Source organism: Variovorax sp. J22G73, assembly GCF_030317035.1.
Classification (GTDB): domain Bacteria; phylum Pseudomonadota; class Gammaproteobacteria; order Burkholderiales; family Burkholderiaceae_C; genus Variovorax.
The window spans coordinates 53,592-107,793 of sequence record NZ_JASZYK010000011.1 but is presented as its reverse complement, the minus strand read 5'-3'; the positions used below and the strand labels follow the sequence as shown (position 1 = coordinate 107,793).

Sequence of the window (54,202 nt, the reverse complement as noted above, 5' to 3'; positions counted from 1 at the left end):
CGACATCTTCGGGCGCACCGAAGAGCGCAAGACCGAGCGCGCGCTGATCGGCGAGTACCGCGCCAGCATCGAGGAAGTGATGGCCGGCCTGCGCGCCGACAACCACGCCCTGGCGCTGGAGATTGCCGGACTGCCCGAGCAGATCCGCGGCTACGGCCACGTGAAGGATCGCAACCTGGTGGCGGCGCGTGCGCGCTGGAGCGAACTGATGGGCAAGTGGCGCAATCCGCAGGCGCAGCGCGTGGCGGCCTGAGTTTTCAGCCCCGTCAACGGCATCACGGGCGCCCACTGGGCGCCCGTTGCTATTGAAAACGTAGCTGACTTTCGCAGGGCCGAAAACCCGGAAAGCCCTCCCCACCCCGCCGGATAAGCCCGTGGAACGGTCATCCGTGCCGAATACAATGCCCGGTGCTGTGCGCGGCCAAGCCCCGCCGCGCTTTGACTTCCGGTGCGCATCCCGTGCCGCCGCGAAGTCCAAGGAACCGTGAGCGCTGACCGCGCTCCCATCGTTTTCTCTTCCCTCTGCTGGAGACTCTCTTGTTCATTTCCTCTGCTTTCGCCCAAACCGCGCCTGCTGCAGCCGGCGGCGGCGACATGTTGTCCTCGCTCGGCAGCATGCTGCCGCTGGTGCTGATGTTCGTGGTGCTGTATTTCGTCATGATCCGGCCCCAGATGAAGCGCCAGAAGGAAGCCCGCGCGATGATCGAGGCCCTGGCCAAGGGCGACGAAGTCGCCACCGCCGGCGGCGTGCTCGGCAAGATCACTTCCATCAGCGACCAGTACCTGGGCCTCGAAATCGCCAATGGCGTGGAGATCAAGGTCCAGCGCAGTGCCGTGGTCCAGGTCCTGCCCAAGGGCGCCGTCAAGCAATAAAAGCGTGGGCTGAGCCTTGCGCTTTGCGGCGCACGGCCCCAATTCACGCCGTGTTCCGTTTCAGATAAAGCGCTCTCTCATGAACCGTTACCCGGTCTGGAAGTACGCGATCATCGTGATCGTGTTGCTCGTGGGGCTCATCTATGCCCTGCCCAATTTCTTCGGTGAGGCACCTGCGGTGCAGGTGTCGGCGGCCAAGACGACCGTCAAGGTCGACGCCACCACCCAGACCCGGGTCGAGGAAGCTCTGAAGGCCGCCAGCCTGACGCCCGACCTCGTCACCCTCGACGCCGGTTCGCTGCGCGCCCGGTTCACCACGCCCGACGACCAGCTCAAGGCGCGCGACGTGATCCAGCGCGCCCTGGTGCCCGACGCCAGCGACCCGCCCTACACGGTGGCGCTGAACCTGCTGTCGCGCTCGCCCTCGTGGCTGACCTCGCTGCACGCCTTCCCGATGTACCTGGGCCTCGACCTGCGCGGCGGCGTCGACTTCCTGCTGCAGGTGGACATGAAGGGCGCCATCGACAAGAAGGCCGAGTCCTTCGCGAGCGACCTGCGCACCACCTTCCGCGACAAGAGCATCCGCGGCACCCAGGTGAGCCGCAACGGCCAGACCGTGGAGGTGAGCTTTCGCGACGCCGCTTCGCTCGAGGCGGCCAAGCGCATCATCCAGGACCAGTTCACCGACCTGAGCACCACCGACAGCCAGGACGGCAGCAACTGGCGCCTGGTGGCCAGCATCAAGCCCGAAGCCGCGCGCCGCCTGCAGGACGCCGCGCTGAAGCAGAACATCACCACGCTGCACAACCGGATCAACGAACTCGGCGTGGCCGAACCCGTGATCCAGCAGCAGGGCCTGGACCGCATCGTCGTGCAGCTGCCCGGCGTGCAGGACACGGCCAAGGCCAAGGAAATCCTGGGCCGCACCGCCACGCTCGAAATGCGCATGGTCGACGAGAGCGCCGAAGGCCGCTCGGCCGAGCTGAGCGGCGGGCCGGTGCCTTTCGGTTCCGAGAAATTCCTGGACCGCCAGGGCCGCCCGGTGATCGTGAAGAAGCAGGTGCTGGTCACGGGCGAGAACCTCACCGACGCGCAACCCGGCTTCGACCAGCAGAGCAACCAGCCCAAGGTCGACCTGACAATGGACGCCAAGGGCGGCCGCATCATGCGCGATGTCAGCCGCGAGAACTACAAGAAGCGCATGGCCATGCTGATCTTCGAGAAGGGCAAGGGCGAAGTGCTCACCGCCCCGTCGATCAACGGCGAGCTGGGCAACCGCTTCCAGGTGTCGGGCTCGATGACGGTGGCCGAAGCCAGCGATCTCGCGCTGCTGCTGCGCGCCGGCTCGCTGGCCGCGCCGATGGAAATCATCCAGGAACGCACCATCGGCCCGAGCCTGGGCGCCGACAACATCGAGAAGGGCTTCAAGAGCGTGATGTACGGCTTCCTGGCGATCATGGTGTTCATGTGCGCGTACTACGCGCTGTTCGGCCTGTTCTCCTCGATTGCGCTGGCCGTCAACCTGATGCTGCTGGTGGCCATCCTGTCGATGCTGCAGGCCACGCTCACGCTGCCCGGCATCGCGGCCATGGCGCTGGCCATCGGCGTGGCCATCGACTCGAACGTGCTCATCAACGAGCGCGTGCGCGAAGAACTGCGCAACGGCGCGTCGCCGCAGGCGGCGATCCACGCGGGCTACGAACGGGCCTGGGGCACCATCCTGGACTCCAACGTGACCACGCTCATCGCGGGCATCGCGCTGCTGGCCTTCGGCTCGGGCCCGGTGCGCGGCTTCGCGGTGGTGCACTGCATCGGCATCGTCACCTCGATGTTCTCCGCCGTGTTCTTCTCGCGCGGCCTCGTGAACTTCTGGTACGGCCAGAAGAAGAAGCTCAAGACGGTGTCCATCGGCACGGTCTGGCGGCCAGCGACCGACGGCTCCGCCGTGGTCACCAAGTAAAGGTCGAGGACAAGCGCCATGGAATTCTTCCGCATCCACAAGACGATCCCGTTCATGCGCCACGCGGTGGTGCTGAACATCGTCTCCGTCGTCACCTTCGCGTTGGCGGTGTTCTTCCTGTTCCACCGCGGGCTGCACCTGTCGGTCGAGTTCACGGGCGGCACCGTGATGGAGGTCGCCTACGAGCAATCGGCCGACATCGGCAAGGTGCGCGACGCCATCGGCAAGCTCGGCTACCCCGACGTGCAGGTGCAGAGCTACGGCAGCTCGCGCGACGTGCAGATCCGCCTGCCCGCCCAGAAGGGCATGAGCTCCGACCAGCAAAGCGCGCAGGTGATGGGCGCGCTGAAGTCGGTCGACCCGTCGGCCACGCAGCGCGGCATCGAGGTGGTCGGCCCGCAGGTGGGCGAAGAGCTCACCACCAACGGCCTGAAGGCGCTGGGCATGGTGGTCGTGGGCATCATGATCTACCTGGCGTTCCGCTTCGAATGGAAGTTCGCGCTCGCCACCGTGCTGGCCAACCTGCACGACGTGGTGATCATCCTGGGCTTCTTCGCCTTCTTCCAGTGGGAGTTCTCGCTGGCGGTGCTGGCGGCGGTGCTGGCGGTGCTGGGGTATTCGGTGAACGAATCGGTCGTGATCTTCGACCGCATCCGCGAGAACTTCCGGCGCTACCGCAAGCTGTCGACCACCGAGATCATCGACAACGCGATCACCTCGACCATCAGCCGGACCATCATCACCCACGGCTCCACCCAGCTGGTGGTGCTGTCGATGTTCTTCTTCGGCGGCCCCACGCTGCACTACTTTGCGCTGGCGCTGACCATCGGTATCTGCTTCGGCATCTACTCGTCGGCCTTCGTGGCGGCGGCCATCGCCATGTGGCTGGGCGTGAAGCGCGAAGACCTGGTGAAGGGCGGCCCGACCAAGCGCGACGGCGAATCCGAGGACGATCCCAACGCCGGCGCCGTGGTCTGACGGATACTCCGGGGTTACTGTGTGCGGTGGCGGCGAAGGCCGCGCCGCGGTTCGCATGCAACGTCGGGCACTCTCCACACTTGTGCCCCGGCGCATACCGATGCAAGCTCGCGGTTGTTGCTGACGAATCGACTACCTTGGCCCTTCCGACTTTTCAATGAGCATTGCGCGGTCCGCCTCTTCCCTGCAGCTCGCACGCGAGACGCGTGAGCGTTTCGTGTCGGCCACGGAAGGCGCCATTGCGCCGCTGGCCCGCGCCATCCGCGACCGGCTGACGGCCATCTCGTCCGAGGCCGGCAATGCCCGCGCCATGCAGGAACACCGCGACGACTTTGTCGCGTTCCAGGGCCAGGCCACGCACTGGGTGTCGCTGTCGCAAACCGGCTGGCGCAAGGCGCTGGACGCCACGGCGAGCGCATCGGCCGTGCCCTCGGCGCTGCGGCTGGAGCTGATCGGCGACGAGGTGGTCGAAAGCAACATCCTTTCATCGCGCCTCGCGCAGATGATCCACGACAAGGCCGGCTTCGAGCTCAGCGACCTGCGCCTGCGCATCCAGCACCTCGAGGGCACGAACGAGTTCGATGCCAAGGACGTGCTCAAGCCCGAGACGCTGGCCAAGCTGCTGGTCGAGCAATGGCTGGCCGCCGGCCTGAGCCGCGGGCTGTGGACCCGGGTGCAGGACACCGTGCAGCAGGGGCTGGTCGAGGTGGTGGTCAAGGCCTACCAGAATGCCAACGCCTTCCTGATCGCCAACGGCGTGATGGAAGAGATCGATCTCAAGAGCTTCGTGCGCCGCACCGGCAACGCCGGGAGCGGGCCAGCGACCGCGTCAGGCGTGCCGATGGACAGCGGCGGTGGGTCGGCCGTTTCTTCGGCCTCTTCAGTCTCTTCCGCCTCCGCCGGCCCTCGCAGCGCGCAGCGCGCCGGCTTCGGCTTCGAAGGGCAGCCGGGCATGGCGCAATCGGGTGCGGCGCCGGCGACGGCCACCACCGGCGGCTCGCCCTTGATGATCGCGCGGCAGCGTGCGCAGACCGCGCTGCTGAGCCTCAAGCGTTTCGTCGCCGCGCGCATCGGGGGTGACGGCGGCGGTGCCCTGGGCCCCGGCGGCGTTGCGGGTTCGGGCGCGGGACAGTACACCGCGCCGGGCACCGAAGGTCGGGCGACCGGCGGCCATGGCAGCCATGGGGGCGCCGGCGGTGCAGGCCAGGTGAACCAAGGCGCAGGCAACGGCGCACCGCGCGTTTTCTCCAGAACCTTTGCCGGCGCCATCGCCGACGCCGAGGTCGCCTATCGCATGGCCGCCACCCAGTACCTGGACGGCACCGGCGAGCAGGCCACGCTGATGCAGCAGACCGCGGTCGACCTGCGCAAGCGCACTGCCGAACTCAAGAAGCGAGCGCCCACAACGGCCGACAAGGCCACGGTGGAAATCGTGGCGCTGATGTTCCAGGCCATCCTGGCCGAGGAGCGCATTCCGTTCTCCGCCCGCGTGTGGTTCGCGCGCCTGCAGATGCCGGTGCTGCGCGTGGCCATTGCCGAGCCCGAGTTCTTCGGCACCTTGCAGCATCCCGCGCGCATGCTGATCGACCGCATGGGCTCGTGCGTCATGGGCTTCGATGCCGCCGCCATCACGGGCAGCGCGCTCGAGGGCGAGATCCGCCGGGTGGTGCAGGTCATCGAGCAGTACCCCGAGACCGGGCAGCGCGTGTTCAAGCTGGTGTTCGACGAGTTCGTCGCCTTCCTGAACCGCTACCTCACGCAGAGCGACACCACGCAGCGCGTGATGAGCGTGGCGCAGCAGGTCGAGCAGAAGGAAACGATGGCGATCCAGTACACCATCGAGTTGCGCAAGATGCTCAACGACATGCCGGTGCGCGAGGAGATCCGTGAGTTCCTGTTCAAGGTCTGGGCCGAGGTGCTGGCCATTGCCGCGCTGCGCTACGGGGCGCAGGGCGAGCAGACCGTGATGCTCAAGCGCGTGGCCTCCGAGCTGGTGTGGGCCGCGAGCGCCAAGCCCAACCGCACCGACCGCGCCCGCGTGATTCAAGACCTGCCGCAGCTGCTGCAACGCCTGCGCCAGGGCATGGCTCTGCTGGGCATCGTCGACGAGCCGCAGGAAGCACACATCAAGATCATCGGGGCCACGCTGTCCGATGCGTTCATGTCGAAGACCGAGGCCATTCCGCAGGCCAAGATCGAGGCCATGGCCGAACGGCTGACGCACCTGGAAGACTTCGTGAGCGACGTCGACGGCTCCGGCGGCAACGAGTTGCCGCTCGACGCCCACAGCATCGAGCTGCTGCTGGGGGTGGACGCGGCGTCGATCGAGGTCATTCCCGACGCCGCCGGCACCAAGGTGCCCGAGGACATGCTGGCCTGGGCGCACGAGTTGCAGGTGGGCAACTGGTTCATGCTGGACCACAACGACCGCGTGAGCCAGGTGCAGTTCGTCTGGCGCAGCGACCGCAAGCAGCTGCACCTGTTCGCTTCGGCGGACGGCCGCAGCTTCCTTATTCAAGCCGGCCGGCTGGCGACCTACCTGCAGGCAGGCCTGCTGGTGCCGGCAGAGGAAGAAACGCTCACGGTGCGCGCCACGCGCGAGGCGCTGGCGAAGCTGGATGCGAACCCCGAGCGCTTGCTGAACTAGCAGCCTGGCGACAGGTTCGCCAGCTCACGGGGTCGGTGGAGTCAGTGGGCGATGCGGCCTTCGCGGCTCTCGCAGAGTTCGTCGAGCACCAGCGCATCGGGCTCGATGCCGGTGCTCCAGTGCACCATCAGCACGATGATCTTCAGCTCGTCGATGGCAACCGGGTCGCCCGGTGCAGCCATGGCGCGCTCGATGACGATCTCGCGCAGCCCGCACGACAGCACGTTCGACGACTCCAGAAAGCGGATGAAGCCCAGGCACTCCGCGCCCAGGTGCTCCTGCTCTGCCTGCGAGTAAACGCGCATGGCGTTGTCGGATTGCGGCAGTGCCGGCTCGGGTGCGCCGCGCAAGGTGACGGTGGCGCTGGCCTCGTCGTTGGCGCTGCGTTCGATCTGCATGCCTTGCGTTGCAAGGCTCAGGCCGTCGAGCCAGTGAAGGGCTTCGCGGATCTCTTCTGCCTCGAAGCCGTGCGCGCTGAGCTTGCGGCCCAGTTGCTGGGGTTCGGGGCAGGCATCGCCGCGCCAATAGTTTTCGTAGACAAAAACGAGCACTTCGAACATGGCCTCAATATAGCCCAGGAAGTGGTCGCTCGCCCCTTGCGTTTGTGCCCTTCATGCGACGTTCGGCCGGCATGTTTGCCCGCGATGCGGCGGGCTCAGGCGTTCAGGCCGTGGCCGTGCGCTGGAAGAGCCCGCCGGGCAGCCGCGCGATCTGGCCGTCGAGTTCGAGCTCGAGCATCTTTGCCTGCAGCGCCGCGGCGCTCCAGCCGGTGCGCGCGCTCAGTGCGTCGAGGCTCACGGGGTCGAAGCCGAGGGCATCGAGCAGCGGGTCTTCGGACGTGTCTTCGGCCTGCGTGTTGCCATTGCCAGCGGTGGCACCGGGCGCGGCCCTGGCTTGCAGCGGCGGCAGTTCCTCGAGGATGTCGTTCACCGATTCCACCAGCTTCGCGCCCTGGCGGATCAGCGCATGGCAGCCGCGCGATTGCGGCGAGTGGATGGAGCCGGGAATCGCGAACACTTCCTTGCCCTGCTCGGACGTCAGCCGCGCGGTGATGAGCGAGCCCGACTGCAGCGCCGCCTCGACCACCAGCGTGCCGCGCGCGAGCCCGGCAATCAGCCGGTTGCGCTTCGGAAAATTCTGCGTGAGCGGTGGCGTGCCCAGCGGCAGCTCGCTCACGATGAGTCCCTGCAGCGTGATGCGGTGCGCCAGGTCGCGGTGCCGCGCGGGGTACACGCGGTCGAGCCCGGTGCCCACCACGGCCACCGTGGCCAGCCGCGGCGTGTCGCCGGCCGCGTCCAGCGCGCCCTGGTGCGCGGCGCCGTCGACGCCCAGCGCCAGGCCCGACACCACAGGCAGGCCGACTTCACCCAGCGCGCGCGCGAAGCTGCGCGCATTGGTGGCGCCCTGCGGCGTGGGGTTGCGGCTGCCCACCACGGCGATGCTGTGGCCGAGCTGTGTCAGGTCGTAGTCGGCGGCGCCCAGCACATAGAGCATGAGCGGCGGGTCGGTCATTTCGAGCAGCGAGGCCGGGTAGCCGGCATCGCCGAGCGTCACCACGCGGCGCACCACGCCGTTGTCGCCCGCGTGCAGCCATTGCCAGGTCAGGTCGACCTGCGCCTGCAGGTTGACGGGTATTTGCTGCAATGCCGTGGCCTGCGCCTGCGAGACGACCTCGCGCAGCGCCGCATCGGGCTGCGTGAAGATGCGCTCGGGCAAGCCGAAGGCGGCGAGCAACCGGCGAGCGGCGCCGTCGCCGATGCCCGGCGTCAGTGAAAGCCGCAGCCAGCCTGCGAGTTCTGCGCGTTCCAAACGAGTGTTCGAGAAAGCCGGGGTCGCAGGTCAGGGATTGACGAGGAAGTCGCCGGCGCGCGGAGTGTCGTTGATTTCCAGCACCAGCGCGTAGGACACTTTCTCGAAAGTGCGGAACACCATCAGCAGGCCGATGCGTTCGTTGGGCAGCTTGATGGTTTCCTTGCGGGCGCCGGTGCGGTCGAGCAGGGTCTCGCCGTTCTTCATGATGGCCAGCACGTGGCCGTTGTCGATGCCGTCGCGCGTGCCCTTGTTGATGGCCACCACCTGGTTCTGCGCCGCGAACTGCACCGCGTTGCCGTAGACCGAGATGATGCGGCCCTCGACCTGCGTCGAGGGTGCGCGCGGCACGTAGCTCAGCAGCTGGCGCGGCGGTTCGGGCAGCAGGCGGTCGCCGGCGCGCATTTCCTCGCGCGAGGCGATGATGTCGATGCTGGCCGGCACCACGGTGATGACGTCCTTGTCTTCCACCGTTTCGATGGTGGTCGTCTCGCCGCGCTGCAGCCGCGCCTTGCCCAGGTACTGGGCCTCGTAGCCGAGGATTTCGCCCGTGCCCGGGTCTTTCAGCGGCGTGGCGTTGCGGAAGATGCGGAAGTTCTGCACCGGCCCGGCGGCTTCCACCAGCGGCGAATCGGCATTGCCGCGCGCATAGGCGCGGTCGCCGCGCGACAGCAGCACGCGGCTGTCGTTGCCCGCGACGATGCGCGGCGCGGCGTCCAGCGCGTTGGCGTCGACCACGATGGGTTCGCTCAGGAAGGGCTCGATGATGCTCGGGTTGAGCGTGGGCAATGCCATGCCGGCCAGCGAGTCGAATCGGGTGCGGGGTGACAGCTTGATGGTTCCGCCATCGCCGCCGAAGCCACCGCGGCGGGTGGTCAGGCGTGCGCGGCCACCGGTCTTGTCCAGGTAGAGCACCTGGCCCGGGTAGATGCGGTGCGGGTTCGCGATTTCATTGATGTTCATGCCCCACAGTTCCGGCCAGCGCCAGGGGCGCAGCAGGTAGAGGCGCGAAATGGCCCACAGCGTGTCGCCGGGCTTGACGGTGTATTCGTCGGGCGCGTTGGGCGCCAGCTCGCTCAGCGGCACGCCCTGCTGGGCGGTTTGCTGCGCCGTGGCGCGCTGCTGGGGCGTGACGGGGTAGTTTTGAGCCCAGGCCGTCGTGGCGCCGCAGCCGCAGATCACCGCGAGGGCTGTCAGCGTGGCTGGAAGGGAAAGGCGCTGGCGGTCGGTGAGTCTGAGCTTTTTCATGTCTGGATGGTGAGCGCGCGACGTATCGCTGCACATACGAATCTCACAATTTGCTACGAATTCTGCGCTGAAGCCCCAGGGAGGGCAACGTTTTCGGCCCCGGACGGCGCGTCGCGTCGCGGAATTGGCGAAAATAGCCACAACTTCCCCCCGATTTCATGGCCAAACGAATCATTCTGAGTTACCCGGACAAGCGCCTGCACACGGTGGCCAAGCCGGTGCAGGGCGTCGACGCGCGCATCAAGGCCCTGGTGGCCGACATGCTGGAAACCATGTACGACGCCAACGGCATCGGCCTGGCCGCCACGCAGATCGACGTGCACGAGCGCCTCGTCGTCATCGACGTGTCCGAGGAGCGCAACGAGCCGATCGTGCTCATCAACCCCGAGATCACCTGGGCCAGCGACGAGCGCGTGCTGAACGAAGAAGGTTGCCTCTCCGTGCCCGGCATCTACGACGGCGTGATGCGCTCGACCTCGGTCAAGGTGCAGGCGCTCGACGAGAACGGCGAGCAGCGCACCGTCGAGGCCGAAGGCCTCCTGGCGGTGTGCATCCAGCACGAGCTCGACCACCTGCTGGGCAAGGTCTTCGTCGAATACCTCTCGCCCCTGAAGCGCAACCGCATCAAGAGCAAGCTGCTGAAACTGCAGCGCGAAGAACTGCGCGAGCGCGCTTGACCCCCACAGACCCCATGAACTCACGTCGCCTCGGTGCCCTGGCTTTTCTCGCGGCCGCTGCGCTGGGCCTGGCCGGCTGCGCCAACGAGCCCACCCGCGTGCAACCGGGCGCCAGCGCCGCCGACACGCTGCAGCGCCTGGGCGCGCCCACCGGCCGCTACCCGCTCACCGGCGGCGGCGAACGGCTGCAGTACTCGCGCATGCCGGCCGGCTTCGAGGTGACCGACATCGACGTCGACGCCTCCGGCAAGGTCGTCTCGGTGACGCAAGTGCTCAGCGAAGCGCGCTTCGGGCAGGACATCAAGGTCAACCAGTGGCGCCAGAACGACGTGATGGCCTTCTACGGCCGCCCCTATGAAATCAGCCGCGTCAGCTCCTTCGACGGTGCCGTCTGGACCTGGCGCTACAAGTCGGTGAACGAGCGCCGCATGCTGTACATCTACATCGACCCGACCGGCGTGGTCCGGCGTTATCACACGGGAGACGATCTCGAGCTCGATCGGGTCCGCGATTGAGCCCCCTCAGAGTCGTTTTCGCGGGCACGCCCGAGTTCGCGCGCGTCGCGCTGGAGGCCATCGCCGCCGCCGGCCATGAGGTGGTGCTGGTCATGAGCCAGCCCGACCGCCCCGCTGGCCGCGGCATGAAGCTGCAGGCCTCGCCCGTCAAGCAATGCGCCGTCGCCAGCGACTGGCCCGTGGCCCAGCCGCGCAGCCTGCGGCTGGACGGCAAGTACCCCGACGAGGCCTCGGCCGCGCGCGACACCCTGCTGGCCGCCCGGCCCGACGTGATGGTGGTGGCCGCCTACGGGCTGATTCTGCCGCAGTGGGTGCTCGACCTGCCCGTGCACGGCTGCCTGAACATCCACGCGAGCCTGCTGCCGCGCTGGCGCGGCGCCGCGCCCATCCACCGCGCCATCGAGGCCGGCGACGCGCAAACCGGCATCACCATCATGCAGATGGACGCCGGCCTGGACACCGGCGACATGCTGCTGCGCGAGGCGCTGGACATCGGCGACGACAACACCGCCCGCCTGCACGACCGCCTGGCCGAGCTGGGGGGGCGCATGATCGTCGAGGCGCTGGCGCGCATCGGCATGCTGGAGCGCACGCCGCAGCCCGCCGACGGCGTCACCTACGCCAGCAAGGTCGAGAAGCACGAAGCGCTGATCGACTGGGCCCAGCCGGCCGACGCCATCGTGCGGCGCATTCGCGCCTTCGATCCGTTCCCCGGTGCCAACAGCCCGCTGGACGGCGAAACCGTGAAGCTGTGGACCGCGCACACCCACGCTCATGCCGAAGCCGTGTCGATGGAGCCGGCCGCGCCGGGCACCCTCCTGGCCGTCAGCGACGCCGGCGTGACCGTGGCTGCCGCCGCCGGCTCGGCCGTCACCGTCACCGAACTCCAGCGGCCGGGCGGCAAGCGCCTGGCCGTGGCCGATTTCCTGCGCGGCTTCGACCTGAAGCCCGGGCAGGCCTTCGGCTGATGTTCCTCTCGCAAAGCATCCGCGGCCGCCCTGAATTTCGCGTCGGCATTCGCGACATGTCGCCGGTGGCGCTGGGCATCGGCGCCTGGGGCCTCATGACAGGCGTGGCCATGGTCAAGTCGAACATGAGCGTGATCGAGGCGCTGGCCATGACCTTCCTGGTCTACGCGGGCAGCTCGCAGCTCGCGGCCATTCCGCTGCTGTTCGCGGGCGCGCCGGCCTGGGTGATCCTGGCGACGGGCTTCTGCGTCAACCTGCGCTTCGTGGTGTTCAGCCTGCACCTGCGCCCCTACCTCATGCACATGCCGCGCTGGCGCCGCATGATGCACGGCTACCTCACGGCCGACATGAGCTACGCGCTCTTCACCAAGAAGTACCCCAAGCCGCCGCTGACGATTTCCGAGCAGGAAGAGCAGGAGGCCTACCTCACCGGCAACTACTTCGTGACCTGGTGCGCCTGGATGGGCATGAGCGTGCTCGGCATTGCGCTGGCCAACTTCATTCCGCAGAACTGGGGCCTGGGCTTTGCCGGCGTGCTGAGCCTGGTGGCCATCGTGTGCTCGATGGCGACCACCCGCCTGCGCGTGCTGGCCGCGCTCATTGCCGGCGCCACCGCCGTGGCCGCCTACGCGCTGCCGCTGAAGCTCAACATCGTGGTGGCCATCGGCGTGGCCGTGCTGCTGTGCTTCTGGCTCGAGAAGCAGTTCGGCCTCGACCCCACGGCGGAGGACGACAAGTGACCGGCACCGCCAACGCGACCACCGACTGGTGGACCCTGGGCGTGATCGTCGGCCTGGCGTTGGTCACCGTGCTCACGCGCTGCTTCTTCTTCATTCTCGACCGGCCCTGGGGCCTGCCCGAGTGGGCGCACCGCGCGCTGCACTACGCGCCGGCCGCCGCGCTCGCGGGCGTGATCGCGCCCGAGATCGTCATGACGCAGGGCCACCTGATCACCACGCTGCACGACGCGCGCCTGTACGCGGCGGTGGTCGGCGCGGCGTACTTCTACTGGCGGCGCGGCGTGCTGGGCACGATGCTGGCCGGCATGGCCGTCTACCTGCCCTTGCACCTCGGCCTGGGCTGGTAGAGGCACGACGGGCGGGCCTTCGGGTCAGTCCAGCTTCACGCCGGCCGCCGCGATGATCTTTCCCCAGCGGTCGCTCTCCGCGCGGGAGAGCTTGTAGAAGTCTTGCGGCGTTCCCGGCAGCGCCTCGAAGCCGAAGTCCGCGAACAGCTTCACCACCTTCGGCGCCTTCATCGCCTTATGCAACTCGGTGTTCAGCCGCGCGACCGCCTCGGGCGGCATGCCGGCCGGCCCGATCAGGCCGTGGAAGGCGTAGGCGTTGACGTCGCTGAAGCCGGCCTCCACGAAGGTCGGCACCTCGGGCAGGGCGCTGGCGCGCTGCGGCAGCGCAATCGCCAGCACCCGCACCTTGCCCGAGCGGATGATCGGCAGGCCCGAGGCCAGGTCGAGCATCATCACCGGCACCTGCCCGCCCATCACGTCGGTCATGGCTGGCGCGGCGCCCTTGTACGGCACGTGCGTGATCGTGAGGCCCGCCTTCTGCTTGAACAGCTCCATCGCCATGTGGTGCGGCGAGCCGTTGCCGGGCGAGGCATAGCTCACCTTGTCGGGGTTGGCCCTCACGTAGCGAACGAACTCCGCCACGTTCTTCGCGGGAAAGTCGGGGTTCACCACCAGCGCCACCGGAAAGCGGCCGATGGTGCCGATGTAGGTGAAGTCGCTCGCGGGCTTGTACGGCAGCTTGACGAACATGTGCTCGTTGAACAGCAGCGCCGCGTTCTCGGCCTGCATCACCGTGTAGCCGTCGGGCTTGGCCTGCATCATCACGGACACGCCGATGTTGGTCGAGGCACCGGGCCGGTTGTCGATGATGAGCGGCTGCCCGAGCGACGGCTGCATCGCCTCGGCCAGCGTGCGCGCCAGGTTGTCGGTGCCGCCGCCGGCCGAGTAGGGCACGATCCATTTGATCGGCTGGCTCGGGTAGGCCGCCGGCTGCGCCGACGCGAAGGGGGTCGCCAGCGCGAGGGTCGCGGCCAGCAGGGGAATCAATCGCTTCATCGTCTCTTGTCTCCGTTGCTTCGTATGGAAATCTGGAAATGGGTGGGGCTCACTCGCCGCGCAGCACCTGCCACAGCGCGCGGTCGCGCTCGGCGGTCCACACCACCGGGTGCTCGATGCCGCGCAGCTCGTCATAGGCGCGCGACACGTCGAAGGGCAGCACGTGCTGGAACACCGGCCAGCCGCCGAAGCGCGGCGCCATGGCCGCTTCGGCGCGTGCGAAGCAGCCCTTGAGCGTGTCGCCCGCGGCAATGCCCTCTTTCACGCTGGCCAGCAGCGTCGACAGAAACGCCTTGGTCAGGCCGATGGCCTCGGCGCAGGCCGCTTCGCCCTGCAGCACGGCGCCGCGCCCCGGCACCAGCACGCGCGGCGCCAGCGCCAGCACGGCGTCCAGCGTGCCGGCCCAGTCGCCGATGTAGGCGTCGCCCGCGTACACGCCGCAGTGGTTCTCGACCACGTCGCCCGAGAACAGCATGCCGCAGTCGGGCAGCCAGGCCACGGTGTCGCCGCTCGAATGGCCGCGGCCCAGCGCCATCAGGCGCAGCTCGCGTCCGGTGCCCGGCCGCGGGCCCAGCCACAGGCTCATCTCGCCCTGGAAGCTCAGGGTCGGAAAGGTCAGGCCCGGAATTTCTTCCACGCCCGCGAACAGGCGCGGAAAGCGGCCCACTTCCGAGTCGAAGTCGGCCTGGCCGCGCGTGCGGATCCAGTCGAGCGTGCCGTTGCTCGCAACGATCTGCTCGACCTCGTCGAAGGCGCTCGCACCCATCACGCGCACCGCGTGGTAGTGCGTGAGCACGATGGTCCTGATGGGCTTGTCGGTCACGGTGCGAATGGCCGCGAGAAAGTCGCGCGCCATGCGCGGCGTGGGGCGCGTGTCGATCAGCACCACCTGGTCGTCGCCGACGACGAAGCCGCAGTTGGGATCGAAGTCGCTGATGTAGCCGTAGGCGCCGGGCGCGAGCTCGCGCAGTTGCGGCTTCTGCTCGCGGGTGTCGGAGGCGGAGGCGAAGGAGACGGACGGAGCCGAAGAGATGGAAGTGGTCATGGGGCGTGGGTGGTCGTGGGGTCTTCGGCGGCCGCTGCCGCCTGGATGCAGGCCAGCAGTACGCCCTGGTCGGTGCATTGGTTGGCCAGCAGCAAGACAAGGCGGGCGTTGAGGTCGGCGCTTTGCGCTTCGCTGCGGCCTTCGTGCGCGGCGAGCAGGGCGGCGTAGAAGCCGTCGGGGTCGGGGATGCGGGGTTCTGTGTTCATCGCGAGGCGGGTACTGGTTGGGCGAGCGCGGTGCGCACGGCGGAAGCGATGGCTTGCGGCGTGGCGTGTTGCAGCACGGCCGCGCGGTAGGCGTCGGGCCGCACCAGCGCGAAGCTGCCCACGTTGCCGATGCCGAGGTGGCTGGCCAGCGTGTCGTCGGCCCGCAGCGTGGGCAGGCCGCTGTCTCTGCCACCGTCGTTGCCGCCGTCGTTGTTGTTGCAGATGGCCAGCAGGCGCAGCGGCAAGTCGGCCGTGGCCTCGCGCGCCGCGTCGGCCTGCGCGCGCGTCGGCGCGAACCACAGGCCGATGCACTCCGTGCCTTCGGCCAGCAGCTGCATCAGCGTGGTCTGGCGCCCGTCGCCGGCCCAGCGCAGCGGCAGGTTCTGTACCGTGCGGGCACCTTCGGGCAGCAGCGGCGCGGCCGGGTAGGCGTTGGCGACCGACATGCGCCCCGTGTTCACCAGCGCGCGCGCGAACGGATGCCGCGCCGCCAGCGCCACCACCGCGCGGCGCAGCGTGTGCTCGGCGGGCGAACGCGGCGCGAGAAAGCGCGCCGAACGGCTCGTCACCTGCAGGTTTTCCTTCGCCGCGGGCTGCCGCTCGGCGTCGTAGCTGTCGAGCAGCGCGTCGCCGGCGCGGCCCTGCGCGACCAGCGCCAGCTTCCAGCCGAGGTTGGCGGCGTCCTGGATGCCGCTGTTGCCGCCGCGCGCGCCGAAGGGGCTCACCACGTGCGCGGCGTCGCCGATGAAGAACACGTGGCCGTGGCGAAAGCTGTCGAGCAGGTGGTCGCGGTAGCCGTACGGCCCGATCCACACGAACTCGAACTCCACGCCCGGCCCGAGCTGTTCGCGCAGCCGCGCGCCCGCCACCTCGGGCTGGCTGATGTAGGCCGTGTCGCAGTCCTCGGGCATCTGGTAGTCGACGCGCCACACGCCGTCGGCCATCAGGTGCTGCCACACGCCGCGGCCTTCGTTGAAGGGCGCGTCCACCCAGGTCCAGCGCTCGGTGGGCAGCGGCTTCTTGAAGCGCACGTCGCTGATGCACCAGCGGTCGGTGCTGCGCGAGGCATGCGCCTCGATGCCGAGCTGCGTGCGGATGGCGCTGTTGGCGCCCGTGGCGTCGATGAGCCGGTCGGCCTCGAGGGTGTAGCGGCCGGCGGGCGTTTCCACGTCGAGCCGCACGCCGTCGGCCAGCGGCTCCACGCGGGTCACGCGGCTCTTCCAGCGCACGTCGGTCACGCCGAGTTCGAGGATGCGCTCGACCAGGAACCACTCGACGTAGAACTGCTGCAGGTTGATGAACGGCGGCTGCGCCGAGACGCTGTTCGCCTGCAGGTCGAAGTTGTAGACCTCCTGCTCGCCCGAGAAGGTGCGCCCGAACGACCAGGTGATGCCCTTGGCCGCGACGCGCTCGTAGATGCCCAGGCGCTCGAAGATCTCCAGGCTCTTCTGCGCGTAGCAGATGCCGCGCGACGAGGCGCCGCGCACGCCCACGGTGTCGTCCTCGTCGAGCAGCACGGCCGGCACGCCGCGCTGCGCCAGGTCGCAGGCCAGCGTGAGGCCGGCGGGGCCGGCGCCGACGATGACGATCGGGTGGCGAACGACCTTGGCGCTGTCCAGCTCCGGGGGCGGCGTGAAGGGCCAGGACGGCAACTCGTAGGCCGGTGCAAATGCAAAGGTTTCCATGTCTCTGTGATGCTGTTGCTGCTGTAGCGAAAGGCGCTAGAGCGCGTGCGCGAATCCGGCGATGGCGTCGGCCGCCTGCGGCACCAGCCCGGGTTGCCCCGCCAGGTAGTGGTTGCCGCCCACGATGTCGACATTGCGGATGCGCGCGCCGCCGGCGGCCATCCACGCGTCGCGCGTGCTCGGAAAGGTCGACTGGTCGCCCGTGTAGGTCAGCAGCAGCTTGGGCACCGTGGTGCGCGCGAGGTTGGTCGGCCCGTCGGCCTGGGAGCGCGAGGACCACTGCGAGAGAAACGCCGTCAGCGAGGTGGTGCGCCCCATGGCGTTGGCCGAGTAGTTCACCTGCCGTGCGTCGCCCCACACGCTGCCGGGCAGCCGGTCGTTCGCGTCGAGCGAGAGGTCGACGCAGCGCGGGTCGGCGTGCGTGCGGTAGACCACGAAGGCCTGGTCGCGCGGCGCGCCGGGCGTGTTGCGCAACAGCGCGAGGCGCTCGACGGCCCATTGCTCGATGCGGTCCAGTCGCGCCTTCTGCGCCGCGCTGAAGCGCGCCAGAAAGTCGCTGTCGTAGGGCACGCGGTGGCGCGGGTCGTACATGTCGAGCTCGGGGTTCATTGAGAGCGGGTCGTGCTCGTCGGTGACCGAGGGGTCGATCCAGTCGCGCATCAGCCGCGTGCGGCCCAGGTGCGCGGCGCACAGCGCGATGCCGTCCACCGGCGGCAGGTCGCTCGGGTGCAGGTGCGTGGGGTCGCCGTCGGGCAGGTGGGTGGCCGTGAGCTGCTCGGCCTGCGCCTGGTAGAAGGCCGCGAGCGCGGCGCCGCCCGAGTTGCCGACCAGGAACACCTTCTCGTAGCCCGCCGCGCGCAGGTGCTGCACGCCGGCGCCCAGGTCCTGGATGGCGCGCTCCATCAGCAGCACCGTGTCGTTGCCCACGTAGCGCGAGTTCAGGCCCATGCAGCAGATGCCGCGCTCGGCCAGCGGGGCGATCAGGTAGTGGCCCATGAAGTTGCTGGTCGGGTGCATCACGATGGCGGCGACCTTCTTCGGGCCCGGCGGCGCGCGAAACGCCCCGTAGATGCGCGGGCGCAGCATCTGCAGGCCCGACTGGCTCTCCATCGAGGCGCCGGGCTTCACGTCGATGACGGCGAGTTGCAGCTCAGGCATTCGACGCTCCTTTCGAGGCACGCAGTTCGGCCTTGCGCGCTGTCCATGCGTCGAGGTCGGCATGGGCGCGCAGCGCGTGCGCGTCCATCTCGGCCTGCGGCACGGTGGGCGTGGTGAGCTCCACGCGAATGCCGTTGGGGTCGAAGAAGTAGATCGATTCGATGATGTGGTGGTCGGTCACGCCCAGCACTTCGACGCCCGCGCCCTCCAGCCGCGCCTTGGCGGCCAGCAGGTCGGCCACGGAGTCCACCCGCAGCGCGATGTGGTTCACCCACGCGGGCGTGTTGGGCGAGGGCAGCGCGGCGGTGTCGTCGCCCAGGTCGAAGAAGGCGATGTACGCGCCGTCGCGCATCTGGAAAAAGATGTGCACGTAGGGGCAGTACTCGCCCGTGCTGGGCACGTGGTCGCTCTTGATGACGTGGGTGAGCGGCAGGCCCAGCAGGTCTTCGTAGAAATGGCGGGTTTCCTCGCTGTCGCGGCAGCGCCAGGCGAAGTGGTGCAGCCCGCGGACAGGCGGGGGCGGTGGCGCGGTGGCCATGGCGGCCATGGAGGCCTTGGTGGTGGCAGTGGTCGTCGGCATGCGTGTCTCCGTGGAGGCGCGATTGGGCGACGGCGCGTCTTATGATGCAATCGAAATTAATTCATCGATTGATGAAAAATCCATATATATGAACCTGACCCTGCGCCAGCTGCGCGCCTTCGCCGCCGTGGCCGAGACCGGCAGCTTCACCGCCGCGGCGCAGCAGCTGCACCTCACGCAGTCGGCGCTCAGCGTGCTGGTGCGCGAGCTCGAACGCGAGATGGGCGTGCAGCTGCTCGACCGCCACACCCGCAGCGTGCAGCTGTCGGAGGCGGGGCGCGAGTTCTTGCCGTCGGTGCACCGGCTGCTCGGCGACCTGACGAGCGCGGTAGCCGGCGTCACGGATTTGCGTGACAAGAAGAAAGGGGTGTTGCGGCTTGCCGCGCCGCAGCTCATGGCCTGCACGCTGATGCCGCGCGTGATCGCGGCCTATCGCCAAAGCTACCCCGATGTCGATGTGCGCCTGGCCGACACGCTGCCCGAGCACCTGCTGAGCGGCGTGATGGCCGGCGACGTGGAGCTGGCCGTGGGGCAGGACGTGGCGGTCGACGGCGCCATCGAGCGCCGCACGCTGTTTCGCGACCGGCACTGGCTGATCTGCCCGCCGGACCACGCCTTCGCCCGGCGCCGCAAGGTGCGCTGGCACGAGCTGGGGCCCTACACCTTCATTGCGCCCACGCGCGACTTTCGCCAGCGCGTGCTGCCCGAGCTGGCCCCGGCCGAGCGCGACTACATGCTGCGCGCCGGCACGCAGGAGGTGTCGTACATGACCACCGCGCTGGGCATGGTGGCCTCGGGGCTGGGGCTGACGGTGTGCCCGACCTATTCCGCGCCGCTGGTGCGCGCCCACGGGCTGCAGATGGTGCGGCTGGAGTCGCCCGACTTCCACCGCGAGGTGTGCGTCTACAGCGCGGCGCGGCGCACGCTGTCGCCGGCCGCGGCGAGCTTCGTGGAGATACTGGAAGGCTTCGCGAAGGCCCAGCCGACGGGTTGAGCAACCCGCCTGAAAGCACCGGGCGCCCGCAAGGGCCGTATAGAGCGGCGGCAGGGCCAAACCTACAATGCAGGCCGACCGTCTTCCACCTCCTCCAGATCCATGAACGTCATTCGATTCACCGACCTCTGCGCACAGGGCAAAGCCGCCGGCCAGCGCGTTTTCATCCGTGCCGACCTCAACGTGCCGCAAGACGACACCGGCCGCATCACCGAGGACACGCGCATCCGCGCCTCGGTGCCCTGCATCCAGCTGGCGCTGGACGCCGGCGCGGCCGTGATGGTCACCTCGCACCTGGGCCGCCCGACCGAGGGCGAGTTCAAGCCCGAAGACTCGCTGGCGCCGGTCGCCAAGCGCCTGGGCGAACTGCTCGGCCGCGACGTGCCGCTGGTTGCCAACTGGGTCGACGGCGTCGACGTCAAGCCAGGCCAGGTCGTGCTGCTGGAAAACTGCCGCGTCAACAAGGGCGAGAAGAAGAACGACGAGGCGCTGGCCCGCAAGCTCGCCGCGCTCACCGACATCTACGTGAACGACGCCTTCGGCACCGCCCACCGCGCCGAGGCCACCACCTACGGCATCGCGCAGTTCGCCAAGATCGCAGCCGCTGGGCCGCTGCTGGCCGCCGAGATCGACGCCATCACCAAGGCGCTGGCGCAACCCAAGCGCCCGCTGGTGGCCATCGTGGCGGGCTCCAAGGTGAGCACCAAGCTCACCATCCTGGAGAGCCTGTCGGCCAACGTGGACCAGCTGATCGTCGGTGGCGGCATCGCCAACACCTTCATGCTGGCCGCCGGCCTGAAGATCGGCAAGTCGCTGGCCGAGCCCGACCTGGTCGACAAGGCCAAGGCGGTGATCGACGCCATGCGCGCGCGCGGCGCCGACGTGCCCATTCCGGTGGACGTGGTCACGGCCAAGACCTTCGCGGCCGATGCGGCCGCCACCGTCAAGGACGCCAGCGACGTGGCGGACGACGACCTGATCCTGGACATCGGCCCCAAGACCTCCGCCATCCTGGCCGCGCAGCTGCGCGAGGCCGGCACTATCGTCTGGAACGGCCCGGTGGGCGTGTTCGAGTTCGACGCCTTCGCGGGCGGCACCAAGGCCATTGCGCAGGCCATCGCCGAGAGCAGCGCGTTTTCGATTGCCGGCGGCGGCGACACGCTGGCCGCCATCGCCAAGTACGGCATCGAGAAGCAGGTCGGCTACATCTCGACCGGCGGCGGCGCCTTCCTCGAGGTGCTGGAGGGCAAGACCCTGCCGGCCTTCGAAATCCTGTCCAGGCGCGCCGCGGGTTGATCCTGCGCTCGGTGGGTGCGCGATGAAAGCCCTTCTGGGTGACTTCCGTCAGACACACAAAGTGTATACAGTAGCGAATACAAAACGGAGACTACCTTCATGAGCACGGACCGCATCCCCCGCCACGCCACCAAGATCGTTGCCACGCTCGGTCCGGCGTCCAACACGCCCGAACTGCTGGAACAGATGATCCTGGCCAAGGTCAGCGTGGTGCGGCTGAACTTCAGCCACGGCACGGCGCAGGACCACATCGACCGCGCCGCCATGGTGCGCGAAGCCGCCCGCAAGACGGGCCGCGAAGTGGCCATCATGGCCGACCTGCAGGGCCCGAAGATCCGCGTGGGCAAGTTCGCGCAGGGCAAGATCTGGCTGGAACCCGGCGCCAAGTTCGTGCTCGACGCCTCGCGCACCGAGCCCGGCGACATCGACGCCGTGGGCCTGGACTACAAGGACCTGCCGCGCGACGTGAAGCCCGGCGACAAGCTGCTGCTGAACGACGGCCTCATCGTGCTCACGGTCGACGCCGTGAAGGGCGAGGCTGTGCACACCACCGTCAAGCTGGGTGGCGAGCTGTCGAACAACAAGGGCATCAACAAGCAGGGCGGCGGCCTCACCGCGCCCGCGTTGACCGCCAAGGACATGGAAGACATCAAGACCGCGATGAGCTTCCAGGCCGACTACGTGGCCGTGAGCTTTCCCAAGAACGCCACCGACATGGAAATGGCGCGCCAGCTGTGCAACGTGGCCGCGGCCGAGTTCGGCCACAAGCCCGGCATGATCGCCAAGATCGAGCGCGCCGAAGCCATTCCCAAGCTGGAAGAAATCCTGCGCGCCAGCGACGGCATCATGGTCGCGCGCGGCGACCTGGCCGTCGAGGTCGGCAATGCGGCGGTGCCCGCGCTGCAGAAGAAGATGATCCGCATGGCGCGCGACATGGACAAGGTGGTCATCACCGCGACCCAGATGATGGAGTCGATGATCACCAACCCCGTGCCCACCCGCGCCGAGGTGAGCGACGTGGCCAACGCCGTGCTCGACGGCACCGACGCCGTGATGCTCTCGGCCGAGACCGCCTCGGGGCGCTACCCGCTGGAAACGGTGCAGGAGATGAGCCGCATCTGCGAAGCCGCCGAAATCGCCGAGGACAAGACCCTGGACGCCGACTTCAGCGGCAAGACCTACAGCCGCATCGACCAGTCGATTGCCATGGGCGCGCTGTTCACGGCGCACCACCTGGGCGCCAAGGCCATCGTGGCGCTGACCGAGTCGGGCTCCACCATGCTGTGGATGAGCCGCCACCGCGCGCACATTCCCATGTACGCGCTGACCTCGCGGCTGGCCACGCAGCGCAAGCTGGCGCTGTACCGCAACGTGCGCCCGCTGCTGATGGACTCGCAGACCGACCGCGACACCGCGCTCGAGCAGGCCGAGGCCCACCTGAAGAAGCGCGGCATCGTGCAGAGCGGCGACGTGTACGCCATCACCTGCGGCGAGCCCATGGGCGCCCCGGGCGGCACCAACATGCTGAAGATCTGCAGGGCGAGCTGAGCCTGCTCAGCCGTTCCTGAACAGGAAGCTGTAGGCGTTCAGGGCGGGCACCCCGCCCAGGTGCGCGTACAGCACCTTCGAGCCGGCCGGGAATTCCCCGAGCCGCACCTTCTCGATCATTCCGTGCATCGACTTGCCCTCGTACACCGGGTCGGTCAGCATGCCCTCCAGGCGCGCGCACAGGCGAATCGCCTCCAGCGTGCCTTCGTTCGGCAGCCCGTATTCGGGCCCGCCGAAGCGGCGGTCGAGCACCACGTCCTGGTCGGTGATGTCGCGGCCCAGCTCCACCAGCTCGGCCGTGCCCCTGGCGATGCGCACGATCTGCTCGAAGGTCTGCTGCGGCTTGGCCGAGGCGTCGATGCCGATCACGCGGTCGGCCCGGCCGTCGGCCGCGAAGCCCACCACCATGCCGGCCTGCGTGCTGCCCGTGACCGAGCACGTCACGATGTAGTCGAACTTGAAGCCCAGCTCGGCCTCCTGCTGGCGTACCTCTTCCGCAAAACCCACGAAGCCCAGCCCGCCGCGCGGATGCTCCGAGCAGCCCGCCGGAATCGGGAACGGCTTGCCGCCGGCCTTGCGCACGTCGTTCATGGCCTCTTCCCAGCTCTTGCGGATGCCGATGTCGAATCCCGCGGCGTCCAGCCGCACGTCGGCGCCCAGGATGCGCGACATCTCGATGTTGCCGACCCGGTCGTACAGCGCGTCGGAGTAGTTGACCCAGTTCTCCTGCACCAGCACGCACTTCAGCCCGAGGTGCGCGGCCACCGCCGCCACCTGGCGCGTCTGGTTCGACTGGATGCCGCCGATGGACACCAGCGTGTCGTAGCCGCCTTCGAGCGCCTCGGGAATCAGGTACTCCAGCTTGCGCGTCTTGTTGCCGCCGAAGGCCAGGCCGCTGTTGCAGTCCTCGCGCTTGGCGTACAGCTGGACCTCGCCGCCGAGGTGGGCGCTCAGCCGCTTCAGCGGATGGATCGGCGTGGGACCGAAGGTCAGGGCGTGGCGGGGAAACTTCTTCAGGTTCATGGTGCGGCTCCAAGGAGGTTGAAGCCTTGAATCGTAGAAAGAAGGGCTCGCAACGTGCTTGCGAAGTTCGCTGGCTTCCCGGCGGAAAAGCGGGCACGATGAAAGAAGCAGAAACTTTCAAGCCGAAAGAAGCGCCATGGGCACAACAAAATTGCGTTCTCCCCCGGAGCTCGACCGCACCGACCGGGCCATCCTGCGCGCGCTGCAGCGCGACGCGTCGCTGTCGAACGTGGCGCTGGCCGCCAAGGTCAACCTCAGTGCCGCCGCCTGCCTGCGGCGGGTGGAGCGGCTGAAGGAGGCCGGGCTCATCAAGGGCATCGTCGCGCTGCTGGACCCCGACGCGCTCGACCTGGGCATGCTCGTGATGATCGGCGTGGTGCTCGACCGCTCCACGCCCGACTCCTTCGCCGACTTCGAAAAGGCCGCGCAGAAGGTCTCGGGCTGCCTCGAATGCCACGTCGTTACGGGCGAGTTCGACTACTTCATGCTCGTGCGCACGCGCGACAACGACAGCTTCAACCGCCTGCACGCCGAGCAGCTGCTGTACCTGCCGGGCGTGCGGCAGATCCGCACCTTCGTCGTCCTGAAGCAGGTGCTGTCGACCACGCAGCTTCCTATCTGACGAAACCGGTGCGCGCCGGCGTGCGTACTGGTTCGATGAGCTTTCCCACCTTCGCCACCGCTTTCCACTCCCTTCGCCGCCGCCGCAGCGCCCTTTTCACCGCTTTCACCGTCACCGCCGCCGCCGTGCTCTCGGCCTGCTCGCCGATCAAGGTGCTCAACGGCCTGGTGCCCGACGACACCTACCAGTTCCAGGGCGGCATCGCATACGGCGCCGCGCCGCGCCAGGTGCTCGACGTGTACCAGCCGCTGCCTTCCACCGCGCCGGCCAAGGGGGCTCGGCCGCTGGTGGTGTTCTTCTTCGGCGGCACCTGGACCCATGGCGACCGCGCCAGCTACAAGTTCGTCGGCGAGGCGCTGGCCGCGCGCGGCGCCGTGGTGGTGGTGCCCGACTACGGCCTGTCGCCCGCCTTCACCTACCCGGTGTTCGTGCGCGACAGCGCGCTGGCCGTCAAGTGGGCGCTCGACAACGCGGCGCAACTCGGCGCCGACCCGAAGCAGGTCTACGTGATGGGCCACAGCTCGGGCGGCTACAACGCCGCGATGGTGGCGCTGGACGATCGATGGCTCGGCGAGGTGGGCGCCAGCCCGCGCCAGCTCGCGGGCTGGATCGGCCTGGCCGGCCCCTACGACTTCCTGCCCATCGGCGACCCGCAGGCCCAGGCCGCCTTCAATTGGCCGAACACGCCGCGCGACTCGCAGCCGCTGGCGCACGTCACCCCGGCCTCGCCGCGCGCGCTGCTCATGGCGGCCTCGAAGGACAACCTCGTCTACCCCGACCGCAACACCGGCCAGATGGCCGCCGCGCTGCGTGCCGCAGGGGTGCCGGTGGAGGTGAAGCTCTTCGACAACCTGAGCCATGTGACGTTGATCGGCGCCTTCGGCAAGCCCATCCAGTGGCTGGGCGGGCCGGTGCTGCCGCCCGTCCTGGGTTTCCTCGGGTTGGCGTCGGTGTCGTCCCACAATTAGGGTGAGGGGTCGCTCGGTAGAATTGCGGCAGTTTTTCTCGTCTTTCCGCCTTCTTTTTTCCCCTTTTTTCTCTAATTCCCGCGAGGTATTTCTCCATGGCACTCGTCTCGATGCGCGAACTGCTCGACCATGCCGCAGCCAATGGCTACGGCATTCCGGCCTTCAACGTCAACAACCTCGAACAGGTCCAGGCCGTCATGGAGGCCGCCAAGGAAACCGGCGCCCCCGTCATCCTGCAAGCCAGCGCCGGTGCCCGCAAGTACGCCGGTGAAGCCTTCATCAAGCACCTGATCCAGGCGGCCATCGAGCAGTACCCGAACATTCCGCTGGTCATGCACCAGGACCACGGCCAGAACCCCGACGTCTGCAAGGGCGCCATCGACCTGGGCTTCAGCTCGGTCATGATGGACGGCTCGCTCGAGGCCGACGGCAAGACCATCGCCAGCTACGAATACAACGTGGACGTCACCAAGAAGGTGTCGGACATGGCCCACCGCCTGGGCGTGACCGTCGAAGGCGAGCTCGGCTGCCTGGGTTCGCTCGAAACCATGAAGGGCGACAAGGAAGACGGCCACGGCACCGACGACACCATGACGCGCGAGCAGCTGCTGACCGACCCCGAGCAGGCCGCCGACTTCGTCAAGCGCACGCAGATCGACGCGCTGGCCATCGCCATCGGCACCAGCCACGGCGCGTACAAGTTCACGCGCGAGCCCACCGGCGACATCCTGGCCATCGACCGCATCAAGGAAATCCACCGCCGCATTCCCAACACCCACCTGGTGATGCACGGCTCGTCGAGCGTGCCGCAGGAGCTGCTGGCCATCATTCGCCAGTACGGCGGCGATATGAAGGAAACCTACGGCGTGCCCGTGAAGGAAATCCAGGAAGCCATCAAGCACGGCGTGCGCAAGATCAACATCGACACCGACATCCGCCTGGCCATGACCGGCGCGGTGCGCAAGTTCCTGGCCGAGCACCCCGAGAAGTTCGACGCCCGCGAGTGGCTCAAGCCGGCGCGCGAAGCCGCCAAGCTGATCTGCAAGCAGCGCTACATCGAGTTCGGCTGCGAAGGCCAGGGCGCGAAGATCAAGGGCGACACGCTGCAGGTGGTGGCCGCCAGGTACGCCGCCGGCGAGCTCGCGCAAGCCGTGGTCTGAGAACCCGGGCGCAAATCAAAGGCCACCAAGGCCACCGTTCGCGGTGGCTTTTTTCTGCGCGCACAATCCGCTTTCACCGTCTTCCTGTTTCCGTCGTTTTTCACCGCACCTGCCCCATGACCACCGTCCACACCTCCTCCATCCAGAGCCTGCCCCTGCTTGCGCGCGGCAAGGTGCGCGACAACTACGCGGTCGGCGAAGACCGCATCCTGATGGTCGCGAGCGACCGCCTGAGCGCCTTCGACGTCATCATGGGCGAGCCCATTCCCGGCAAGGGCGAGATCCTCACGCAAATGGCGCTGTGGTGGTTCGAGCGGCTCGGCCAGCTGTGCCCCAACCACCTGACCGGCGACGCGCCCGAGAGCGTGGTCACGCCCGAGGAGGTGCCCCAGGTCACGCAGCGTTCCATGCTGGTGAAGCGCCTGAAGCCGATTCCGGTGGAAGCCGTGGTGCGCGGCTACCTGGCCGGCAGCGGCTGGAAGGAATACCAGGAGAGCCAGTCGGTGTGCGGCGTGCCGCTGCCCGAGGGCCTGACCAACGCCAGCAAGCTGCCGCGCCCGATCTTCACGCCCGCCGCCAAGGCCGCGGCCGGCGAGCACGACGAGAACATCAGCTACGAGCGCGTGGTCGAGATCGTCGGCCCCAAGCTGGCCCAGCAGATCCGCGAGACCAGCATCGCCATCTACGAGACGGCGGCGCAAATTGCCCTGGCCAAGGGAATGATCATTGCCGACACCAAGTTCGAGTTCGGCCTGGACGAAGCCGGCACGCTGGTGCTGATGGACGAAGTGCTCACGCCCGACAGCTCGCGCTACTGGCCGGTGGAGGGCTACCAGGCCGCCCTGGCCGCCGGCACCAACCCGCCGAGCTACGACAAGCAGTTCGTGCGCGACTGGCTCGAGGCCACCAAGATCAACGGGAAGCCCTGGGACAAGACGCCCCCGGCGCCGCGCCTGCCGGCCGAGGTCATCGAGAAGACGGCCGCCAAGTACCGCGAGGCGCTGGAGCGGCTCACGGGCTGATGTGCTGATCCACTGACCCGGAGCCTGAGCGGGCTCCAATCAAAGCAAAAAGACCGGCCAAGGCCGGTCTTTTTCGTTTTCAGCGCCCGCCGCTGTTGAGCAGCGCCACCGTGCGCCCGCGCGCGTCCAGCAGCGCCAGGCGGCCCGGGCCGGCCAGGCTGTAGCTGGCCGTGCTTTGCAGCGCGGAAATGAACTGCGCCTCATTGGCCCCGCGCGCTGGGTCCAGGCAGGCCATGCGAGTGGAGGCCAGCTGGCCGATCTTCAGCGTGCTGCCCGCGCGCGTGAACGTGCCCGAGAGCCGGTTGCAGCCGCCCGAGCCGCTGACGCGCCCGCTGCCGCGGTCGAATTGCACCTGCGCGTCGCTGCCGGGCGCGACGGGCTCGTCGCCCAGTTGCACCAGCCGCCAGCTGGGGCCTTCGATCGGCTCGTCCAGGCTGATGCCGCTGCCGCAACCGGCCAGGCCGGCCAGCAGGGCGGCCGCCGCGACCACGGGGAGCGCCGTGCGGCGAGTGAATCTGGAGAGGTGCGCGAGGTTGTCGAAGGAGCGCATGGCCGGTCTTTCCTTTTGGCGATCTGCAACAAGTTGAATCGGGCGTGATCGTATGCGACGGCGCCCGGCTCGCCAATGCCGATGCATCGGCCATGAAAAAAGCGACCCGAAAGTCGCTTTTGGTCGGAAATGCGCAGCAAAGTGCGCAACTGGGCAAGCGCGCCGTGGTTCAGCTCAGCACCACGCTGCTGAGCCGGCGCCGGTACGTGGCCACCACCGGATCGTCCGGCGGAATCTGGCCGTCGGCCACCTTCACCTTCGGCGGCTCGATCACGTCGAGGATGGCGATGTAGGTCTTGCGCGCCAGCTCTTCGCTCCAGCTCTTGTCGCGCATCAGGATGTCGAGCAGCTCGTCCATGGCGTCGGTCCAGCGCTGCGCGGCCATCAGCAGGCGCGCTCGGGCGAAGCGGGCGTCGAAGTCGCGCTTGTTGGCGGCGATCTTCGAATCGAACTCGGCAATGGCCGGCGCGGCGCCCGCCGCCGGGGCGGCGAAGTCGATGGCGTCCATCCAGCGCTGCAGCGCGTCGAAGCGGCGCACCAGCCCGGTCTTGGCGATCACGGGCGCAAAGGCGACCTTGGCGTCGTCGACGCGGCCTTCCTGCAGCAGCAGCTTGATGTAGTCGAAGCGGGCGTCGTCGTTGGCCGGGTCGGTGGCCACGGCGTGCTGCAGCTTTTCGAGCGCACCCAGGGTGTCGCCCTCGGCCAGCGCCTCCTGCGCGGCGGCTTCCTCGGAAGCGGCCTCGGCCTCGTCGGCACCGGGCACGTGCTTGTCGAGGAACTCGCGGATCTTCTCGGCCGGAATGGCGCCGACGAAGCCGTCCACCGGCTGGCCGTCCTTGAACATCACGCAGAACGGAATGCTGCGCACGCCGAACATCTCGGAGAGCTGCGAGGAAATCTGCGGCACCTTGTCGGCGTCGAGCTTGGCCAGCGTGAAGCGCCCGGCGTACTCGACCTCGAGCTTTTCGAGCACCGGGCCCAGCTGCTTGCAGGGTCCGCACCATTCGGCCCAGATGTCCAGCAGCACCGGGGTGGCGACGGAGCCTTCGATCAGTTCGGCCTGGAAATTTTCGAGAGTGATGTCGATCATCGGAACCAACTGAGGGTGAAACGTAAAATTGAAACCATGAACGAAACCATTCAGGTCGGTGTAGTGATGGGCTCGAGCTCCGATTGGGAGACGATGCGCAACGCGGTCGAGATTCTCCAGCAATTCGGAATCAGCCACGAAGCAAAGGTGGTCTCGGCCCACCGCATGCCCGATGCGCTCTTTGCGTATGCCGAAAGCGCCGCCGGGCGCGGGCTCACGGCCATCATCGCGGGGGCGGGGGGCGCGGCCCACCTGCCGGGCATGCTGGCGTCCAAGACCACGGTGCCCGTGCTGGGCGTGCCGGTGGCCAGCCGGCACCTGCAGGGCGTCGATTCGCTCTACAGCATCGTGCAGATGCCCAAGGGCGTGCCGGTGGCCACGTTTGCCATCGGCAACGCGGGCGCGGCCAACGCGGCGCTGTTCGCGGTGGCCATGCTGGCGGTGAACGACCCGGCGCTGCGCGCCAGGCTCGACGCCTTCCGCACGGCGCAGACCGCGGCGGCCGAGGCCATGACGCTGCCGCCGGCGCCCGAAGGCGCCCCGTCTTCTTCCGTGTCCCCTGTATCTCCCTTCTCGCCCCAGGGCGGAGGCGCCCTGTGAGCGCCCACGACGCCGACCTGCCGATCCTGCCCGGCGCCACGCTCGGCGTGCTCGGCGGCGGCCAGCTGGGGCGCATGTTCGTCCACGCCGCCCAGCGCATGGGCTACTTCACGGCGGTGCTCGACCCCGACGCCGACAGCCCCGCCGGCCGCGTGAGCCACCACCACATCCACACCGACTACAGCGACGTCGACGGCCTCGCCCGCCTGGCCGGCCTGGCCGACGCGGTGACCACCGAGTTCGAGAACGTGCCCGCGCCCTCGCTGGAGCACCTGGCGGTCGCCCGCCCGGTGTCGCCCGAGGCCCCGGCCATCGCCATCGCGCAGGACCGCATCGCCGAAAAGGCCCACTTCACGCGCTGCGGCGTGCCCTGCGCGCCTTACGCGGCCATCGAGACCGCCGCGCAGCTCGCCGCGGTCGACGACAGCCTGCTGCCCGGCATCCTGAAGACGGCGCGCCTGGGCTACGACGGCAAGGGCCAGCAGCGCGTGAAGACGCGCGCCGAGCTGGTCGAGGCCTGGCAGGCCACGGGCTGCGTGCCCTGCGTGCTCGAGAAGATGCTGCCGCTGGAGTTCGAGTGCTCGGTCATCCTGGCGCGCGGGCGCGACGGGCAGGTCGTGCACTTTCCGCCGCAGCGCAACCTGCACCGCGACGGCATCCTGGCCGTGACCGAGGTGCATCCGCAGAACATGCCCAAGACGGTGGCGCAGGGCGCGGTCAATTCGGCCAGAAGCATCGCCAACGGCCTGGGCTACGTGGGCGTGCTGTGCGTCGAGTTCTTCGCGCTGGCCGACGGCTCGCTGGTGGTGAACGAAATGGCACCGCGCCCGCACAACAGCGGCCACTACACCATGGAAGCCTGCGACGTGTCGCAGTTCGAGCTGCAGGTGCGCACCCTGGCCGGCCTGCCGCTGGTTGCACCGCGCCAGCACAGCCCCGCGCTCATGCTCAACCTGCTGGGCGACCTGTGGTTCGTCGACGGCGGCGACACGCCCGTGACCCCGCGATGGGGCGAGGTGCTCGCGTTGCCCGGCGCCCACCTGCACCTGTACGGCAAGGTCGATCCGCGCCGTGGCCGCAAGATGGGCCACCTGACCTTCACCGGCGCCACGCTGGAGGCCACGCGTGCCGCCGCGTCGCAGGCCGCGCTGCTGCTGGGCCTGCCCGCGGTGACCACCGCCGACCTCGCATGATCCTGGACGGGCGGTCGCCTGACGCTGCCGTGGCCATCGCGGAGGCCGCGCGCGTGCTGCGCGCCGGCGGCCTCGTGGCCTTTCCGACCGAGACCGTCTACGGCCTGGGCGCCGACGCCACCAGCGACATGGCCGTCGCCGGCATCTTCAAGGCCAAGGGCCGGCCCTCCGACCATCCGCTGATCGTCCACGTGGCGGCCGGCATCAAGGGCACCGAGGCGCTGTCGCGCTTCGCCCAGCCGCTGCCGGTGTTCGCGCAGAAGCTGGTGCAGGTGTTCTGGCCCGGCCCGCTCACGCTGGTCGTCACGCGCCAGCCGGGCGTGGGCGCCGCCGCCGCCGGCGGGCAGGACACCATCGGCCTGCGCTGCCCTTCGCATCCGGTGGCGCAGGCGCTGCTGGAGGCCTGCGCCGAGCTGGGCGTGCCCGGCATCGCCGGCCCCAGCGCCAACCGCTTCGGCCGCGTCAGCCCGACCACCGCGCAGCACGTGCAAGGCGAGTTCGGCGACGACCTGCTGGTGCTCGACGGCGGCCCCTGCGAGGTGGGCATCGAATCGACCATCGTCGACTGCAGCCGCGGCGCGCCGGTGCTGCTGCGTCCCGGCGCCATCACGCGCGCGCAGATCGAGGCGGCCTGCGGCGAAAAGCTCGCCGACCGCGAGGTGCTCGACACGCCCGACCCGCGCGCCTCCGGCACGCTGGAGGCGCACTACGCACCCGACGCCAAGGTGCGGCTCATGGACGCCAAGGCCATCCAGACCGGGCTCGACGTGCTGGGCGCCAACGCCGCGCACATCGCCGTGTGGACCCGCGCCGCCACGCGCAGCCGCTCGCAGCGCGTGCTGGTGCGGCGCATGCCCGACGACGCGGCCGCCAGCGCGCAGCAGCTGTTTGCGGTGCTGCGCGAGTTCGACGCGCAGGGCGTCAAGCTGATCTGGATCGAGACCCCGCCCGACACGCCCGAGTGGGAAGGCGTGCGGGACAGGCTGCAGCGCGCCTCCGCAGCCTGATCTGGCCACCTGATCGGGGTCGGCCGGGGTCAGCCCCCGGCGGCCAGCACGCCCTGGAAGAACCCCCTCGCCGACGCCAGGCAGAACGGCGGTGCCAGCGTGCCGTGGTACGCCAGCGTGACCGCCTGCGCCTTGTCCGCCGCGCTGCCCGTGGTGTTCTGCACCAGCAGCGCCTTGGCCTGCGCGAAGCCGGCGCGGGCGGTCGCGTAGGCGTCGGTCGCGGCGGCATCCTCTAGGTCGACCACCGTCAGCGCGGCGGCCGGCATGCCCTTGGCGCGGAAGTAGCCGGCCGTGGCGCGGGTGCTGATGAAGTTCACCGTCGGGTCGTTCGCGCCGCCGCACATCAGCATCGGCTTGGCCGGCACCCAGTTGCGCAGGTCGTTGGCCACGGCCGCCTTGCGAAAGCCCGTGGACGGCGTGCAGCCCAGCGGCGTGGCCGTGCTCAACGACGCGGCCGTGGGCGGCAGCGCGTTGCCGGGGCAGGGGTTCGACTGGATGTCGGTGGCCGCCTGCGTCAGGTAGCTCTGGCGCACCAGGTTGTTGGCGCCGTAGAAGATCGACAGCTGCGCGTTGACGGGCCCCGGCGTGGCGTTGGCCGGAAACAGCGCCAGCTGCGGCAGCTTGCCCGAGGTGAACAGCGTGTCGGGCGTGAGGCTCGGCAGCAGGGTGTCGATGCCGCTGGCGTACTGCGACTCGTAGATGTCGGCGGTGCTGTCGTACACGTTGCCGAACTGCTGCTGCCAGCTGGTGGACAGCAGCGGCACGAACAGCGTGGCGCCCAGCGCCGGCCAGCCCTGGAAGGTGTAGTCGGTCAGCAGGCTGATGGCCGAGGGCGCCGACAGCGGCGCCGACGCCGTCACGTTCTTGCCCGTGGCCTGCATCTCGCGGTGCGCCGCCATGGCCACGTAGCCGCCCTGCGAGTAGCCGGTGATGAACAGCGAGCCGGCGTCGTTCGCGCCGATGTCCGAGAAGGTCTTGCGCGCGGCGGTGAGCGCGTCGACCATGTCCTTGCCCTGCTGGTCGCCGTTCAGGTAGGGGTGGTACGGCAGGGTCGACTTGTCGTAGCCCGCGTAGTTGGGCGCCACCACGATGTAGCCCTGCGCCGCGAAGGTGGCCGCGATCAGCAGGCCCTCGCCGGCGGCGGCCTGCGTGCTGTCGGTCCACTTGGCCAGGTTGTAGTTGCGCGCCGCCGTGGTGCCGTGCGCGTAGAGCACCACCGGGCGCTGGCCGCCGCAGGCCACGTCGGTGCCGGTGGGCACCATCACGGCGGCGGTGGCGTTGGTGGCTTCGTTCTTGCCGCCGACGGTGCGGTATTCGAGGTAGCGCACGTCAATGCCGCACTTGGGCGTGCCGGCCACCTGCAGCACGGCGCTTCCCTGCGAGCTGCCCTGCAGGCTGGCCTTGAACTGGTCGGCCGTGAGGCTGGCCGTTTTTTCGGGCGGGCTGGTCACCACCGAGCCGCGGCCGGTGTCGGCCACGGGCGGCGGGAAGATGCCCACGCCGCCCCCCCCGCCACCCCCACCGCCTCCCCCGCAGGCCGCGAGCAGCAGGGTGATGCCTGCCGTGATGCCCGCGAGCGCCGCCGTCTTGTGCTGTCCGCCGGGCGGGGTGGAGGTGTGTGTGTGTTGTTGCACGGGGTTTGTCTCCTGCGTTGGAATGGAATCGAACGAGCGTCCGATTCTGTTCAGCAGCGCAGCCCCACGCAATCGGTGTTCGCCTACAGGGTGAAGCCCGCGGCCCCGGCAACGAACACCGGGGCGACTCAGTTGTCCTGCGAAGCCCAGTCGACCAGCGCGTCGAACGCCGCGCGCGCCGCGCCCGCGTTCTCGCCGTTGGCGATGGCCACCAGCACGTAGCGGCGCCCGCTCGCGCCGTCGACGAAGCCGGCCACGCCCGAGGCGTCACGCAGCGTGCCGGTCTTCAGGTGGGCCGAGCCGCCGGAGCGCAGCGTGCGCCGCTTCAGCGTGCCGTCCACGCCCATGGCCGGCAGAGACGACATCAGCTCGGGCATCACCGGCGAGCGCCACGCGACCTGCAGCATCTTGCCGAGCGCCGCGGCGCTGATGCGCTCGTCGCGCGACAGGCCGGAGCCGTTCTCGAACACCGGCGTTGCCTCGCCGGTGCCGATGCGGTCGCGCCACCACTGGCCCAGCGCGGTGCGCGAGGCCTCGAAGGTGCCGCGGTTCTTCTGCGTGAGGCCGATGGTCAGGAACAGCTGCTGCGCCATCACGTTGTTGCTGTACTTGTTGATGTCGCGAATCACCTCGGCCAGCGGCGGCGACTCGAACTCGAAGGCCGGCTTCAGCCCCGCGGGCACGCGCCCCTCGCGCATCTGCCCGCCCACGCGCCCGCCCATCTCGGCCCACATGCCGCCGATGGCGCGCAGGGCGTAGGTGCGCGGGTCGCCGTAGGCCACGGCCCAGCTCTTCTCGCCGCAGCTGGCGGGCAGGCCGCCGTTGAAGCGGATGCGGTTCACGTCGCTGAAGTCGGCGCGCAGGCCGGTGCGCCAGTCGCCGCATTCGCCCGGCACCAGCGGCACGGTCTGCGGCATGGCCACGCTGGCCAGCGGGGGCTCGTAGCTCACGCGGGCGATCTGCCCCGCGCGGTCGGGCGCGAAGGTCATGTTCACCGACTTGAAGTTCACCAGCAGCGCGTCGGGCGAGGCGTTGTAGGGGCGCAGCGGCTCGCCGTCGAAGGCGCCGGGGTCGCCCTCGACCGTGGTCTCGAAGGCGCTGCGGTCGATCACGATGTCGCCGCTCACGGTGGTGATGCCCAGGCCCTGCACATGGCGCAGCAGCAGCCACACGCGTTCGAGCACCAGCTTCGGATCGCCCTGGCCCTTGATGTACAGGTTGCCGTTGAGCACGCCGTTGGCCACGGCGCCCTCGACGTAGACAGGCGTGGTCCAGTTGTAGGCCGCGCCCAGCATGTCGAGCGCGGCGTAGGTGGTGACCAGCTTCATGATCGACGCCGGGTTCACCGGCACCTGCGTGCGCCAGGCCAGGCGCGGGGCGCGGGTGCCGTCGGCTTCGGCCACGAGCATGGTGACGGACTCGCGCGGCACCTTGGCGCGGGCGAGGGCGGCGTCGACCTGGGTGGGAAGGGCTTGAGGAAGGGCTTGAACCTGCTGCGCGAAGGCTGCGGCCGGGGCCAGCAAGGAAACCAGGGGAAGTGTCAATGCGCAGGCGGCGCGGCGAAAGGCAAGAGGCATCCGGCCATTATCCAGACGCAGGCTACGCAGCGAACACGTGCAGCCTGGCGTGGTACAGCAGCATCACCGTCTTGGCGTCGGCGATGCGGCCGTCGGCCACCATGGCCAGCGCCTCGTCGATGCCCAGCTCCAGCACCTCGATGTCCTCGCCCTCCTCGGCCAGCCCGCCGCCCGCGCCGATGCGCATCGAAGGCTCGTAGGGCGCGATGAAGAAGTGCAGCTTCTCGGTGACCGAGCCCGGGCTCATGAAGCTCTCGAAGATCTTCTGCACGCTGCCCAGCCGGTAGCCCAGCTCTTCCTCGACCTCGGCGCGAATGCGCGCCTCGGGCGCCGCGTTGTCCAGCAGGCCGGCCGCGGCTTCGATCAGCAGGTCGTCGTGCCCGTTCACGAACGCCGGGTAGCGGAACTGCCGCGTGAGCAGCACGGTGCGCTGCGCGAGGTTGTATGGCAGCAGCGTGGCGCCGTTGCCGCGGTCGTAGGTTTCGCGGTGCATGCGCTGCCACTGGCCGTCGTTGCGGCGCCAGTCGAAGGCGGTGGTGCGCAGCGTGTACCAGTTGTCGGAAAGCAGGGTGACTTCGTGCACCCGGACGCGGTCTTGAAGGGTCATGCGAGGGCTTGTGAGAAGGTTTATGGGAGCGCTTGTGGCGTCGAGCATATGTGCATGTTCGTGCAAAAACAAGAAAAAACGTGCAATCACGCGATGGCGCCGATACCATCCACCGAATGCTCACCCGCCAGCGCAAGCAACACATCCTCTCGGCCCTGCAGCGCGACGGCAACGTCGTGGCCAAGGCGCTCAGCGACGAGCTCGGGCTGTCGGAAGACACCATTCGCCGCGACCTGCGCGAGCTGGCCGCCGAAGGCCTGCTGCAGCGCGTGCACGGCGGGGCGCTGCCCGTGGCCGCGGCCGAGGCCGACTTCGCCGGCCGCCAGCAGCTCGCGAGCGGCGAGAAGGTGGCCATCGGCCGCGCCGCCGCGCGCCTGGTGAAGCCGGGGCAGGTCGTGTTCATCGACGGCGGCACCACCGCCGTGCAGCTCGCGCGCCACCTGCCGAAGAACCTGCAGGCGACCGTGGTCACGCACAGCCCGTCGGTGGCGGTCGAGCTGGTGTCGCACGCGGGCATCGAGGTGGTGCTGGTCGGCGGGCGCCTGTTCAAGCACTCGATGGTGGCGGTGGGCGCGGCGGCCATGGCGGCCATTGCGCGCATCCATGCCGACACGTATTTCATGGGCGTCACCGGCGTGCATGCCGAGGCGGGGCTCACCACCGGTGACGTGGAAGAGGCCGAGATCAAGCGCGCGCTGATGGCGGCGGCGGCCGAGACGGTGGTGCTGGCCTCGTCCGAAAAGCTGGGTGCCGCGTCGGCCTGGGTGGTGAACCCGGTGGCCTCAACCAGCCATCTGCTGGTGTCGCCGGAGGCGCCTTCGAAGGCGCTGGCGCCACTGCGCAAGGCGGGGGTGGCGATCTTGCGCAGCGACGACGGGGCGTGACTGCTATCGCGGCGCATACCGGCGCATCGGCCTCGGAATTGCCCGCCCCTCGATAATCCCCGCATGCCCCTCGCCCTGCCCAAGCTGCTCGCCTTCGACACCAGCACCGAGCACCTGTCCGTGGCCGTGCTGCACGGCGACACGCTGCTCGCGCACAACGGCGTGGGCGGTGCCCAGGCCTCGACCACGCTGCTCCCGCTGATCCAGCAACTGCTGGCCGATGCCGGCCTGAAGCTGGCCGAGCTCGACGCCATCGTCTTCGGCCGCGGCCCGGGCTCTTTCACCGGCCTGCGCACCGCCTGCTCGGTGGCCCAGGGCCTGGCCTTCGGCGCCAAGGTGCCGCTGGTGCCGGTCGACACCCTGCTGGCCGTGGCCGAGGAGGCGCGCCACGCCTTCGGCGCGCAGCAGGTGGTGGCCGTGCTGGACGCCCGCATGGACCAGCTGTACGCCGCGCGCTACGACTTCGCTGCCGGTGGGCCGCTGGGCGCGGTCGATGCGCCGGGTGGCCACGACGAGCCCTTGCTGCTGTCCCCCGAAGCACTCGAGGTGCCCGCCGGCTGGGCGCTCGCCGGCAACGCCTTCGCCGCCTACGGCCCGCGACTGGCCCCGGCCACCGCCCGCCACGAGGCACTGCCGACCGCCACCGCCTTGCTGCGGCTGGCCCCCGCGCTGCTGGCGGCGGGGCGCACCGTGCCCGCCGCGCAGGCCTGGCCGCTGTATGTTCGCGATAAAGTGGCGCAAACCACCGAAGAGCGCGCCGCCATCAAGGCGGCCGCTGCCGCGGCTGCCGCCCCCTGAACCCGATACGCGAGCCCCTCCGTCAGACCCTGTCAAACCCCGCCCGTCGTCCCATGAGCGCCGTCCTCCAGCCCGTCGAAGGCCGCCTCGAACCGCTCACCATCGAGCGGATCGACGCGGTGTGCGCGGTCGAGCAGACGGCCTACACCCACCCCTGGACGCGCGCCAACTTCACCGATTCCATGGCCGTGGGCTACCACTGCCAGTGCCTGCTGGCACCGGGCGTGGCGCAGGGCGTGACGTCGCCGGTCACCGAGCTGGGCGAAACGCTGATCGGCTACTTCGTCGCCATGAAGGGCGTGGACGAGGTGCACCTGCTGAACATCACCGTGGCCCCGGCTTTCCAGCGCCAGGGCTGGGCGCCGCTCATGCTCGAGGCGCTGGGCGGCTGGTCGCGCGGCGAGGGCGCGCAGTGGCTGTGGCTGGAAGTGCGCCAGAGCAACCAGCGCGCGCTCGACATCTACCTGCGCCAGGGCTTTCGCAGCGTGGGCGTGCGCAAGGGCTATTACCCGGCCCATGACAACAAGCGTGAAGACGCGGTCGTCATGAGCCTGCGATTGAATGAAACAGGCACCGCCTGGGGAGCCTTGCGATGAGCGCGGTGCAGACTTTGAAGCTCGACGCGCGACAGCGCGCGATGCTCGACGAAATGGGCGTGAAGGTGTGGTGGCCGGTGCCGGAGGCGGCCGAGGTGGCCGAGGCTGCGCCCGCAGCAGCCCCAGTTGCCGCGCCGGAAGACGTGGCGGTGGTGCACGAGCGCATCGAGGCTGAAATGCCGGTGACCGCGCGCCCACCTCCGCCCCCTCCGGCGCCCGCACCGGCCCCCCGGCCCGCCATGGCGCCGGCGCCTGCAGCGCGTCCGGCCGCCGCGCCGCACGCCGCCCAGGGCGCCTCCGTGCTGGTCGAAGCGCCTTGCCGCCTTTATGCCGAGGTCGACACTGGCGGCGAACCTGTGCAGGGCGGCTGGCTCGTCGTCGCCGACATGCCGCCCGAGGCCGACGGCCGCCACGGCGAGCCCTTCGCGGGCGACGCCGGCCGCCTGCTCGACAACATGCTGCGCGCCCTGAAGCTGCACGACGGCCGCACGCCCGTGTACCTCATGCGCACCCACCGCGGCGTGGCCGCCGGCCAGCCGGGCAGCCCGCGCGCCATGGACGAGGCCTTCGGCGCGCACGCCGCCGCGCTCGCCCCGCGCGTCGTGCTGGCCATGGGCCCGCTGGCCGCGCAGAGCCTCATGCAGAGCGGCGACCCGCTGGGCAAGCTGCGCGGTCGCGCCGTGCCGCTGGCGCAAGCCGGCGCGGGCGCCTCGGTGGTCGCCACGTACCACCCCGCCTACCTGCTGCGCAACCCGGCCGACAAGGCGCGCGCCTGGGCCGACCTGTGCCTGGCGGCCGAGCAGCACACGCCCACGCCGGGCTGAACGCCTGAAACAGCGGCTGAAACAGCGGACCGGGGCGGCCCGCCTAAAATCCCGCCCCATGACTTTCCTCGACAAGCTGGCCGCCGCACAGCAAAAAAACGGTTCGTTGCTCTGCGTGGGGCTCGATCCCGAGCCAGCCAAATTCCCGGGGCAATTCAAGGGCGACGCCAGCCGCATCTTCGATTTCTGCGCCCGCATCGTCGACGCGACGGCCGACCTGGTCATCGCCTTCAAGCCGCAAATTGCCTATTTCGCCGCCCACCGCGCCGAAGCCCAGCTCGAACAGCTCATGGAGCACATGCGCCGCAATGCGCCCCATGTGCCCACCATCCTGGACGCCAAGCGCGGCGACATCGGCTCCACCGCCGAGCAGTACGCGCTGGAAGCCTTCGAGCGCTACGGCGCCGACGCGGTCACGCTGTCGCCGTTCATGGGGTTCGATTCGGTCGCGCCGTACCTCAAGCACGAGGGCAAGGGCGCCTTCCTGCTGTGCCGTACCAGCAACCCCGGCGGCTCCGACCTGCAGGGGCAGCGGCTGGCGGACGTCGAGGCCCAGCCCTTTCTGTACGAACACGTCGCCAGGCTGGCGCAGGGCCCGTGGAACCTCAACGGCCAGCTCGGGCTGGTGGTGGGCGCCACCTACCCGGCCGAAATCGAGCGCGTGCGCGCGCTCGCGCCGACGGTGCCGCTGCTGATTCCGGGCGTCGGCGCGCAGGGCGGCGACGCGGTGGCCACGGTGCGCGCCGGCTGGCGCGCGGACGCGCCGATCATCGTGAACTCTTCGCGCGCGATCATCTATGCGTCGTCCGGCGAAGATTTCGCCGAAGCGGCCAAGGCCGCCGCCCGCACCACGCGCGACGCGCTGGAGGCCGCGAAAGCCGCCAAGCCCTGAGCGAAATCAGGCGCGGCGCAGCCGGGTAAACAGCTCGAATTCCCAGTTGCGCATGCCCAGCAGCAGCGTGTAGCCCTCGCGGTCCTTGGCCGACAGCTTCTGGTCGGTTTGGTGCTGCTGGGCAAAGTCCTGCGCCACGCGCTGCAGGCGCTCCAGGAAGGCCGGCGCCAGCGAGCGGCTGATCGAGCCGTGCACCAGCAGCAGGCCCTCGGCCGGGCCGTCGAAGCCGCCGCGGTAGTAGTCGAGCACCACGTTCTCGCGAAAAAACTCCATCACCGGCCCGTGCGGGCGCCAGCGGAAGGTCTTTGCCAGCTTCAGGCGGTAGCGGTTCAACGGGCGCAGCTCGATGATGCCGATGCGGTCCAGCTGCGCCAGGCAGCCGATGCACTCGGCCTCGCTGATGCGGTAGGCCGTCACGATCTGCTCCAGCGTCCACTGGCTCAGCACGCTGATGGCCACCAGCAGCAGCTTCTTGTCCTTCACCACCGCCTTTTCCTGCTCGTGCGTGAGCTCCTTCAGCAGCGGCTGGGCGTCGGCCACGCGGCGCGCCAGCTCGGCGAAGTCGATCTTCAACGCCCGGCAGATGGCATCGACGCGCGACAGCGGCATGTCGCTCTTGGCCAGCATCCGCTTGACGCTGGACTCGGCCATGTCGAGCGAGCGCGCCAGGTCGGCGTAGGTCATGCGGGCGCTCTTGAGTTCGTTTTTCAGGGCTTGGACGAGATCGACGGTGGTGCTCATGGAGGTTCAGGTCAGGCGGAAGGTATTGAAAGAAGATACCGAAGGGTGTGAATTAGTACCTCGTATCGATTCTCGATGCCTGCGGGGAGGCTGGCAACCAGAATCCGCGGCTTGTTACCCCACCCACCGAGGCCCGCCATGCTCTTGCCGTCCCTGCCCCCCCTCAGCCGCCGCGAACGCGGACTGCTCTTCACCTTCGCGCTGCTGCTGCTGGTCGCCGTGTTCGGCCCCGACCTGCCGGCCGCCGACGTGGCCATTGCCTCGGTGTTCGCCGACGACCGCGCCTGGCACGGCCTGCCCAACGCGATGGACGTGCTGAGCAACCTGCCGTTCGTGGTGGTCGGCCTGTGGGGGCTGTACCGGCTCAACCGCATCGACCGTTCGCACCAGCAGGCGCTGTCGACATTTCCCCTGGCGCCGCCGGCCAGCGACCCGCCGGACAACACGCTGGACTGCGCCTGGCTGTTCTTCGCCGGCCTGATCGCCGCCGCCGCGGGCTCGGCCTTCTACCACCTGGTGCCCGACGCCCCCCGGCTCGCCGCCGACCGCGCCGGCATGGCGGTGGCCTTCGCCGGGCTGATCGGCGTGGCGGTGTGCGAGCGGGTGAGCCAGCGCGCCGGCTGGCCGGCCGCGTGGTTCGTGCTCACGGCCGGCCTGCTGTCGGCCGAGGTGTTCCAGGAAACCGGCAACGTGCTGCCCTGGGCGCTGGTGCAGTTCGGCGGCATGGCGCTGGTGCTGACGCTGGCGCTGTCCACGCCGATGCGCAAGTCGGTGGGCCTGAAGCTGGGCTGGGTGATCTTCTTCTACGTGCTGGCCAAGGTGTTCGAGCTGGCCGACCACCAGATCTACGAGTACACGCAGCATGTGGTGTCGGGCCACTCGCTGAAGCACCTGACGGCGGCGCTCGCGGGCCTGCCGGTGGTGCTGGCCCTGCACAAGCTGGAGATGCGCTGGCAGGCGGCGCTGCGGCACAATCCGGGCGCCGCCGCCGTGGCAGCATGAGGAGCTTTCTTCGAATGACAACCCCCGCCGCTGCTGCAGCCCCCGCGACCCCCGTGGTCCACGAAGCGAACGCCCACGCCAACCAGTTCGCCCTTCTCAAGCAGCGGCGCTTCGCGCCTTTCTTCTGGACCCAGTTCGCCGGCGCCGCGAACGACAACCTCTTCAAGTTCGCCTTCACCGTCATGGTCACCTACCAGCTGCAGCTCAGCTGGATGCCGCCGGCCATGGCGGGCCTGGCGATCGGGGCGCTGTTCATCCTGCCGTTCCTGCTGTTCTCGGCCACGGCCGGACAGCTGACCGACAAGTTCGACAAGACGCGGATGATCCGCTTCGTGAAGAACCTGGAGATCGCGATCATGCTGATCGCGGCCTGGGGCTTCATTGCCGCCAACGCGGCGGTGCTGCTGGGCTGCGTGTTCCTCATGGGGCTGCATTCCACGCTGTTCGGGCCGGTCAAGTTCGCCTACCTGCCGCAGGTGCTCGACGCGCGCGAGCTCACGGGCGGCAACGGCATGGTCGAGATGGGCACCTTCGTGGCCATCCTGCTGGGCCAGGTGGCGGGCGGGCTGCTGGTGGCGGTGCCGCAGATCGGCCACACCAGCGTGGCCGTGGCCTGCGTGCTGCTGGCGCTGGTGGGGCGCGGCGTGGCGCAGGCCATTCCGCAGGCGCCGGCCACCGACCCCGGCCTTGTCATCAACTGGAACCCGTTCAGCGAAACCTGGCGCAACCTGAAGCTGGCGCACGAGAACGTGGTGGTGTTCCGCTCGCTGCTGGGCATTTCGTGGATGTGGTTCTTCGGCGCCGTGTTCCTCAGCCAGTTCCCCAGCTTCGCGAAAGAGGTGCTGCACGGCGACGAGCAGGTGGCCTCGCTGCTGCTGGTGGTGTTTTCGATCGGCATCGGCGTCGGTTCGCTGCTGTGCGAAACGCTGAGCCGCCGGCAGGTCGAGATCGGCCTGGTGCCGCTGGGCGCCATCGGCATGAGCGTGTTCGCGATCGACCTGTACTTCGCCTCGCGCGGCCTGCCGAAGGTCGCCGAGATGGGCATCGGCAGCTTCGTGCACCAGGGCGCGCACTGGCGCGTGATGGCCGACCTGGGGCTGCTGTCGCTGTTCGCCGGGCTCTACAGCGTGCCGATGTACGCGCTGATCCAGCTGCGCAGCCAGCCCACGCACCGCGCGCGGATCATCGCGGCGAACAACATCCTCAACGCGCTGTTCATGATCGGCAGCTCGGTCATCGCCGGCGCGCTGCTGGGCGCGGGTTTCACCATTCCGCAGATCTTCCTGTTCACCGGCATCGCCAACGCGGTGGTGGCGTTCTACATCTTCCTGCTGGTGCCCGAGTACCTGCTGCGCTTCGTGGCCTGGGTGCTGTCGCGCTTTGTCTACCGCTTCGAGATCAAGGGCGACGAGCACATTCCCACCGAGGGCGCGGCCGTGCTGGTGTGCAACCACGTGAGCTTCATCGACGCGGTGCTGCTGATGGCGGCCAGCCCGCGGCCCATTCGCTTCATCATGGACCACCGCATCTTCAAGGTGCCGGTGCTGGGGTGGCTGTTCAAGCTGGCCAAGGCGATTCCCATCGCGCCGCAGAAGGAAGACCCCGCCGCCTACGAAGCGGCCTTCGCCAAGGCGCTGGACGTGCTGCGCGAGGGCGACCTGCTCGCCATCTTCCCCGAGGGCGCCATCACCCGCGACGGCACGCTGCAGCCCTTCAAGGGCGGCGTGATGAAGATCGTGGAGAGCGCGCGCGCCGAAGGCCTGGCGCCGCCCGTGATCCCGATGGCGCTGGTCAACCTGTGGGGCTCGTACTTCAGCCGCATCGAGCTGCGCGGCGGGCAGAACGTGGCCATGGCCAAGCCGTTTCGCCGCGGTTTCTACAGCCGCGTGGGCCTGAACGTGGGCACCGTGGTGCCGCCGGCCGAGGTGCAGCCCGAGCTGCTGCGCCAGCGCGTGGGCGCGCTGCTCGGCGGGCAAAAGTAGCACCCTGAGATACCGGTGGCGCCGCGCGCCGCCACCGGTGCAAGCATTCAAGCCTCGCGGTGCGGGAGCGAACCATGATTCGCCCACCTTCACTACGCCGCGAGGCACACATGCAACCCCTTTCATCCACGACCGTTTCCATCCAGCGCGATTCGCGGGCCTGGCAGTTCCAGACCTGGGCCTCCTTCGCGATCGCCGTCTTCCTGTGCGCGACCGGCTTGAGCTGGCTGCCGGGCGAGGCGCTGGACCGGGCGTTCATGGTGATGGGCTACGTGTTCTGCCTGAGCACGGCGTTCATGCTGTCCAAGTTCATCCGCGACGGCGAGCAGGCCGCTTCCACCGGTGCCACCGCCGGTCGCGACGTGCCGATGTGGCGCCTCGTGGTCTGGGGCAGCTTCTTCACCGCCATGGGCCTGACCGCCTGGGGCCTGGTGCGCATGGAGATCAACGACTCGTACAAGGCCTTCCTGGGCGTGAGCTGGTTGTTTCTCGTGAGCTCGGCCTTCACCCTGGCCAAGACCCTGCGCGACCGCCATGAAGCCGACATGGCCGAGGCCCGCCTGCAAGGCCGCCGCCTGGCCCGCGCCGAAGCCGCTACCGCCGCCGAATGAACTCCGTGTCCGCTCAACGAAAGAACACCATGAAAAAGTCCGTCGCCACCGTCCTGCTCGCCGCCTGCACGGCCTTCGCCGGCGTCGCGCTGCCCCTGCATGCCCGGGCGCAGAGCGACGCTTCCGTCGCGCTGTCGATGATGCCGGTCGCTTCGGTGCTGGTCGCCGGCTCGGCGGTGGGTGCTTCGGCCAACGCGGTCGGTGCTTCGGCCGCCGGCGTGGTCGCGGTGCCCGCCGCGCTGTCGGTGGGCGGCTCCGTGCTGGTCGTGGTCTCGGTCGAGGCCGCCGTCGACGGCACGGTGTACGTGCTCGAACGCGCGTCGGACGGCGCACGCGCCAGCATCAAGGTGGCCGGGCGCGCCGCCAACGGCGTGTCGAATGCCGTGGGCACCAGCGTGCTGGTCACGGTGATCGGCTCGGGCGTGGTGCTGTCGGCCGCCGGCGAGGTGCTGGCCTTCGTGCCCAACGCCATCGGCCGCGCGCTGCTCTACAACGAGAGGCTGTCGTGAAACGCGCGCGGTCCGTCGTCGCCGCGCTGGCCGTGTCCACCGCGGTGCTGGCCGCGGCCGCCTTGCCGATGCAGGCCTGGGCCGGCCGCTCGTGCGAGCAGGTCAAGCCCACGCCCGCGGTCATCGCCAAGGGCATGCAGCTGGCCGAGCGCACCTCGCAGGCGCTCGACGCCAGCGGCGCGCGCGTGGTCGTGCTGGCGCGCGCCGGGCAAGACCTGGGCAAGTACGGCCTGCGCTACTCGCACCTGGGCATCGCCTACAAGACCGAGGCCGGGCCGTGGCGCGTGGTGCACAAGCTCAACCAGTGCGGCACCGCGGTGGCCGAGGTGTATCGCCAGGGGCTAGGCGAGTTCTTTCTCGACGACCTGTGGCGCTACGAGGCGGCGTGGGTCGTGCCCACGCCGGCCGTGCAGGCGCAGCTGTTGGCCGCGCTGAACGAGCCGCCCGCGCGCCTGCTGCGGCTGCACGCCGCGCCCTACAGCATCGTGAGCTACGCCTGGGGCCAGAAGTACCAGCAGTCGAACCAGTGGGCCGTCGAGACGCTGGCCGCCGCCATGGAGCCCGCCACCGTCAACAGCCGCGCGCAGGCGCAGGCGTGGATGCAGTTCAAGGGCTACGAGCCCACCACGCTCAGGCTCGGGCCGCTCACGCGGCTGGGCGGGCGCGTGGGCTCGGCCAACGTGGCCTTCGACGACCACCCGAACGACAAGCGCTTCAGCGACCGCATCGAGACCGTGACGGTCGATTCGGTGTTCGCCTGGCTGCCGCGCGCCGGCCTGGGCGCGGCGCCGGTGACGCTGAAGATTCAATAAGACACAGAGGAGAAGACCGACATGAGCAAATCACTGCGCCTGTCCGAAAAATGGTTCCGCCGCGGCCTGTGGCTCGTGGCTTTCGTGTTCGCCAGCTTCCTCATCGGGCTGGGCAGCACCATCGTGGGCGACCTGCCGCAGGTGGAGCGCGTGCGCGGCATCGACGACTTCATCGACCTGCGCGCCGCGCAGCCGCTGCGCGCGACCATCGCGGCCTCGGAAGCCACCGAGCTGCAGGCCGCGCGCGACCTCGACCAGATCCGCCTGCAGTTGCAGGCCGCGCAGCAGGCCAACGCCAATGCCCGCGAGACCTTCGGCAACTGGCTGGCCACGCGCCGCGCCACCGCGCAGCCCGACCAGGACACCGAGCTCATCGCGCGCACCAGGGCGCTGGACGCCTTCAAGCAGAAGGAAGAGCAGGTGCAGCGCCAAGTCGCCGCGCAGCAGCAGATCACGCTCGACGCGCGCCAGGCCGAGCAGCGCGCGCGCACCGCGCTCGCCGAACTCGAGCGCGACGCGCAGGTGAAGCTCGACGCCGAATACCGCCGCATCGAGCTGCGCGTGTTCGGCTACCGCCTGGCGCTCACGCTGCCGCTGCTGGTGGTGGCCGGCTGGCTGTTCGCGAAGAAGCGCAAGAGCATCTGGTGGCCGTTCGTGTGGGGCTTCATCTTCTTCGCGCTGTTCGCCTTCTTCGTGGAACTGGTGCCCTACCTGCCGAGCTACGGCGGCTATGTGCGCTACGTGGTGGGCATCGTGATGACGGTGATCGTGGGGCGCTATGCCATCGTCGCGCTCAACCGCTACCTGGCGCGCCAGAAGCTGGCCGAGCAGCAGCCCGACCAGGTGCGCCGCGAAGAGCTCAGCTACGACACCGCGCTGGCCCGCCTGGGCAAGGGCGTGTGCCCCGGCTGCGAGCGGCCGGTGGACCTGAAGAACGACGCCATCGACTTCTGCCCGCACTGCGGCATCGGCCTGTACGACCACTGCGGCGTGTGCGAGACGCGCAAGAGCGCGTTCTCCAAGTTCTGCCATGCATGCGGCACCTCGGCCGCGCCGCGCGTGCTGCCGCCGCTGGATGGGCGCGAAGACGGCATGCCAGGGCCGCAGCCTGCGAACTAGATCACGCGGCGGCCGCGCAAGACACACCCCGTAGCCAGCGCGCCGCAGGGGCGTGCTACAACCTGCGGCGGTGACACAAATGTTGCCGCAGGTTATCAATCCCTCATTCCACGGAGCACTCGCATGAGCATTTTCGGCAGCATCCTTTCCAAGATCTTCCCGTCCGCGAACGCCGCGCCTGCACCTGCCGCGCCGGCACCGGCGGACACCTCGGCCGCCCCGGCCGCGCCCGCCGCCGCGGCGCCCCCGCCCGCCATCACCGTGGTCGACGTCGAGGCCCTGCTCGACGGCATGCCCGGCGCGAGCAGCCTGAACTGGCGCACCTCCATCGTCGACCTGATGAAGCTCCTGGGCCTGGACAGCAGCCTGGACGCCCGCAAGCAACTGGCCGCCGAACTGAGCTACGGCGCCGACACCAGCGACAGCGCCAAGATGAACATCTGGCTGCACCGCCAGGTGATGACCAAGCTGGCCGCCAACGGCGGCAAGGTGCCCGCGGAACTGCGTGACTGACCTGCGCAACTGAACCGCGCGACTGACCCGCGCTCAGCTTCAACAAGAAAGCCCGGCATGCCGGGCTTTCTGCTTTGCGGGGCGGGCGGAAGGCTTCAGGTCCAGCCCGCGTCCACCACGTAGTCCTGCGCGGTGCACATGCGCGAATCGTCCGCCGCCAGGAACAGCGCCATCGCCGCGATGTCCTCGGCCATCACGCGGCCCGGCAGGCACTGCGCCGCGTCGATTTCCGCGCCCGACTCGGGCTTGACCCACAGCTTGATCTGCCGCTCGGTCATCACCCAGCCCGGCACGATCGAGTTCACGCGGATGCCCTGCTTGCCCAGGTCGCGCGCCAGCGAGCGCGTGAGCCCGCGCGCCGCCGCCTTGCAGGCCTGGTAGACGGGGTAGCCCTTGCCCTTGATCATCCAGCTGATCGAGCCGAAGTTGACGATCGAGCCGCCGCCCAGCGCGCGCATGTCCTCGGCCACCGCCTGCGCGGCGAAGAACTGATGCTTGAAGTTGACGGCCACCAGGCGGTCGAAGTCGTCGCTGGTCACGTCGGCCATCTCGTGGCGGCGGTCGTTGGCGGCGTTGTTCAGCAGCACCGAGACCGGGCCGAAGCGCCGGCGCGTCGCGTCGATGGCGGCGGTGAGCGCGGCCGTGTCGGTCACGTCGCAGGCCACGAACAGCGCCGGGTGCTCGCCCTGCAGCTGCGCCGCGAGCGCATCGCCGGCCGCGGCGTCGAGGTCGCAGAAGCCGACCTTGGCGCCCTGCGCGTGAAAGGCCCGCACCAGCGATTCGCCGATGCCGCTGGCGCCGCCGGAGATGAACACGGTTCGCCCGGCCAGCGAAGGGTAGCGGGCGGTGTACGGGGCGGAAGGAGTGGATGCGTTGGTCATGGCAATGCGGCAACACCAGTGGGAACGGAGGGCTAGCGTAGCGGATGCGCAGGCGCCGGGCCAGGCCGAAGTCCGGGTCGAAAGCGCAAGCGCATCGGAGAAACAGGGCTGGGCCGTACAGGTGGCGTATGGCTTCCGGCGAATGGCCGACACGGGCCGGCGCGGCTACGCTCGCCCTTCATGACGAACACCTTCCCCCGCCGCGCCGCCCTTGCGCTCGTGCTTCTTCCCGCCGCCCTGGCGGTGCGCGGCGTGCGCGCCCAGGCACCGGCGCCGGTGCAGCTCTTCAAGGTGGTCTCGCCGCGCGACGAGGTGATCGTGGGCGCCGATGCCGCCCAGCTCGGCGCGGGCACGGGGCCGGCCGTGGAGCGGCTGGCCGCGCAACTCGCGGCCAAGGGCCAGCTCACGCTGTGGCAGTACGCCTCGCACAAGGATGCGAGCGGCGCGCTGGTGCAGGCGCCGCTCAGGCAGATCGTGGTCTTCAGGAACGAGGCGCTGCGCCTGGAGCCCTACGCGACGCCGCTGCCGATCCAGCCGCTGAAGTAGCGGCCGTGGAGACCGGAGTGCAGGTCTTCAGACGCCCCGCGCGCGCTCCGACTTGAACCGCGCGCGAAATTCGGTGAACGTGCCCGCGTCCAGCGCCGCGCGAATCTCGGTCATCAGGTTCAGGTAGTAGTGCAGGTTGTGGATGGTGCACAGCATCGGCCCGAGCATTTCGCCGCAGCGGTCCAGGTGGTGCAGGTAGGCGCGGCTGAAGCCTTCGCGGCCGCCGTCGTTCCAGCTCACGCCCGAGGTGCCTGCGCACGCATGGCAGGTGCAGCTCGGGTCCACGGGCTGCGGGTCGCTCTTGTGGCGCGCGTTGCGCATCTTCAGGTCGCCGAAGCGGGTGAACATCGTGCCGTTGCGCGCGTTGCGCGTGGGCATCACGCAGTCGAACATGTCCACGCCGTCGGCCACGCCCTGCACCAGGTCCTCGGGCGTGCCCACGCCCATCAGGTAGCGCGGCTTGTTCGCGGGCAGCCGGTGCGGCGTGTGGCCCATGATGTGCAGCATCTCTTCCTTGGGCTCGCCCACGCTCACGCCGCCGATGGCGTAGCCCGGAAAGTCCATGTCCACCAGCGCGGCCAGCGACTCCTCGCGCAGGTTCTCGAACATGCCGCCCTGCACGATGCCGAAGAGCGCGTTCGGGTTTTCCAGCCGCGTGAATTCACTCTGGCAGCGCTTGGCCCAGCGCAGGCTCAGCTCCATCGAGATGCGCGCCTCGGCCTCGGTCGTGATGTGGCCCTTGGTGTCGTAGGGCGTGCACTCGTCGAACTGCATCACGATGTCGCTGTTGAGCACGGTCTGGATCTGCATCGAGACCTCGGGCGTGAGGAACAGCTTGTCGCCGTTGACGGGCGAGGCGAACTTCACGCCCTCTTCGCTGATCTTGCGCATCGCGCCCAGCGACCACACCTGGAAGCCGCCCGAGTCGGTGAGGATGGGCTTGTTCCACTTCTCGAACTGGTGCAGCCCGCCGAAGCTCTGCATCACGTCCAGCCCCGGGCGCATCCACAGGTGGAAGGTGTTGCCCAGGATGATCTGCGCGCCCATCTCTTCCAGGCTGCGCGGCATCACGCCCTTCACGGTGCCGTAGGTGCCCACGGGCATGAAGATCGGCGTCTGCACCTTGCCGTGGTTGAGCGTGAGCGTGGCGCGGCGCGCGTGGCTGTCGGGGTCGGTCTTGAGGAGTTCGAAGTTCAGCATCAGGGTTTGGAAAAGTATTTGACGCCGACCAGTCCGTCGAAATGGGCGTCCTGGGTCCAGAGCGTGGCGCTGCGGGCCTGTGCGGTGGCATAGATGAGGCTGTCGGCAAATGGCAGGCCGTTGTCCGCGGCTGCCAGACACAGCGCGGCATCGAGTTCCACCAATTCGCCTTGCTGCATGTACGCCGCAGCGAGAGAGGCAATGGACGTGTCGCGAATGCGGCGCAGGGTTTTGTAGACCTCGTACAAGGTCACCACAGGAACGATCAGCAGGCTCGGGTCGGCTGCTGCGGCCTGGTAGAGCTTGGCCCGGTCCGTGGCGCCAAAGACTTCCAACCAGCACGACGAATCCAGCACCAGCGGCCCAACGGGCGCTTTCACAGGTGTGCGCGCCATCAGAACCGTTCGGGATCGTCGACGATGTCGGTAGGAATGCCGCGCAGTTCGGCTTGCAGCTCCTCGAGCGTTGGCACAGGAATCAACTCGATGGCCTTGCCGTGCCGTATCACGCTGAAACGCGCACCTGGCTCGATCGCCATTTGCTCGCGTATCGCCTGCGGGATCACCACCTGGAATTTGGAAGAGACTGTAACGGTAGGCATATCGACCCTTGATTGGTAAGCGATATTGTATCGATCATCATCCGGTGGCTTTCATGCGCCCCAGCAGCATGGCATCGCCATAGCTGAAGAAGCGGTAGCCATCGGCAATCGCATGCGCATACAGCGCCATCACCCGCTCGTAGCCCGCGAAGGCCGAGACCAGCATCATCAGCGTGCTCTTGGGCAAATGAAAGTTCGTCACCAGCAGGTCGACGTGCCGGAACACGAAGCCCGGCGTGATGAAGATGCGCGTGTCGCCCGCGGCCTCGCCGCTCTTGGCCCACGACTCCAGCGTGCGCACGGTGGTCGTGCCCACCGCCACCACGCGGCCGCCGCGGGCCTTGCACTCGGCAATGGCGCGCTGCGTGGCCTCGGGCACTTCGTAGCGCTCGGCATGCATGGTGTGCTCGGCGATGTTCTCGGTCTTCACCGGCTGGAAGGTGCCCGCGCCCACGTGCAGCGTGACGCTGGCGCGCTGCACGCCGCGCGCCTCGAGCTCGGCCAGCAGGCCTTCGTCGAAGTGCAGCGCGGCGGTGGGCGCGGCGACTGCGCCGGGCACGCGCGCGAACACGGTCTGGTAGCGGCTCTCGTCGTCGGCCGAGTCGGTGTGGGTGATGTAGGGCGGCAGCGGCACGTGGCCGCAGCGCTCCATCAGCATGTAGGGATTCTCTGCGCTGTCGCTCTCGAAGGCGAAGCGGAACAGCGCGCCGTCTTCCTCGGGCCAGCGGCCCAGCAGCGTGGCGCGGAAGCCGCCGACCATTTCCAGCGTGGTGCCCACGGGCGGCTTCTTGCTGACCTTCATGTGCGCGACCACCTCCTGCCCCTGCAGCACGCGCTCGACCAGCAGCTCGAGCTTGCCGCCGGTCGGCTTCTCGCCGAACAGGCGCGCCTTGACCACGCGCGTGTCGTTGAAGACCAGCAGGTCGCCCGTGCGCAGCAGCGAGGGCAGGTGCTTGAAGATGCGGTCGACCGGGGCAGACCCTGTGCCGTCGAGCAGACGGGAGGCGGTGCGTTCGGTGGCCGGGTGTTGCGCCACCAGATCGGGTGGCAGGACGAAATCGAAATCGGAGAGCGTGAAGGCGCGCATGGTGCTTGAGGGCCGGACGGGCCCGTTCCAAGAAAGACGGCCGGCATTGTCCCACGCCCCGAAAACCGGTTCGCCCCATGAGGTTGCGCAGGGTTGCCGAGGCAGAATCGGCGCATGGTCGATTCACAAGCAGCGCGCGTTTCCACGGGAGCCGAACCGGGCGCAGGCACAGACACAGGCACGGTCCACGGCCCTTCCGAAGGCGAGCTGTTCAAGAAGATTCTGGGCAACGCATGGCTCGGCCTGCACCCCGACATCCGCCGCCGCTTCGACAAGAACCCCGCACCGGGCAAGGCGCTGCACTACCTGGGCGCGCTGAGCGAGTTGCGCTGCTCGCGCTTCGGCCAGCTGCTGGGGCACCTGACGCAGCCGATGATCCAGGGCGCGCTCATTCCGTACAGCGACAGCCACTTTCCCGTCGAGATCCAGGTCTACGCCAGGCCGGACGACCCGGCCATCTACAAGCAGCGCATCTACCGCCTGCACGGGCGCAAGCCCATCCAGTTCACCAGCTTCATGCGCGAGAGCGAGCGCGGCGAGGTGCTGGAGTACGTGGGCATGGGCCTGGGCATGAAGCTGGTGCTGAGCGTGGAAAACGGCAGCCTGCATTTCCAGAGCGACGGCTACTTCTGGGACGTGTTCGGCTGGCGCATTCCGCTGCCCGGGCTGTTCACGCCGGGCAAGACCTTTCTCTGGCACCACAACGAGACGCCGGGGCGTTTCAACATCCGCATCGAGATCCGGCACTGGCTGATGGGCACGACCTTCACGCAGGTCGGGGTGTTCGAGGAGGTGCAAGAAGTGCCGAACGTGCCCGAACCGAAAGCCGCCGAATGATCGACACCCATCTGCTGGCCCTGCAGCTCATGGCCGCCCAGGGCGCGCTCGGCGCCTTCGACACGCTCTATCACCACGAAGGCACCGAGGCGCTGCCGCGGCGCGCCACGGCGGGGCGCGAGCTGTCGATCCACGCGACGCGCTCGAGCATCTACTGCGCGCTGTTCCTCGGGCTGTCGTCGTGGGCCTGGCACGGCGCGTGGGCGTGGGTGCTGATGGCGGTGTTCAGCGTCGAGATCGTGCTCACGCTGTGGGACTTCGTGGTCGAGGACGGCAGCCGCCTGCTGCCGCCCACCGAGCGCGTCACGCACACGGTGCTGGCCATCAACGCGGGGGCCTTCATCGCGCTGCTGGCGATGAACGCGGTCGACTGGGCCGCGCAACCGACCGCGATGGTGTGGCAGCCCTACGGCTGGCTCAGCGCCTTCCTGGCGCTGTGCGGTGTCGGCGTGGGCGTGTCGGGGCTGCGCGACAGCCTGGCGGCGCGCGCCATCTTCAAGCGGCAGCGGCAGGCGCACACGCGCGACGAGCAGGCGCCGGTGCGCTTCGGCTCGAAGCCGCAGCGCGTGCTGGTCACCGGGGGCACCGGCTTCATCGGCCAGCTGCTGGTGCGCCAGCTGGTCGCCGACGGCCACGCGGTGACGGTGTGGACGCGCGACGCGCGCTCGGCCGCGTGGGGCTTCGGCGGCGCGGTGCGCTGCGTGCAGTCGCTGGCGCAGGTGCCCGCGGCCGACGACATCGACGTGGTCGTCAATCTCGCGGGCGCGCGCATCCTGGGCATGCGCTGGAGCGAGCGGCGCCAGCAGCAATTGCTGCAAAGCCGCGAAGGGCTCACGCAGCAGCTGGTCGCGTGGATCGCCACGCGCCCGCGCAAGCCGTGGCTGCTGCTGTCGGGTTCCGCCATCGGCTACTACGGCGTGCAGCCGCAGGGCGATGCCACCGAGCTGGCCGAAGACGCGCCGCCCCAGGCCATCTTCATGTCGCGGCTGTGCCAGCGCTGGGAGCAGGCGGCGCACGCGGCCGTGGCGCACGGCGTGCACGTGGCCTGCATGCGCTTCGGCTTCGTGCTGGGGCACCAGGGCTCGCTGCCGCAATTGCTGATGCCGATTTCGCTCGGCATGGGCGGCCGGCTGGGCAGCGGGCGGCAGTGGCTGTCGTGGGTGCACGTGCACGACCTGGTCCGCGCCATGGCGCACGTGTGGCGTACGGCGGAAAACACCGAGGCCCCTGCGAGCGCGCAGGCCTGGAACTTCACCGCCCGGCGCGCTGAGCCAGGAAGACTTCACGCGCGTGGCGGCCGGCGTGCTGCACCGCCCCTGCTGGATGCCCACGCCCGCCGCGCCCGTCAAGCTGCTGCTCGGCGAGCAGGCCGACCTGCTGCTCGAAGGCCAGCGCGTGGTGCCGGCGCGGCTGTTGCACACCGGCTTTCGTTTCGCGTTCCCTGATGCGCGCAGCGCCTTGACGGACCTTTGCCGCCCGCGCTAGAAGCCTTGCCTGTGCCCGCCAAGAAAGCCCCGTCCACCGCCACCGCCGCGGCGTCCGCACCCGCACCCGCACCTGCGGGCCCGCCCGGCACCGGCCTGAGCCTGGTGCAGCGCGCGCTGCGCAAGCTCGGCCTGGTGCGCGACATCGACTTCGCGCTGTACCTGCCGATGCGCTACGAGGACGAGACGCGCGTGGTGCGGCTGGCCGACACGCGCGACGGCGACATGGCGCAGGTCGAGGGCGTGGTCACCGAATGCGAAGTCGTGTTCAGGCCGCGCCGCCAGCTCATTGCCACCATCGACGACGGCTCCGACACCTGCGAGCTGCGCTTCTTCAACTTCTATCCGTCGCAGCAGAAGCAGCTGGCGGTCGGCGCCAAGGTGCGCGTGCGCGGCGAGATGCGCGGCGGCTTCGTGGGGCGGCAGATGATGCACCCCACCGTCAAGGCCGCCGGCACCGCGCTGCCCAACGCGCTCACGCCGGTGTACTCGACCGTGGCCGGGCTGGCGCAGCCGGTGCTGCGCCGCGAGGTGCGCTCGGGCCTGGCGCGCTCGGTGCTCGACGAGACCATTCCGGTGCAGATCGGCCTGCGCGGCGCGTGGGACCTGCGCGCCGCGCTGAGCTTCCTGCACTACCCGACGCCCGACGTGTCCATGGCCGCGCTGGAAGACCACAGCCACCCGGCGTGGCAGCGCATCAAGGCCGAGGAGCTGCTGGCGCAGCAGCTGTCGCAGCTGCAGGCGCGGCTGGAGCGCGCGGCGCAGCGCGCGCCGGTGCTGCCCTCGTCGGCCGAGCCGCTCCCCGCCTCGCTGCATGCGCAGCTGATGGCCGTGCTGCCCTTCGGCCTGACCGGCGCGCAGCAGCGCGTGGGCGAAGAAATCACCGCCGACCTGGGCCGGCCCATTCCCATGCACCGCCTGCTGCAGGGCGACGTGGGTTCGGGCAAGACCGTGGTGGCC

57 protein-coding genes and 1 pseudogene (2 of these 58 only partly in view) are annotated in these 54,202 nt (G+C 69.2%); 37 read left to right on the top strand and 21 right to left on the bottom strand.

The genetic code is table 11. The features are described 5' to 3' along the window. From QTI51_RS30050 to QTI51_RS30030, 5 genes are all read left to right on the top strand, one after another. A protein-coding gene (locus QTI51_RS30050; protein ID WP_116910349.1) for an indolepyruvate ferredoxin oxidoreductase family protein crosses the window boundary here: on the top strand, positions 1–253 show its 3' portion. It extends 3,356 nt beyond the left edge of the window; 253 of the gene's 3,609 nt are visible here — the last part of the coding sequence; its start codon lies beyond the left edge, outside the window; it ends in the stop codon at positions 251–253. Positions 254–537: 284 nt separating this feature from the next. Further along, positions 538–873: a preprotein translocase subunit YajC gene (gene yajC, locus QTI51_RS30045; RefSeq protein WP_056577179.1), complete on the top strand. Its 336-nt coding sequence runs from the start codon at positions 538–540 to the stop codon at positions 871–873. 79 nt (positions 874–952) lie between these two features. Then, positions 953–2,833, top strand: coding sequence for a protein translocase subunit SecD (gene secD / locus QTI51_RS30040; protein WP_116910348.1), 1,881 nt, complete (start codon positions 953–955; stop codon positions 2,831–2,833). 18 nt (positions 2,834–2,851) lie between these two features. Beyond that, entirely contained in the window at positions 2,852–3,811 is a 960-nt protein-coding gene (secF, locus tag QTI51_RS30035; protein ID WP_116910347.1) for a protein translocase subunit SecF, read from the top strand. A 157-nt stretch (positions 3,812–3,968) separates the two neighbouring features. Then, on the top strand, positions 3,969–6,458 hold the full coding sequence (locus QTI51_RS30030; protein WP_116910346.1) for a DUF1631 family protein: 2,490 nt from the start codon (positions 3,969–3,971) through the stop codon (positions 6,456–6,458). 41 nt (positions 6,459–6,499) lie between these two features. Here the strand turns inward: QTI51_RS30030 and QTI51_RS30025 are convergent, their stop codons facing one another. The 3 genes from QTI51_RS30025 to QTI51_RS30015 all read right to left on the bottom strand — a co-directional run bounded on the left by QTI51_RS30025 (position 6,500) and on the right by QTI51_RS30015 (position 9,515). Then, positions 6,500–7,018, bottom strand: a complete 519-nt coding sequence (locus QTI51_RS30025) for a Smg family protein (RefSeq protein WP_116910345.1) — start codon at positions 7,016–7,018, stop codon at positions 6,500–6,502. A gap of 103 nt (positions 7,019–7,121) precedes the next feature. Next, positions 7,122–8,267: a DNA-processing protein DprA gene (gene dprA / locus QTI51_RS30020; protein ID WP_116910344.1), complete on the bottom strand. Its 1,146-nt coding sequence runs from the start codon at positions 8,265–8,267 to the stop codon at positions 7,122–7,124. A gap of 30 nt (positions 8,268–8,297) precedes the next feature. Then, positions 8,298–9,515, bottom strand: a complete 1,218-nt coding sequence (locus tag QTI51_RS30015; protein ID WP_116910343.1) for a LysM peptidoglycan-binding domain-containing protein — start codon at positions 9,513–9,515, stop codon at positions 8,298–8,300. 158 nt (positions 9,516–9,673) lie between these two features. Between QTI51_RS30015 and def the strand changes: the two genes are divergently transcribed. From def to QTI51_RS29990, 5 genes are read left to right on the top strand one after another with little or no spacing between them, the layout of a single operon-like run. Then, positions 9,674–10,192 carry a peptide deformylase gene (gene def, locus QTI51_RS30010; protein ID WP_116910342.1) on the top strand — a complete coding sequence of 173 codons (519 nt, stop codon included), beginning with the start codon at positions 9,674–9,676 and terminating at the stop codon, positions 10,190–10,192. 14 nt (positions 10,193–10,206) lie between these two features. Further along, the gene (locus tag QTI51_RS30005; protein WP_116910341.1) at positions 10,207–10,707 is read left to right on the top strand and encodes a hypothetical protein; all 501 of its coding nucleotides are present in this window, start codon (positions 10,207–10,209) and stop codon (positions 10,705–10,707) included. Further along, the gene (gene fmt, locus QTI51_RS30000; protein ID WP_116910340.1) at positions 10,704–11,675 is read left to right on the top strand and encodes a methionyl-tRNA formyltransferase; all 972 of its coding nucleotides are present in this window, start codon (positions 10,704–10,706) and stop codon (positions 11,673–11,675) included. The genes QTI51_RS30005 and fmt overlap by 4 nt, the downstream gene beginning before the upstream one ends. Next, positions 11,675–12,415: an AzlC family ABC transporter permease gene (locus QTI51_RS29995; RefSeq protein ID WP_116910339.1), complete on the top strand. Its 741-nt coding sequence runs from the start codon at positions 11,675–11,677 to the stop codon at positions 12,413–12,415. The genes fmt and QTI51_RS29995 overlap by 1 nt, the downstream gene beginning before the upstream one ends. Continuing rightward, positions 12,412–12,762 (top strand): AzlD domain-containing protein, encoded by a 351-nt coding sequence (locus QTI51_RS29990; protein ID WP_116910338.1) that lies wholly within the window; start codon positions 12,412–12,414, stop codon positions 12,760–12,762. Before QTI51_RS29995 ends, QTI51_RS29990 begins: the two co-directional genes overlap by 4 nt. A gap of 24 nt (positions 12,763–12,786) precedes the next feature. Here the strand turns inward: QTI51_RS29990 and QTI51_RS29985 are convergent, their stop codons facing one another. Genes QTI51_RS29985 through QTI51_RS29960 form a run of 6 tightly spaced genes read right to left on the bottom strand, consistent with a single transcriptional unit; the run spans position 12,787 to position 18,390 of the window. Then, a complete protein-coding gene (locus tag QTI51_RS29985) occupies positions 12,787–13,758 on the bottom strand; it encodes a Bug family tripartite tricarboxylate transporter substrate binding protein (protein ID WP_116910337.1) in 972 nt (323 codons plus the stop codon). A gap of 49 nt (positions 13,759–13,807) precedes the next feature. Continuing rightward, positions 13,808–14,803 carry an MBL fold metallo-hydrolase gene (locus QTI51_RS29980; RefSeq protein WP_116910336.1) on the bottom strand — a complete coding sequence of 332 codons (996 nt, stop codon included), beginning with the start codon at positions 14,801–14,803 and terminating at the stop codon, positions 13,808–13,810. After that, a complete protein-coding gene (locus tag QTI51_RS29975) occupies positions 14,800–15,009 on the bottom strand; it encodes a DUF2783 domain-containing protein (protein WP_116910335.1) in 210 nt (69 codons plus the stop codon). Before QTI51_RS29975 ends, QTI51_RS29980 begins: the two co-directional genes overlap by 4 nt. Beyond that, a complete protein-coding gene (locus tag QTI51_RS29970) occupies positions 15,006–16,694 on the bottom strand; it encodes an FAD-dependent monooxygenase (RefSeq protein WP_286517104.1) in 1,689 nt (562 codons plus the stop codon). The genes QTI51_RS29975 and QTI51_RS29970 overlap by 4 nt, the downstream gene beginning before the upstream one ends. Before the next feature lie 36 nt (positions 16,695–16,730). Beyond that, complete coding sequence (locus tag QTI51_RS29965; protein WP_116910333.1) at positions 16,731–17,852, bottom strand: alpha/beta hydrolase family protein; 1,122 nt, start codon at positions 17,850–17,852, stop codon at positions 16,731–16,733. Then, positions 17,845–18,390 carry a VOC family protein gene (locus QTI51_RS29960; protein ID WP_116910501.1) on the bottom strand — a complete coding sequence of 182 codons (546 nt, stop codon included), beginning with the start codon at positions 18,388–18,390 and terminating at the stop codon, positions 17,845–17,847. Before QTI51_RS29960 ends, QTI51_RS29965 begins: the two co-directional genes overlap by 8 nt. Before the next feature lie 130 nt (positions 18,391–18,520). Here QTI51_RS29960 and QTI51_RS29955 point away from each other — a divergent pair, with 130 nt between their 5' ends. From QTI51_RS29955 to pyk, 3 genes are all read left to right on the top strand, one after another. After that, the gene (locus tag QTI51_RS29955) at positions 18,521–19,426 is read left to right on the top strand and encodes a LysR family transcriptional regulator (protein WP_116910332.1); all 906 of its coding nucleotides are present in this window, start codon (positions 18,521–18,523) and stop codon (positions 19,424–19,426) included. A 102-nt stretch (positions 19,427–19,528) separates the two neighbouring features. Continuing rightward, positions 19,529–20,722: a phosphoglycerate kinase gene (locus QTI51_RS29950; RefSeq protein ID WP_116910331.1), complete on the top strand. Its 1,194-nt coding sequence runs from the start codon at positions 19,529–19,531 to the stop codon at positions 20,720–20,722. Between the two features lie 99 nt (positions 20,723–20,821). Further along, entirely contained in the window at positions 20,822–22,270 is a 1,449-nt protein-coding gene (gene pyk / locus QTI51_RS29945) for a pyruvate kinase (protein ID WP_116910330.1), read from the top strand. A 6-nt stretch (positions 22,271–22,276) separates the two neighbouring features. Here pyk and QTI51_RS29940 read toward each other — a convergent pair whose 3' ends face one another. After that, a complete protein-coding gene (locus tag QTI51_RS29940) occupies positions 22,277–23,293 on the bottom strand; it encodes a 1-aminocyclopropane-1-carboxylate deaminase (protein ID WP_116910329.1) in 1,017 nt (338 codons plus the stop codon). Positions 23,294–23,429: 136 nt separating this feature from the next. Here QTI51_RS29940 and QTI51_RS29935 point away from each other — a divergent pair, with 136 nt between their 5' ends. The 4 genes from QTI51_RS29935 (at position 23,430) to QTI51_RS29920 (ending at position 27,065) form a co-directional block, all read left to right on the top strand. Continuing rightward, positions 23,430–23,915 (top strand): Lrp/AsnC family transcriptional regulator, encoded by a 486-nt coding sequence (locus tag QTI51_RS29935; protein ID WP_093215558.1) that lies wholly within the window; start codon positions 23,430–23,432, stop codon positions 23,913–23,915. A 35-nt stretch (positions 23,916–23,950) separates the two neighbouring features. Then, entirely contained in the window at positions 23,951–24,883 is a 933-nt protein-coding gene (locus QTI51_RS29930; protein ID WP_116910328.1) for an alpha/beta hydrolase, read from the top strand. Positions 24,884–24,978: 95 nt separating this feature from the next. Beyond that, positions 24,979–26,043 carry a class II fructose-bisphosphate aldolase gene (gene fba, locus QTI51_RS29925; protein ID WP_116910327.1) on the top strand — a complete coding sequence of 355 codons (1,065 nt, stop codon included), beginning with the start codon at positions 24,979–24,981 and terminating at the stop codon, positions 26,041–26,043. 116 nt (positions 26,044–26,159) lie between these two features. Then, positions 26,160–27,065 (top strand): phosphoribosylaminoimidazolesuccinocarboxamide synthase, encoded by a 906-nt coding sequence (locus QTI51_RS29920; RefSeq protein ID WP_116910326.1) that lies wholly within the window; start codon positions 26,160–26,162, stop codon positions 27,063–27,065. Between the two features lie 79 nt (positions 27,066–27,144). Here QTI51_RS29920 and QTI51_RS29915 read toward each other — a convergent pair whose 3' ends face one another. Together QTI51_RS29915 and QTI51_RS29910 are read right to left on the bottom strand one after the other, a co-directional pair. After that, complete coding sequence (locus tag QTI51_RS29915) at positions 27,145–27,615, bottom strand: META domain-containing protein (RefSeq protein WP_116910325.1); 471 nt, start codon at positions 27,613–27,615, stop codon at positions 27,145–27,147. A gap of 169 nt (positions 27,616–27,784) precedes the next feature. Further along, entirely contained in the window at positions 27,785–28,705 is a 921-nt protein-coding gene (locus tag QTI51_RS29910; protein ID WP_116910324.1) for a tetratricopeptide repeat protein, read from the bottom strand. A 36-nt stretch (positions 28,706–28,741) separates the two neighbouring features. Here QTI51_RS29910 and purE point away from each other — a divergent pair, with 36 nt between their 5' ends. The 3 genes from purE to QTI51_RS29895 are packed head-to-tail and all read left to right on the top strand — an operon-like array spanning position 28,742 to position 31,505. Further along, positions 28,742–29,305, top strand: coding sequence for a 5-(carboxyamino)imidazole ribonucleotide mutase (purE, locus tag QTI51_RS29905; protein WP_116910323.1), 564 nt, complete (start codon positions 28,742–28,744; stop codon positions 29,303–29,305). Next, positions 29,302–30,498: a 5-(carboxyamino)imidazole ribonucleotide synthase gene (locus QTI51_RS29900; protein ID WP_116910322.1), complete on the top strand. Its 1,197-nt coding sequence runs from the start codon at positions 29,302–29,304 to the stop codon at positions 30,496–30,498. Before purE ends, QTI51_RS29900 begins: the two co-directional genes overlap by 4 nt. Beyond that, positions 30,495–31,505, top strand: a complete 1,011-nt coding sequence (locus QTI51_RS29895; RefSeq protein WP_116910321.1) for an L-threonylcarbamoyladenylate synthase — start codon at positions 30,495–30,497, stop codon at positions 31,503–31,505. The genes QTI51_RS29900 and QTI51_RS29895 overlap by 4 nt, the downstream gene beginning before the upstream one ends. A 29-nt stretch (positions 31,506–31,534) precedes the next feature. Here the strand turns inward: QTI51_RS29895 and QTI51_RS29890 are convergent, their stop codons facing one another. From QTI51_RS29890 to QTI51_RS29880, 3 genes are all read right to left on the bottom strand, one after another. Further along, positions 31,535–33,139, bottom strand: coding sequence for an alpha/beta hydrolase family protein (locus tag QTI51_RS29890; RefSeq protein ID WP_116910320.1), 1,605 nt, complete (start codon positions 33,137–33,139; stop codon positions 31,535–31,537). A gap of 128 nt (positions 33,140–33,267) precedes the next feature. Continuing rightward, positions 33,268–34,716, bottom strand: a complete 1,449-nt coding sequence (gene dacB, locus QTI51_RS29885; RefSeq protein WP_116910319.1) for a D-alanyl-D-alanine carboxypeptidase/D-alanyl-D-alanine endopeptidase — start codon at positions 34,714–34,716, stop codon at positions 33,268–33,270. Positions 34,717–34,738: 22 nt separating this feature from the next. Continuing rightward, positions 34,739–35,323, bottom strand: a complete 585-nt coding sequence (locus QTI51_RS29880) for an NUDIX hydrolase (RefSeq protein ID WP_116910318.1) — start codon at positions 35,321–35,323, stop codon at positions 34,739–34,741. Between the two features lie 116 nt (positions 35,324–35,439). Between QTI51_RS29880 and QTI51_RS29875 the strand changes: the two genes are divergently transcribed. From QTI51_RS29875 to pyrF, 5 genes are all read left to right on the top strand, one after another. Further along, positions 35,440–36,207 (top strand): DeoR/GlpR family DNA-binding transcription regulator, encoded by a 768-nt coding sequence (locus tag QTI51_RS29875; protein ID WP_116910317.1) that lies wholly within the window; start codon positions 35,440–35,442, stop codon positions 36,205–36,207. Positions 36,208–36,270: 63 nt separating this feature from the next. Further along, positions 36,271–37,005: a tRNA (adenosine(37)-N6)-threonylcarbamoyltransferase complex dimerization subunit type 1 TsaB gene (gene tsaB, locus QTI51_RS29870; RefSeq protein WP_116910316.1), complete on the top strand. Its 735-nt coding sequence runs from the start codon at positions 36,271–36,273 to the stop codon at positions 37,003–37,005. A 53-nt stretch (positions 37,006–37,058) separates the two neighbouring features. Continuing rightward, on the top strand, positions 37,059–37,601 hold the full coding sequence (gene rimI, locus QTI51_RS29865; protein WP_116910315.1) for a ribosomal protein S18-alanine N-acetyltransferase: 543 nt from the start codon (positions 37,059–37,061) through the stop codon (positions 37,599–37,601). Next, complete coding sequence (locus QTI51_RS29860) at positions 37,598–38,425, top strand: uracil-DNA glycosylase family protein (protein WP_116910314.1); 828 nt, start codon at positions 37,598–37,600, stop codon at positions 38,423–38,425. The genes rimI and QTI51_RS29860 overlap by 4 nt, the downstream gene beginning before the upstream one ends. Positions 38,426–38,483: 58 nt before the next feature. After that, positions 38,484–39,317, top strand: a complete 834-nt coding sequence (pyrF, locus tag QTI51_RS29855) for an orotidine-5'-phosphate decarboxylase (RefSeq protein WP_116910313.1) — start codon at positions 38,484–38,486, stop codon at positions 39,315–39,317. Positions 39,318–39,323: 6 nt separating this feature from the next. Here the strand turns inward: pyrF and QTI51_RS29850 are convergent, their stop codons facing one another. After that, on the bottom strand, positions 39,324–40,058 hold the full coding sequence (locus tag QTI51_RS29850) for a helix-turn-helix domain-containing protein (protein WP_093129097.1): 735 nt from the start codon (positions 40,056–40,058) through the stop codon (positions 39,324–39,326). 138 nt (positions 40,059–40,196) lie between these two features. On the opposite strand from QTI51_RS29850, the gene QTI51_RS29845 reads away from it, so the two are divergent. From QTI51_RS29845 to QTI51_RS29815, 7 genes are all read left to right on the top strand, one after another. Beyond that, the gene (locus QTI51_RS29845) at positions 40,197–41,060 is read left to right on the top strand and encodes a hypothetical protein (protein ID WP_207786716.1); all 864 of its coding nucleotides are present in this window, start codon (positions 40,197–40,199) and stop codon (positions 41,058–41,060) included. Between the two features lie 14 nt (positions 41,061–41,074). Continuing rightward, positions 41,075–43,042, top strand: a complete 1,968-nt coding sequence (locus tag QTI51_RS29840) for an MFS transporter (protein WP_116910312.1) — start codon at positions 41,075–41,077, stop codon at positions 43,040–43,042. Between the two features lie 110 nt (positions 43,043–43,152). After that, entirely contained in the window at positions 43,153–43,653 is a 501-nt protein-coding gene (locus QTI51_RS29835; protein ID WP_116910311.1) for a YiaA/YiaB family inner membrane protein, read from the top strand. Between the two features lie 29 nt (positions 43,654–43,682). Continuing rightward, complete coding sequence (locus QTI51_RS29830; protein WP_165840360.1) at positions 43,683–44,162, top strand: hypothetical protein; 480 nt, start codon at positions 43,683–43,685, stop codon at positions 44,160–44,162. 68 nt (positions 44,163–44,230) lie between these two features. Continuing rightward, entirely contained in the window at positions 44,231–44,974 is a 744-nt protein-coding gene (locus QTI51_RS29825) for a DUF2145 domain-containing protein (RefSeq protein WP_286517122.1), read from the top strand. A 21-nt stretch (positions 44,975–44,995) separates the two neighbouring features. Then, positions 44,996–46,093, top strand: coding sequence for a zinc ribbon domain-containing protein (locus tag QTI51_RS29820; protein ID WP_116910308.1), 1,098 nt, complete (start codon positions 44,996–44,998; stop codon positions 46,091–46,093). A 123-nt stretch (positions 46,094–46,216) separates the two neighbouring features. Beyond that, positions 46,217–46,606, top strand: a complete 390-nt coding sequence (locus QTI51_RS29815) for a DUF3597 domain-containing protein (protein WP_116910307.1) — start codon at positions 46,217–46,219, stop codon at positions 46,604–46,606. Positions 46,607–46,701: 95 nt separating this feature from the next. On the opposite strand, the gene QTI51_RS29810 is transcribed toward QTI51_RS29815, so the two are convergent. Further along, positions 46,702–47,487 (bottom strand): SDR family NAD(P)-dependent oxidoreductase, encoded by a 786-nt coding sequence (locus tag QTI51_RS29810; protein WP_116910306.1) that lies wholly within the window; start codon positions 47,485–47,487, stop codon positions 46,702–46,704. Between the two features lie 180 nt (positions 47,488–47,667). Between QTI51_RS29810 and QTI51_RS29805 the strand changes: the two genes are divergently transcribed. Next, complete coding sequence (locus QTI51_RS29805) at positions 47,668–48,033, top strand: hypothetical protein (RefSeq protein WP_116910305.1); 366 nt, start codon at positions 47,668–47,670, stop codon at positions 48,031–48,033. A 27-nt stretch (positions 48,034–48,060) separates the two neighbouring features. On the opposite strand, the gene tgt is transcribed toward QTI51_RS29805, so the two are convergent. Genes tgt through queA form a run of 4 tightly spaced genes read right to left on the bottom strand, consistent with a single transcriptional unit; the run spans position 48,061 to position 50,921 of the window. Beyond that, on the bottom strand, positions 48,061–49,233 hold the full coding sequence (gene tgt, locus QTI51_RS29800) for a tRNA guanosine(34) transglycosylase Tgt (protein ID WP_116910304.1): 1,173 nt from the start codon (positions 49,231–49,233) through the stop codon (positions 48,061–48,063). Next, positions 49,233–49,628: a type II toxin-antitoxin system VapC family toxin gene (locus QTI51_RS29795; protein WP_116910303.1), complete on the bottom strand. Its 396-nt coding sequence runs from the start codon at positions 49,626–49,628 to the stop codon at positions 49,233–49,235. The genes tgt and QTI51_RS29795 overlap by 1 nt, the downstream gene beginning before the upstream one ends. Continuing rightward, positions 49,628–49,834 (bottom strand): AbrB/MazE/SpoVT family DNA-binding domain-containing protein, encoded by a 207-nt coding sequence (locus QTI51_RS29790; protein WP_116910302.1) that lies wholly within the window; start codon positions 49,832–49,834, stop codon positions 49,628–49,630. Before QTI51_RS29790 ends, QTI51_RS29795 begins: the two co-directional genes overlap by 1 nt. A gap of 37 nt (positions 49,835–49,871) precedes the next feature. Further along, positions 49,872–50,921, bottom strand: coding sequence for a tRNA preQ1(34) S-adenosylmethionine ribosyltransferase-isomerase QueA (queA, locus tag QTI51_RS29785; protein WP_116910301.1), 1,050 nt, complete (start codon positions 50,919–50,921; stop codon positions 49,872–49,874). Between the two features lie 114 nt (positions 50,922–51,035). Between queA and QTI51_RS29780 the strand changes: the two genes are divergently transcribed. The 4 genes and pseudogenes from QTI51_RS29780 to recG all read left to right on the top strand — a co-directional run. Continuing rightward, positions 51,036–51,758 carry a DUF4166 domain-containing protein gene (locus QTI51_RS29780; RefSeq protein ID WP_286517101.1) on the top strand — a complete coding sequence of 241 codons (723 nt, stop codon included), beginning with the start codon at positions 51,036–51,038 and terminating at the stop codon, positions 51,756–51,758. Further along, positions 51,755–52,921 (top strand): annotated as a pseudogene (locus tag QTI51_RS29775) (NAD-dependent epimerase/dehydratase family protein); the annotation flags it as partial. The gene QTI51_RS29780 and the pseudogene QTI51_RS29775, both read left to right, overlap by 4 nt. A 160-nt stretch (positions 52,922–53,081) precedes the next feature. Next, complete coding sequence (locus tag QTI51_RS39105; protein ID WP_503011555.1) at positions 53,082–53,243, top strand: DUF1731 domain-containing protein; 162 nt, start codon at positions 53,082–53,084, stop codon at positions 53,241–53,243. Positions 53,244–53,254: 11 nt separating this feature from the next. Beyond that, positions 53,255–54,202, top strand: the beginning of a protein-coding gene (gene recG / locus QTI51_RS29770; RefSeq protein WP_116910498.1) for an ATP-dependent DNA helicase RecG. It continues 1,185 nt past the right edge of the window; only the first 948 of its 2,133 coding nucleotides appear in the window; its start codon is at positions 53,255–53,257; its stop codon lies off the right edge, out of view.

Bases quoted from the DNA above. Each gene is read 5' to 3' on its own strand.
- secD (WP_116910348.1), top strand. From the start codon at position 953: ATGAACCGTTACCCGGTCTGGAAGTACGCGATCATCGTGATCGTGTTG.
- secF (WP_116910347.1), top strand. From the start codon at position 2,852: ATGGAATTCTTCCGCATCCACAAGACGATCCCGTTCATGCGCCACGCG.
- QTI51_RS30030 (WP_116910346.1), top strand. From the start codon at position 3,969: ATGAGCATTGCGCGGTCCGCCTCTTCCCTGCAGCTCGCACGCGAGACG.
- QTI51_RS30025 (WP_116910345.1), bottom strand. From the start codon at position 7,018: ATGTTCGAAGTGCTCGTTTTTGTCTACGAAAACTATTGGCGCGGCGAT.
- QTI51_RS30015 (WP_116910343.1), bottom strand. From the start codon at position 9,515: ATGAAAAAGCTCAGACTCACCGACCGCCAGCGCCTTTCCCTTCCAGCC.
- def (WP_116910342.1), top strand. From the start codon at position 9,674: ATGGCCAAACGAATCATTCTGAGTTACCCGGACAAGCGCCTGCACACG.
- QTI51_RS30005 (WP_116910341.1), top strand. From the start codon at position 10,207: ATGAACTCACGTCGCCTCGGTGCCCTGGCTTTTCTCGCGGCCGCTGCG.
- QTI51_RS29995 (WP_116910339.1), top strand. From the start codon at position 11,675: ATGTTCCTCTCGCAAAGCATCCGCGGCCGCCCTGAATTTCGCGTCGGC.
- QTI51_RS29985 (WP_116910337.1), bottom strand. From the start codon at position 13,758: ATGAAGCGATTGATTCCCCTGCTGGCCGCGACCCTCGCGCTGGCGACC.
- QTI51_RS29980 (WP_116910336.1), bottom strand. From the start codon at position 14,803: ATGACCACTTCCATCTCTTCGGCTCCGTCCGTCTCCTTCGCCTCCGCC.
- QTI51_RS29975 (WP_116910335.1), bottom strand. From the start codon at position 15,009: ATGAACACAGAACCCCGCATCCCCGACCCCGACGGCTTCTACGCCGCC.
- QTI51_RS29970 (WP_286517104.1), bottom strand. From the start codon at position 16,694: ATGGAAACCTTTGCATTTGCACCGGCCTACGAGTTGCCGTCCTGGCCC.
- QTI51_RS29965 (WP_116910333.1), bottom strand. From the start codon at position 17,852: ATGCCTGAGCTGCAACTCGCCGTCATCGACGTGAAGCCCGGCGCCTCG.
- QTI51_RS29960 (WP_116910501.1), bottom strand. From the start codon at position 18,390: ATGGCCACCGCGCCACCGCCCCCGCCTGTCCGCGGGCTGCACCACTTC.
- QTI51_RS29955 (WP_116910332.1), top strand. From the start codon at position 18,521: ATGAACCTGACCCTGCGCCAGCTGCGCGCCTTCGCCGCCGTGGCCGAG.
- QTI51_RS29950 (WP_116910331.1), top strand. From the start codon at position 19,529: ATGAACGTCATTCGATTCACCGACCTCTGCGCACAGGGCAAAGCCGCC.
- pyk (WP_116910330.1), top strand. From the start codon at position 20,822: ATGAGCACGGACCGCATCCCCCGCCACGCCACCAAGATCGTTGCCACG.
- QTI51_RS29940 (WP_116910329.1), bottom strand. From the start codon at position 23,293: ATGAACCTGAAGAAGTTTCCCCGCCACGCCCTGACCTTCGGTCCCACG.
- QTI51_RS29935 (WP_093215558.1), top strand. From the start codon at position 23,430: ATGGGCACAACAAAATTGCGTTCTCCCCCGGAGCTCGACCGCACCGAC.
- QTI51_RS29930 (WP_116910328.1), top strand. From the start codon at position 23,951: ATGAGCTTTCCCACCTTCGCCACCGCTTTCCACTCCCTTCGCCGCCGC.
- fba (WP_116910327.1), top strand. From the start codon at position 24,979: ATGGCACTCGTCTCGATGCGCGAACTGCTCGACCATGCCGCAGCCAAT.
- QTI51_RS29920 (WP_116910326.1), top strand. From the start codon at position 26,160: ATGACCACCGTCCACACCTCCTCCATCCAGAGCCTGCCCCTGCTTGCG.
- QTI51_RS29915 (WP_116910325.1), bottom strand. From the start codon at position 27,615: ATGCGCTCCTTCGACAACCTCGCGCACCTCTCCAGATTCACTCGCCGC.
- QTI51_RS29910 (WP_116910324.1), bottom strand. From the start codon at position 28,705: ATGATCGACATCACTCTCGAAAATTTCCAGGCCGAACTGATCGAAGGC.
- purE (WP_116910323.1), top strand. From the start codon at position 28,742: ATGAACGAAACCATTCAGGTCGGTGTAGTGATGGGCTCGAGCTCCGAT.
- QTI51_RS29895 (WP_116910321.1), top strand. From the start codon at position 30,495: ATGATCCTGGACGGGCGGTCGCCTGACGCTGCCGTGGCCATCGCGGAG.
- dacB (WP_116910319.1), bottom strand. From the start codon at position 34,716: ATGCCTCTTGCCTTTCGCCGCGCCGCCTGCGCATTGACACTTCCCCTG.
- QTI51_RS29880 (WP_116910318.1), bottom strand. From the start codon at position 35,323: ATGACCCTTCAAGACCGCGTCCGGGTGCACGAAGTCACCCTGCTTTCC.
- QTI51_RS29875 (WP_116910317.1), top strand. From the start codon at position 35,440: ATGCTCACCCGCCAGCGCAAGCAACACATCCTCTCGGCCCTGCAGCGC.
- tsaB (WP_116910316.1), top strand. From the start codon at position 36,271: ATGCCCCTCGCCCTGCCCAAGCTGCTCGCCTTCGACACCAGCACCGAG.
- rimI (WP_116910315.1), top strand. From the start codon at position 37,059: ATGAGCGCCGTCCTCCAGCCCGTCGAAGGCCGCCTCGAACCGCTCACC.
- QTI51_RS29860 (WP_116910314.1), top strand. From the start codon at position 37,598: ATGAGCGCGGTGCAGACTTTGAAGCTCGACGCGCGACAGCGCGCGATG.
- pyrF (WP_116910313.1), top strand. From the start codon at position 38,484: ATGACTTTCCTCGACAAGCTGGCCGCCGCACAGCAAAAAAACGGTTCG.
- QTI51_RS29850 (WP_093129097.1), bottom strand. From the start codon at position 40,058: ATGAGCACCACCGTCGATCTCGTCCAAGCCCTGAAAAACGAACTCAAG.
- QTI51_RS29845 (WP_207786716.1), top strand. From the start codon at position 40,197: ATGCTCTTGCCGTCCCTGCCCCCCCTCAGCCGCCGCGAACGCGGACTG.
- QTI51_RS29840 (WP_116910312.1), top strand. From the start codon at position 41,075: ATGACAACCCCCGCCGCTGCTGCAGCCCCCGCGACCCCCGTGGTCCAC.
- QTI51_RS29835 (WP_116910311.1), top strand. From the start codon at position 43,153: ATGCAACCCCTTTCATCCACGACCGTTTCCATCCAGCGCGATTCGCGG.
- QTI51_RS29830 (WP_165840360.1), top strand. From the start codon at position 43,683: ATGAAAAAGTCCGTCGCCACCGTCCTGCTCGCCGCCTGCACGGCCTTC.
- QTI51_RS29825 (WP_286517122.1), top strand. From the start codon at position 44,231: ATGCAGGCCTGGGCCGGCCGCTCGTGCGAGCAGGTCAAGCCCACGCCC.
- QTI51_RS29820 (WP_116910308.1), top strand. From the start codon at position 44,996: ATGAGCAAATCACTGCGCCTGTCCGAAAAATGGTTCCGCCGCGGCCTG.
- QTI51_RS29815 (WP_116910307.1), top strand. From the start codon at position 46,217: ATGAGCATTTTCGGCAGCATCCTTTCCAAGATCTTCCCGTCCGCGAAC.
- QTI51_RS29810 (WP_116910306.1), bottom strand. From the start codon at position 47,487: ATGACCAACGCATCCACTCCTTCCGCCCCGTACACCGCCCGCTACCCT.
- QTI51_RS29805 (WP_116910305.1), top strand. From the start codon at position 47,668: ATGACGAACACCTTCCCCCGCCGCGCCGCCCTTGCGCTCGTGCTTCTT.
- tgt (WP_116910304.1), bottom strand. From the start codon at position 49,233: ATGCTGAACTTCGAACTCCTCAAGACCGACCCCGACAGCCACGCGCGC.
- QTI51_RS29795 (WP_116910303.1), bottom strand. From the start codon at position 49,628: ATGGCGCGCACACCTGTGAAAGCGCCCGTTGGGCCGCTGGTGCTGGAT.
- QTI51_RS29790 (WP_116910302.1), bottom strand. From the start codon at position 49,834: ATGCCTACCGTTACAGTCTCTTCCAAATTCCAGGTGGTGATCCCGCAG.
- queA (WP_116910301.1), bottom strand. From the start codon at position 50,921: ATGCGCGCCTTCACGCTCTCCGATTTCGATTTCGTCCTGCCACCCGAT.
- QTI51_RS29780 (WP_286517101.1), top strand. From the start codon at position 51,036: ATGGTCGATTCACAAGCAGCGCGCGTTTCCACGGGAGCCGAACCGGGC.
- QTI51_RS39105 (WP_503011555.1), top strand. From the start codon at position 53,082: ATGCCCACGCCCGCCGCGCCCGTCAAGCTGCTGCTCGGCGAGCAGGCC.